The following is a 44,111-nucleotide window of genomic DNA, read 5'->3' as shown; positions in this document are numbered from 1 at the left end:
CGCGTCCCAGTCGCTGTCGGCGATGCCAGTGGGAGCGGAGTTCATCTCAAGCGATCTCTGCTTGAGATCCAACCGGATGGCGGCGACCTGTCAAGGCTCGCCGTTCAGATCAGGCTTGGTACGACCCCTGAACGCATACGTCTACGCTCACCATTTACTGTTCGCCTTGAGAGAGGCTTCCTAGACTCGAACTAGCCCGAGGATTCACTCAGAGAAGATGCATGTCAACCCAACGCTGGCAGCGCCAACATCCGCAAGCAGGACAATGCAAAATATGATTGTCAATGTATCATTTATGCATATGCTACCACGGTTGGAAAAATCAAGTTAACATAGCGAAAAGAATGAATTTATCAAACTAGTCTGAGGATTTAGAAGCCGACGCCGTAACCAAAGCCTCAAAACGGGAGTTTGACATCTTAAGTTCAGAATAAGTTCCAGCCCCAATAATTTGGCCATGTTCAAGATAGATGATGCGATCGCATCGCTGTACGGTACTAAGCCTGTGTGCAATCAGGATTACCGTGATGTCGCGGCTGAGATCTTCAATGGCACCCATTACCTCAGCCTCCGTGCGATTGTCCAACGCGCTTGTGGCCTCGTCAAGAACCAATACATCAGCCCGCTTGTAAAGAGCACGAGCGATACCAATACGTTGGCGCTGACCTCCGCTGAGACGAACACCCCGTTCACCTACAAGAGCATTGTACCCCTCGGGACTGGATTCGATCATCTCAGCGATTCGTGCTTGCTGAGCAGCAAGGCGAACACGACAGTGATCGATCTGGTCTTCAGGTATCCCGAAGGCGATGTTCGAGGCAAAGCTCGCGTCACTAAGATAGATATATTGCGGAACATGCGCAACTCGGTCCTGCCAGGCCCTAACGATGCCGTGTGATCCGTGCAGATTCTCACCTTGGACCAGTACATGACCACTGGTAGGTTGCAATAATCCAAGGATCAAATCACTGCAGGTGCTCTTACCGCTGCCGGTAGTACCCACGAAAGCCAGGCGCTCTCCAGGAGGCACAACCAGGTTCAGATCACGTAAAACCCAAGGGGTATCTGAGCTGTAACGAAAACTTACCCCAGCGAGTTCAACTAGAGACCCTGGATTAACTGAAGATAGGGGTTGATGGGGCTGGGAATCAATGTCTCCAAAGCGATTAACATTAGAGTTAAAGAAGGGACGCAGACGTACCAGAGAAGCCTGGTTAGCCTGCAGTGTACTTACAGAACTAAAACATTGCTGTAGCGGCTGAAGAAGTCGGTAGGCTCCCAATGCCAGTGTGCCCAAAAGGGGAAGTTGCTGTTCGATGCCCTGCCCCCTCAAGGCCAGGCTCAAGGACAAACCCACAATGAGCAACACAGCGAAGCCTTCAATCAAGTACCTCGGAACTTGAGCTTTGGTGGCATTAGCTGCCATGGCCAGACGATACGAAAGAACCCGGCTGAGATATTTTGTACGAAAATAATTCTGGCTCCGATCCAGCAACACATCACGGATACCACCAATAGCCTCCTGGGCCAGCTGCAAACTGCTCTGAAAATTAACCCTGGCACGCTGTCCATCGACCCTCATAGAACCCCTCGTGAAGTGGAACACCAGTGCGTAAAACACTGCCAGCAAAGGGGCAACTACGAGCATGACCCCTGGCGCTAGGGCTACCAACGACCCCCCCAGCAACACCACCACAGCAAGGTTTATAGCCAATAGCAATAGTGCCTTGACGCTAACCGCAACCTGCTCAACGTCATGGGTGAGGTGGCCCATCAGGGCACTGCTGTTCTGCTCAAGGTGCCATGAGAAAGGGCGCCGAAGCACCTCAGAAAAGACTTGATCCGATAGATCGGTTGCGATTAAGCCAGCCAGGCGCAGTTGGGAATGAGTGGTGAACACACGCAACGCCGTGCTGAGCACCACCACGGCCATGAAGGCTAAACCCATGATGAGCAAGAGGTGTTGACTGGGCAGGGCCTGAAGGGGACGTGCCAGCGGCCCCAAAGCATTCAACCCATCCCTTGGATCAGCCAACAATCGCAAAAATGGCAGCAAGGCACCTAGGTTGGCCACCTCTCCAGCCGCAGCAAGCAAGCTGAGCAATTGAAGAGCAACCAACTGCCGCCGCCGCCTAAGGCTAAGGGAGGTCCATATTGGACGCAGTTTGTACAGCAATCGGGTAAGCATTCAGCCCTCCCAAATGAGAATAATCTTCAGCCCAATCGGCACAGTCATAGGCAGATCAATAAGAAACGGCCAACTGACATCAGTTGAAGCATTCACGCCAACCTCATCGCAATCCTGTGCTGTATGCCAATTGGTCACCATCGGATTCACGACAAAAACAGTGCAGCCTTCTTAAGCCGATCCCAAGAGGGTCCTCCTCTGCCAGGAAAGTTGACGCCTCTCCATCTCGACCATTTTTTCTACAAAGAGGCTCGGTGGAGCGATTCGATACGTCGGCACAGCGAGGCCGTAAAAGCTGCAACAATTCCTCAGAGAGAGCTACAAGATTCGGATGTTAGCTTGGCACACCAATTAGAAAGCGAAGAAGCATATGCTGAACGGTAACTCCATAGACTCCAGGATGGTAGGGGCCCTAAGGGTGGGCTGATGACGGCTGTTCCAGAATAAATAGCGCTTGAGGAGACTGTCATGAATCAGTCCGTACTCCTTGCACTCACAGCGGCCGAAACGGAAACAATCAGGCCAGCACGCTTCCTCTAGGGCGGTCCTTCATTCCTCCTCCGTGCCGTAAATCTGGATGGACCCTGGCAACCACAGGCCTGCATGGGACTCAATCTAACTCATGACCATGAAAGGAGCCCCTGGTACACGGATATGCCCCCCGTCGCAACATCTTTCATCTGATTTAACTGCCTAATCAAATTAAGCCATGAAACCAATAGATGCTCCCTCCTAAGAAATTATTACTGGCAAAACTCAAGATTGCTGATCTCAAAAAACAAAACAAAATGTGCGTATAAAGTCTACCAAGATCGGAAAGGAGCGCAAGCTCAACTATCTCTGATCATTGAATAAGATCATATCACATCGATTTGCCGATTGTGTGTATTTGCTAACGGTACATCTTTTGATAGTGGTGCCTTGGATCAGCATTCAGTTCGTCCGGATCCAAAATTGCGGAGACCTTGATCCATTCGTCAAGAACCTCAAGCTGGGTGGGCAGTGGATTGGTACCCGAGTGTGCCTGCATCAAGTAATCGAGAGCCTGATGTCGGCTCAACTTCCGCTCACGGATCAACCAGGCCAAGCAGATAAGTGGAGAACGTTCCATCGCTGCAACACAGTGAACGAAAACTGGCCCAGTAAGACGCAATTTATGCAATAGTACGAGCGCCCGGCTAATCTCGTCAACCCTCACCAAGCGCTCACTGCGATGGTCTGGAAGTACAAGCCTGTCCCAGGCAAAGCGTGATTTGATTCCAGAAGGAAGGGGGGCCTCTTCTTCCGAAGCGAGGCATAACACAGCTGTCACTCCTTCTCGTTGAAGCCGATCCAGATGCCGCTCAGCCCTCGGAGCCGGCCCTACTGCCAAAGCATCAGTGAGTACCCAGCTGATTCTGAACATCAGTTATTATTAAGGAGCCGGAACAAGGTAAGAACGTTGACAAGGCCACTGAGTGGCTGGGTGACTGCGCCAATGGCATCGGACGCCACCGCAAAGCCGCTGCGATTGACCAACACCGTATCCCCATTACGAAGTGGGGGATTTTTGGCATTCGAAGCTCCTTGGCTTAGGTCCATGGTAAAAACGTCCCGGGTGGCGGTTCCGTTACGATTGATGCGAATCAACTCCACTTTGCTCTGACTGGCCCTCCAAGACTCCAAACCTCCTGCTGCGAGTACCGCCTGAACCAGTGGTATGTTAGCCGCAACTTGCAATCTGCCAGGTTTTTTCACTTCACCCACGACGTTCACAGTTATCTCCTGTGGCGAAAGGTTAACTGCGGCGAGTTCAATGGCTTCCCGAACCGGCTGATCTGCCTTTTCGATTAGCATTGTATCGCCATCGAATAAGAGCGGGTTCTGAAGTTGATCGCCTGTCTGCACCAAAGCCAGCAAATCAAGACGGGTGCGCTTGAATGTCGGTGACTCACCAGGCAAGCGACGCTGCAGTATCACATTCCGCAGGTCGGCATTCAGGGTAATCCCGCCAGCTTTCTGGATGACATCCACTACAGTAGGAAGGCCGCTGATCGTCGTAGCAGGAGCACCCTCTGTCTGGCTCACTTCACTGGTGGTGAGAGAATAAACGCCGGGACGTTGCACTTCTCCAACAATTGCAACTCGAATCGGCCGAGGGCGAATAACTCGAAGAAGTAAATCAGGACGCTTCATCTGCTGGCGGAATAGGCCTGTGAGCCAAAAGTTGGCCTGGGACAAAGTCAGTCCAGTGAGTCGGACGCTGCCGATCAGCGGCATGCTGGCGGTTCCGTCGCTGAGGACATCAATGGGGCCCGAAAGCTCAGAAGCATCATAAAGCCTCAAATCCAGACCATCGCCAGCGCCGATGATGTAAGAGTCGTCCTGCGGCACGGCGGGCGGGCGGGGTGATTCTGGAACATCGGTTCCCAAAGCAAGGTCTTGGAGCGCCGCCCCCTTGGCCAAGCACAGCCCAGACGAGAGGAAGTGCGAACCAAGCAGAACGCAGAAAAGCAGATACCTGGCATGGAAAAGCCTCAAAGTCATCGTTTCAGCAGCTTAAAGCCAGTTTGTGCAGAGGCAACAACGCCCATTCCCTACCGTGACCATTCACCGTATGGTAAGCCCATATTGAAGCGCAGGCATTGACCAACCTGATCCCTAGGCCAGGTTCCACACCGGCTCGCGGCAGGGTTCCAGCGGTCGACAAACCCACCGCGGCAGACCCCCCAGGCACCCAATGGTTGCAGATTGAAAACCAGGATTTGGCCCAAGATGCTGAGGAAATCAACCTCTCAGAGATCTGGGGAGCTATCCGCCGCAGAAAACGCCTCGTGGCGATCACTGCTGGGGTGATCGTGTTAGCCACCTTGGCGACCACGATCCACGAACGCACTTTCTCACCGGTTTTTGAGGGCTCGTTTGATTTGTTAATCAGCGATCCGATGTCCGACGATACAAAAGGCAATTTAACCACAGGAACGGTTTTTGATCAACTATCCCAGAACGCGTCAAATACGGATACCCCTACATTGATCGAAGTGCTTCGCAGTCCAGCAATACTCGATAGTGTTGCCAAGAAGTTCGATACAACAGCTGGAGCTCTCGCAGACCGACTCAGGATTGCCGTGGGTGGAGTCAGACAAAATCAGGCGGAAGGTGTTCTGAAGATCAGCATCACTGGAACCGATCCAAGCGAGGATCAGAAACTGCTCGTGGCAATCAGCCAAGCCTACCTACGCTATTCACTGAATCAACGCCAACAGCGTCTCAGCGAAGGGCTTCGCTTTCTGGATCGACAGGCACCAGCCCTTGAAGCTAAGACCAATCAACTTCAGAGCCAACTGGCGCGGTTCCGAGAAGCCAACAACCTGCTTCAGCCAACCGAAGAGGGTGTTGCCCTGAAAATCCAGCTTGCAGAGCTTGAGAATCAGCGGGCAACTCTTAAAGCTGACCGCTCCCGACTGCTCTCCGTGAGCGCCTCAATCGAGAATGGAACCCTCACTGCCCAAGGATTCAAAGAGGCAATCGGCACAGCCAATGTCAGCGGGACCACCAACAATGATGGCTTGTCTGTATCTGGTTCAAGTCAAGCGATTCTTGAGCAGCTCACCAAAGTGGAGCAGCAATTGGCAGAGGCCCAAGCCCGCTTCACTCCATCTTCCACCATGGTGCGGGGCCTCCAGGCACGTCGAGACGGGATGATTCCCCTGCTTCGTAGCAACCAACTCGAAGCCGTTGCATCCGCTGTCACCCTCAATGCAAACCGACTGGAATCGCTCGACAATCAGGTGGCTCGTCTCACGGCGACCTTTCAGAAACAGCCAGCCCTCATCAAGCAATTCGAAGATATCCAGCAGCGTCTCACGATCGCCCAGGAGAACCAGGCCGGCTTCATCAAATCACGGGAGAACTTTCAACTGGAGCTGGCTCAACGCAGCATTCCCTGGAGTGTGCTGTCACCTCCAAATGTCTCCCCAGAACCTGTCAAGCCTTCGCTCAAGCGGAACATGGCTTTAGGCCTTCTGCTTGGACTCGTAGGCGGTGTTGCCGCCGGCTTGATCCGTGACCGCTTCGATCACGTCTTTCACCACCCCGGCGAGGTTCGCGACGACCTCAAGCAGCCCCTGCTGGGCCATGTGCCCCATGTGTCCTTCTTCCGTGGTGTTCGCGAAGACCGCCGCTTCCTGCTGGCTGAACTGGATCAGAGCGTTTCGCCAGAGAACGAAGCGTTGACAGAGGAGAAACGCAGAGCAATCGGCTATCAGCGCTTCTTCTACCAGGAAGCCTTCCGGAACCTCTACACCAGCCTGCGGTTTCTAAACAGTGAACGCCCCCTCCGCTCGATCTCGATCACCAGCTCCCAGCCCAGCGAAGGCAAGAGCCTGGTGAACATTCTGCTGGCCAAAACCCTTTCAGAAATGGGGCAACGGGTGCTGATCGTGGATGCAGACCTGCGCAAACCCCAGCTGCATCAACGGCTTGGCCTCGACAACCTGATCGGCCTCTCCAACCTGCTCAGCGGCGATGCCGACCGCTGGCAAGATGCCATTCAACCTGTGCCCGGTTATGCCAACTGGTTTGCCCTCACCAGTGGCCGGCGCCCCCCCGACCCCGCCCGGCTGCTCGGCTCACCGCGGATGGCGGAATTCGTGAGGCAGGTGGCTGAATCCGGCCAGTTTGACCTGATTCTCTACGACACCCCCCCCGTGCTCGGCCTCGCCGATGCCCTGTTGGTGGCTGAACAACTCGATGGCATGGTGCTGCTGGTCAGCCTTGCCCGCGTCGATCGAGCCTTGCCCCGCGAATCGATCGAGCGCATCCGCTCGGCCGGCGCCCCGCTTCTCGGCATTCTCACCAATGCGATCAAGGAGGAGAAACAACGAGACAACGCCTATGGCTATGGCTACGGCCGTTATGGCAAGGGTTACGGCTATGGTTCACATGACTACCGAACCGCTTACGCCTACTACGGCACTGACGACACCAGCTCGGCAACTGGTCAGAACGACAGAACGCTCAAGGCAGGGGCTGCAAATCCCAGACGGAAAGAATGGGGCAGGAAGCTGATGGGCTGGCTCGATCGGTGATTTTCTTGCCATCACCTCGCCACCTCCTGCTGATCAGCGGGGCCACTTGCACTGTGATCTCCGCCCTGATTGCTTCAGCAGGCCAGGCCCAACCGTTCCAGAAAGAAGCAACCACCCCAAGCCGACCGCTCTGGGAGCTTGTCCCCCCCGTCGCGCCGATCGAACCTGCAACTTCTCCGGATCCAGGCAGCACGCCGATTCCCCAACCGGCCAGACAACTGGTCTGGACCTCGGCAGACGAAGTCCCTGCCTCCAGCTCAAGCGGGCGGCAACTGGAATGGGTGGCTGTGGATCCAGGCGACACAGATCCGCTCACCCCATTCAGCTACGCCCTCGCCACCATCGCCTCCGATTCCACCACCCGGCTGGCGGTTGAAACCATCGAGGCCGACAACACGCCGAAATCAGCGGATGAGGCCCTGGCCTTCGCTCGCAGCCTTCCACCCCCGGCAGCCAGTTATCTGCCCCTGCTGCGGCTTGGCCTGGCTGTGCCCACCGCCAATCAGCTGGAATCGGAGGGCCTGCAGATCGCCTATGGCCAGATCGCTTCTCCCCAGGGCGGGGAATCCAGCGGCACCGGCAACCAGAATTACTACGTTCGCGGCGACATCGGCCTGACCCAGCGCCTGCAGCTCTCCGGCTTCTACAGCGTCGCGGACGACCCCCTCTTTGCCAGGATTCCGAGCAAACCGATCCAACCGGCCAACCGCTGGGAGGTGTTCGGTGCTGCAGCCCAGTGGCAACTGAGCAAAAGCGAGCGTTGGGCCCTGGCGATCACCGCTTCCCTTGAGCAGTTCACGGTAGGCAGCGGCGGCTCCGACTTCGGCCGGGGCACCAATGCCTTCAGGCCCTCGGTTTCTTCCAACATCTTCAACGACAGCAACAAGCGTGTTGAAACCAACAACATCGTCGGCTCGATCGGCCTTCCAATCAGCTGGCAGGTCAGCCGCACCCTGCAACTGAGCTTCACCCCCGGAGCCAGTTTTCTTCCGGCCAGCCAGGGGGGCGGACAGGGTGGAGCCGGCACCTTCTTCGGCAGCTCAATCACCCTGGCCGCCGGGTTGAGCTGGCGGCCCTCACCCCAGTTGAACCTGTTTGCCTCCGGCCTTGTCCCCTTCGGGCCAGGCACCAACAGTTTCGATCGCAACCTCGATTTTTACCGGGTCCCGATCTACACAGCCGGGCTGAACTACGCCCTCAATCCACGCATCAGCCTGGAGGGTGCGATCACCAATGGCTTCGGCGGCAGCCCCGCCACCGCCTTGCTGGCCTTGCCCAGCCAGGAACAACTGCTCTACACAGGCCGCTTCGTCTACTCGATCCAGGCGGAAGATTCACCGCCGATCGCCCTGAGCCGCCGCCAGCGCAGTCTGGCCATTGGTGGCGTAACGGTGAACACCGCCGTTGTCCCCCCTGAAGGCTCTGTGCAGATCTCAGCGAATGCTGACAATCTGGGCAACCTGTTCGGCTTTGTCGGCTATTCGGCCTCCAACGATTTCCAGCTCCAGCTCTGGGGAGGTGGGGTGTTCAACGGCATTGATCCCTTCACCCCCCTGAGCGACCGATTCGCTTCCGATGATGGCCTTAACCAGCGCTTCGGCGGCAAGGCTGTGCTGTTCAGCCAGCTGCGCGGTGCCCCGTTCTCCGGTGGTGGACGCATCACCGTGGGACGCAACGAAGACCCGGCCAGCCTGCAGGGCTACCTGTTCTTCGAAACAATGGGCACCTGGGAGGTGACCCCCTGGCTGGCCCTGAACTCCAATCCCAAAGTGGCCTGGAACGGCACCAGCACCGCCTATGGCCTGGGCCTGAGTGCCAATGTGCAGCTGGGGCGCTGGTTTCAATTCATTCCAGAACTGAACCTGGTGGCAGACGAAGACTCCGACTCAGCCGGCACCAATGGCACCGCCGCCCTGCGCTGGATTCCCAGCGACTCCGCCATGGTCGACGTTTACGTGAGCAACGCCGCCGGTCTGCTCGACATCGGTCAGCTGCTCGGCAACAGCCAGGTGCGGGTGGGTGGACGGCTCACCCTGTTGTTCTGAAGCCGTTGCAGAGTGCTGCCGAAGCTGCTCTGGAGAGCGGGATGACCTGGCTCGTCAGGTGTGGGCTGAGGCCATCTGCTCAGCGAGTGCGCCACTGAGACTCTCGATCGTGGTGTACTGATAAAGCAACGTGGGGTTGATTTTGCAGCCAAGCCACTCCTCCAAGTCGCCCGTCAAACCGATTGCCAGAGAAGAATCCACCCCCAGTTCTTCAAATTGAAGCGCAGGATCGATCGTGTCCGCAGGAACCTGAAACAGATCAGCAAGGTAATCAATCACCCAGCCGCTGATATCCTCTGCTGTGATCTCAGTGTTCATAGCAAGTTGCGATAGGAGAATGTTTTGCATCCACATTCCAAAACTTAGCATCAGCGGGTGCCAGCATCCCTGGACTCCGCAGACCATTCATTCAGCGCTCATCCCTGGTTGGGGCCAACCACGCACCACCGCCAGACTTCCGGCCAGAAACTCCATGCGGCAATGATCTCGCCTCACCTTTCCACTCGTTGTTCGGGGGATCGTGGCGGGCTTGATCAGCACAACCGCATCAAGGCGAACCCCATGCACGGAGAGTACACTTGTGCGGATGGCCTCGATGCAATCGCTGGGGCTGATCGACCTGAGCGCCATTCGCTCCACTTCCTGAACCATGATCACCTGCTCACGCCCCTCTCTCTCCAGGGAAAAGGCAGCCCCACCACCAGCCTGCAGGCCGTCAGCACAGTGCTCAACGGTCAGCTCGATCTCGTGGGGGTAATGGGTTTTGCCATGGAGGATGATGATGTCCTTGATACGACCGGTGACGAACAGGTTGTTCTCCTGGATGAAACCCAGATCTCCTGTTCTCAGAAACGGTCCCACTCCTGAATCAGCCAATCGGGCTGCAAAGATCTGGGCTGTTTCCTGCGGGCGGTTTCTATAACCGTTGGCCACACTCATTCCCTGAACCCAGATCTCACCCACGCGATCAGCTGGGCATCGAACTCGAGTCACCGGATCAACGATCAGAACCTGGTGATCCAACCCCTCCCGGCCACAACCCACAATGCCGATGCTCTGATCCGAAGGCACATCGCAGCCCACTACCTGGTTCTCCATCAGCCCCTCTCGGCTGACCTGTTTCACAACGACCGGCTGGCGAACCTGGCTGCCCGTGACGAACAGCGTTGCTTCCGCCAGGCCATAGCAGGGATAAAACGCGTCCCGATTGAATCCGCAGCTTGAAAATGTGTCAGCAAAGCGTTGAATCGTCGCCGAACGAACAGTTTCTGCACCGATGAAGGCAAGCGTCCACGAGCTCAGATCCAGTTGATCACGCTGGGCCGCTCCAATCTTCTGAACACAAAGGTCGTAGGCGAAGGTGGGTCCACCACTGGTGGTTGCCTGGTAGTGACTGATGGCCTGGAGCCAGCGCAGCGGTCGTTGGATGAAGTGAAAGGGAGACATCAGAATGCAGGGTCTGCCGATGTACAGCCCTTGCAACAGATTGCCGATCAACCCCATGTCATGAAAATGGGGAAGCCAGCCAATACCAATCGTGGTTCGATCATGTCGAAAGGCCTTTCGGATCAGCTCTTCATTGCTGAGAACATTGGCGTGGGAAACCACAACCCCCCTGGGGGCATTGGTGGTGCCGGAGGTGTATTGGAAAAAAGCGGCGGAATTGACGGAAGGATCCGCCGGATGCCAGTCAGGGGAAGGCTCCACACTGATCTGATCGGTGGCCAGCAGGCGCAGTGACTGCGCCCAGTCGTGCTTGCTGGGGTCCTTATGGAGTGCTTCAAGAATATCGGAACTGGTCAGAACCAGGCGGGTGCCGGCATCGCTGAGGATGGCCGTGAGGCCACCCAGCCGCTTCAGGCCAGGGGGGGTCTGAACCGGGATCGCCACCAGGCCCGCAAACAGGCAGCCGAAAAAAGCTTCGATGAACCCCAGACCTGGGTGATACAGCAAGCCAACCGCTTCGGAATGAACCTCCAGGCCCTGCAACGAGGCGCCGATTCGTCTGGCTTGCCGCTCAAGCTGGAGGTAGGTGATCGCCTCCTCCTGGCGCTCGCCATCGCGCAGAAACACATAGGCCACCCCCTCCGGCTGGCTGCGCGCCCTGTAGCGCAGGAGATCCACCAGGGTGCTGCAGGCCTGCTCCGGCCGATCTCCGCCGGAGGCAGCAGACGACCAGGGCCAGCAGGCATCGGGCGCCACGATCACAGCCGCCGCAGCTTCACCTGCACGCCATTCACGGAGCGCAAGGTTAAACGCGCCACCAGATCGGGGCGGTGGCCGGGGTCCGGCAGGATCTCGTAGCGGCGCACCAGTTCAGCCAGCACCAGCAACGCCTCCTGCAGGGCAAAGGCCGCGCCGGGGCATTTCCGGGGCCCCAGACCGAACGGCAGGAAGGCCTCCCTGGCCAGGCGACGCTCCTCCACGCTGGCCTCCTCCGCCAGAAAACGCTCGGGGCGGAACTGATGCGGATCGCTCCAGTTCTGCTCGTGACGCTGAATCACCCAGGGCGAGATCGTCAGCAGGGAACCCACCGGACAGCGCTGATCCAGCAGGGTGGTGGACTGCTGGGCTTCGCGCATGAAAAAGGAAACAGGGGGGTAGAGCCGAAGCGTTTCATTGAACAGGGCAGTTCCGTAGGGTAAGTATCGCAAAGCCTCGAAACCAAGGGGGCCGTCCTGGCCCGCCAGGGCTGCGGTCACCTCCTGACGAAGACGCACTTGGGCGTCTGGGACCTGGGCCAGCAGATAGACAGCCATCGCCAGGGCACTGGCCGAGGTTTCATGGCCGGCCAGAAAGAGGAAGCAGACCTGATCGAGCAACTCCTCCAGGCCGAAGGATGAGCCGGTGAGCGGATCGCGGGCCTCGATCAGGGCCTGAAGCAGATCCTGGGCATTCGTTGCCTGGTCTGCGGTGGAAGCCGCGAGGCGTGCTTCGATCGCGGCCCGGATCCAGGCCCGGATCCGGCCGGCATGGGTGGCCAGGTAGCGGTTGAGCAGGCCCTGGGGTACCCGCAGCAGGCTCAGCATCACCGCCTGGCCGGCCCGTCGCTGGTAGCGGGCGAAGTCGCCGAAGATCATCGCCGCCTCAGGGCCGGCCAGGGGCCGCGACAGGATCGTTCGCACGATCACATCAGCCGCCACCAGGGTCATCTCGGCATCGATCGCCACGCTGCGGCCATCGGCGAGGCGGTCGAGGCGAGCGATCAGGTCGCTGGTGGCTCCCTCCATCTGGGGAAAAACCCGCTGCAACTGGGCCACCTGGAAAGCCTGATCCACCAGCCGCCGTTGCCGCTCCCACTCCGACCCATTCACCGAGAAAATGGCACGGCCGATCAGGGGCTGCAGCACCCAGAGCGTGATCGGATGCTTCGGGAACTGCTCAACTTGCTCCACCATCAGCCGCCGCACCGCCGCAGGCAGATTGACCAGGAACAGATGAAAGCCGAAGAAACGAACCCACCGATCGGAATCTGGAAATCCCAGCGGTTCAGCAGGCCCAACCAGGAATGGAGGCCCCGCAACAGACGAAACAGGTAATTCGGCGTGGAAGGCCCCGGGCGGGGATGAACCGGCTCGAAACCGAAGGGACAAGGCATCAGGGCAGTGGGTTGCTCGCCTGCGCCGTGCTCGCCACCGGCTGAAGCACGAGTTCCAGGTAATCAAAGCCACCACTGCGCTCTGGCTCCCGGGTAGCGAGGTATTCAAAATGGAGATCCAACTGACCCTTGATGACCTGCCAGAGGGAGGTGAGGCGCTGGCGATTGGCAAGGGAAATCAACTCGACATCTGGATAGGGGGGACTGGGCTTTGTCAGACCACAGGTGAGGTAAAGATCCACCCCACGCCCGGAAATGAAGTCATCGATGGAACTCACATCCCGCCAAGGTAGCCGCGCACCGTTGAGCAGCTCAACGAGATCCCTGCGAAAGGACAATGCCCGCGGTTGAATGGCCAACAAACTCAGATTCTGGCCAAGACTGAGCATGCTGAGCCGGGATGCAATCGGAGCAAACTCAGGTTGTCGGCGCAACTCTGCCGCCAACATTGCCATCAGAAACGTGCCATTGCTATGACCGACAAGGAGTATTTCCGCAGAGGGTTCCGAAGCTTCAAGCTGAAGAATAGCCATCACAAGTTTATTCAATCGTAGCTTCAGGTCACTCTGGTCATCCACTGCGAGTTGATGGATGAAAGCCATCGACCGAAAAAGCCAAAGAATGCCAAGCCGGTCTGCAAGCAGCCAGGCTTGCCAGAGAATTGTCAAGCTGACTGCAGAGGCTAATTCCAAAGAAATTGGCTTCAGCCATGCAAGATGAACTGTGGCACTAAACGCCAGTGACCCGAGCAGGCCCGCCAAAAGAAATGCACATGCAAAAAACAGGAAAGGATACAGGAAGCAGATGATTCCTGGCAAGGATCCTCGAGCGATCCGCCATAGCACTCCTTGCATCAGCTGATCGCCATACAAAACCAAGCCAGCTCCAAGGAGACGAAGTGGATTGCGCTCCCAACTCTGACGAACAATGTCGTCCCAATGCAAAAAACAGTAATCGAAATCACAACCAGCCTGGCTGCTGGGATCGACCTCATTGACTCGCCAGCGACTCAGAAGCGACAGGGCATCCCTTCGGCGAGAGCCCACGGAAAGTGCCCGCCCAGTCAAATCTGAAAATCGCTTCAGCTGCTGGGAAAACAAGCCGTAATAATAAGAAGCCCCACGTCGATCAAAGCCGCTGATATAATAAATTCTTCGTTCAAACATTGCCTTCTCGCCAGCGGCCCCCTTCACCTCTTCCACCCTATGTCCCTCCCATCCAACCGTTGCTTCGGGATAATCTTAGCGGCAACATCAGCGTGCTCTCCTCTTGCCGTTGCTGCTCCAGCTTCCCAACCCATTCTCAAAGGCAGCCAGGGTTCGTACACCGCCTCGATCGTGGTGGCCACCACCCCGAAGAACGCCTGGAAAGTGCTCACCAACTATGAGGCTACATTTGCCGCCATGCCGGATATCAAGCAGTCCAGGTTGGTCAGCCGCCAGGGCAGCAAACTCGAAGTAGACCAGATCTATCAGGCCCCCTACACCTTCGGGCTGCGCATCAAGGCCCGGCTGGCCATTACGGAAACTCCGCCTCGGCAGACGAGTTATCGGCTGATCAGTGGTGATCGCATCCGCAGCCTCCAGGGCAACTGGACCCTCACGCCTGTGAAGGGGGGCGTGCTGGTGAAGCACCAGATCAGGATCGATCCCGATCTGCCTGCTGTGTTGCGTCCCCTCTATTTTGAACTCAGCGAAACCAACCTCAGGCAATCGATGCAGATTCTGCGCAGCCTGATGGAGAAGGGGTGATCTTTCCTGGCAAGGGTTGCACCTATTCACCCCGCAATTGTCGCACCAGATCGTCAACGGGCAGCGCTGCCACCTCTTCGAGCTTCTGATCCCAGGCGAGGTTGGAAGCCACTGACTCCAAGGGCTCAGGCACAGCAGGCTGTGGCGATGACTCCGTCAGGAAAAGCACTTCCACCAGGAAATGATTCACCAGATCATCCACCGTGGGTTTCTCGAAGACCAGCGACTCAGACAGGGAAACACCAAGATTCTTCTCCAGCAGCACATTGAATTCAAGCGCCATCAGCGAATCGAGCCCCATGTTGAAGAGTGGCTCGGATGCATCGATCTGCTCCGCTTCCGCAAGACCCAGCACCTTGGCCAACTGCTCCTGGACAAACCTTCTCAGCACGGCCTGGCGCTCGATCGCAGGGGTGGCCTGAAGCACGGCCAGAAGGGCGGGTGGGCCCGCATCGCCAGGCGATGACGCCCCTGGCGCGCCACCGGCAAGCAGGTTGGCGAGCAGGGCCCGCTGTCCCCGGGGAGCCTGGCGGAGCAGACGCTCCCAGTTGATGTTCAGCACCGCCACGCTGCCACGGCTGCTCCTGTTCAACAGACGTTCCAAGGCCAGCAGGCAGGCCGCAGGAGGCAGCAGAGCAACACCCAGGGTCCTGAGCCTCTGGCGGTCCCGCCCGGCCATCGCCGCCGCCATGCCCTCCCCCTGCCACGGACCCCACTGGATCGACAGACGGTGGCCCCGCGCCGCCCGGCAGGCCGCATCGAGGGCACCGTTGGCGGCTGCGTAGCTGCTCTGGCCCGGGGAGCCCAGCAGCGAGGCCATCGAGGAAAAGGCCACACCGAAGTCGAGCGGCTGCGAAGCCAGGGCCGCCTCGATGGCGTTCCAGCCACCGTGCTTCACCGCCAGAGCCTCCGCCAGACGCGCCGGGGTCTGGCGATCGATCAGGCCGTCATCGAGCCGGCCGGCCGCATGGAAGAAGCCCCGCACCGGCCGCTCCAGCCCGTTGAGGCCCAGCCGCAATCGATCGGCGGCATCGGCCGCCATCAGATCCACCGCCAGGCAATGCAGGCGCACCCCCCGGCGCTCCAGGTTCTCCAGCAGGGCCCGGGCAGGCGGTGGGGGATCGGCCAGGGAACGGGACACCAGCACCAGCTCCTTCGCCCCCTGATCGGCAAGCCAGGGCAGCAACTGCCGACCAATCCCCCCCAGGGCGCCACTGACCAGGTAAGCCCCATCGCCATCAACCCTCAAGGCCGGCGGTCGGGGGGGCTGGCTGATCACCACCTTGCCGGTGTGGCGGGCCTGGGCCATCAACCGGAAGGCCTCGACGCTGCGCTCGTTCGGGAAGACGGTGACCGGCAGCGGGGTGAGCTGGCCGTTACCCAGCTGCTCGATCAACTGCAGCAGAAGCCCCCGGATCAGCCCAGGTGAGGCCGCCGCCACCTCCAGCAGATCGAAGGGCAGGTAGCGGGCATCGGGACGCCGATCCCGAGCCTGCTGGCGGCTCCAGGTCTCGATCTTGCCGAGTTCGATGAAGCGTCCCCCCCTCGCCAGGGCACGGAAGCCGGCCTCCACTCCGTCGCCCTTGAGGCTGTTGAGCACCACGTCGACGCCCCGGCCGCTGGTGTGCTCCAGCACCTGCTCGGCGAAGGCGAGGCTGCGGGAGTCGAACACCGCAGCCACTCCCTGGGCCAGAAGTTGCTCCTGCTTGGCGGCGCTGGCCGTGGCCAGGATTCGGGCCCCGCAACGGCGCGCCACCTGCAATGCCGCCTGGCCCACGCCACCGGCTGCCGCATGGATCAGCACCGTTTCACCGGGCTGCAGGCCAGCCAGATCCACCAGCCCATAGTGAGCGGTGAGGAAGGCAGTGGTCACACTGGCGCCCACTTCCGGGGTCATCGCCGCCGGTAACGGCACCACCAGTTCGGCACGGCAGCACACATGGCTGGCCAGGCTGCCCACGGCCAGGGCCGCCACCACCGTCTGGCCGATCAGTTCAGGGGCAACCCCCTCACCGCAGGCCACCACCTGGCCGACGCACTCACCCCCGAAAGGCACCCGGGCTTCCTCATCGAGCCCGAGCTGACGGCTGTAGGTCCGCAGCAGGCCAAGGGCATTGAGCACATCACGGAAGTTGAGGCCGGTGGCCGCCACGGCCACCAGCACCTCACCCGGTGCTGGCTCCTGGGCAGCCACGGGCTCCGCCCAGAGGGTTTCGAGGCTGCCGAACGAAGCAATCGCCCAGCGGAACCGATCAGCAGGGAGGGGCATCAGGCGCTCAACCCGGGCGGCGCCGTCCTGCCAGAGGATCGCCGCCTCCCGCTCCGCCAGCTCCCAGAGCAGCGGCCAGTCAGCGGGGCCCGGCGCCAGGGCCCGATCCTCCGGCAGCCGCAGCCGGCTCCAGCCCAGCTGCGGCTGCTCCAGGGCTGCGGTTTTGCTGAAGGCTTCCAGGGCGCCCTGGGCCGGACCCTCCCCCTCCAGCACCACCATCATCCGGCGGGGCTGGGGGGTGCGGCTGGAAGCGCTGCCGAGTTGCTGGGCGATCACCAGCAGACCCTCCAGCGCCTCCTGCACTGAGAGGGTGCGCAGATCCGGCCAGAACAGCACCGGGCCCGGACCTGGCACCGTCTCGCCCAGATCAAGCCGGCCGGCCTCACCACCCTGCTGGGCTGTCCAGGCCTGGAAGCCGGCGGCCTGCTCCCCAACGGCTCCCACCAGCCAGGGCGCCTGGGGCGAGCGGAGCGGCAGCGGCTGGGGTGTTGGTTGCTGTGGCTCCGGCGGCAAACTGGTCCAGACGCTCTGATAGAGCCAGTCGGCAGGACTCTCGCCCCCGCTGCCTGCCTCCTCCGGCAGGGGAAACAGCCAATCGAGCGCCTGCCGGGGCAGCCGGCGCAGACGGAAGCCAGCGATCCAGCCGATCACGGCCTCCGCTCCTGCCAGGCTCGGATCGAGCAGCAGCAGATCGGCTTCCACGAAGGCCGCCTCGTCGTTGGCGACCAGTTGCACCTGGACCTGCAAACGATCCGGCAGCGGCAACCGGGCCAGCCAGAGGCGATCAAAGCCGACCGGCAGGAAGACCTGGCCGGCCGCAGCGGCAGGATCCAGCGTGGCCGCCACCACCTGGAGGCAGGCATCAAGCAGGGCCCAGTCTCTGGCGCCAGGCGGGCGGACCAGCTCGGCCCAGGCCTGGCCCAGCTCCTGCCGGAGCCCGACCACCCCTCGGAAGCTGGGGCCGTACACCAATCCGATCCGCTCGAGAGCTGCGTAGAAGCCGGACAGATCCACCGCCGCGGCCGTGGCGGGGCAGGCGCAGGGCTCGAAGGGCGCCGGATCCGGATCGCCTGACCCAGGCAGCAGGCCTCCGCCATGGAAGCTCCAGCGGCGCTCCGCCTCGACGGGCCCGGGGCCGGAGTCGGCCTGCTCCAGGCTGTGAAACTCAAAGGTCCGGCTGGACGGACCCTCGCTGATCACCAGCTGCAACCGCAGCGGGGAATGACGCAGCTTGAGACTTCGCTCCAGCTCCATCCCCTTGATGGCCAGGGGGACGCCCTCCTCCTGGAGCTGCTGCAACACAACGATCAGGAAGCCGGTGGCCGGGAACACCACCTGGCGGCGCAGGGCGTGATCTGCCAGATCGGCCGGCTGATCCGCCCGGAGCACGGTCTCGAAGCGCTGCTCCCGGCCACCGGGGAGATCGAGCCGCCGCATCTGCCCATCGTCAGAAAAAGAAGGGGTGGAGCGGGCCGCCACCTCCCCCGGTGACGCCAGAAGCTGATCCAGCCAGAGGCTGGCCGCTTCCTTGGTCTGGCCGTAGACGGGCCACCAGAACCGCTGCCGCTGGAACGGGTAACCGGGCAGATCCACCCAATGGTGAGGGAAAGGCCGGTGAAAACCGATCCAGTCGACCCGGTGGCCCTGAAGGTGCAGCTGGGCAAGGCTGGACAACATGACCCGGACATCCTCAAGACCGGGCCGCAGGCTGGGCAACCAGGTCAGGGCCGGGTCCGGCAGACATTGCCGCCCCATGCCGGTGAGGGTGGGTCGGGCGCCGATCTCCAGGAAGGTCTGGGCACCCTGGGCCGCGAGGCAATCCATCCCCCGGGCGAACTTGACCGGACGGATCAGGTGATCGCACCAGTAGGAGGGATGGGCGATCTCCTCACCGGCCAGACGGCCGGTGAGATTACTGACCAGGGGCTGGCGGGGAGGGTGGAAGCGAAGCTGGGCAAGCTCCTGCGCGAACGCGTCGAGCATCGGGGCCATGGCCGGCGAATGGAAGGCATGGCTCACCGCCAGGCGGTGAACCGCCAGCCCCTGGGCCTGGGCCTGGAGTTCAAGCCGATCCAGGGCCTTCAGCGGCCCGGAGAGCACCGTGTTGGCGGGCCCGTTGCTGGCAGCCACGGTGAGCTCGGGGTGCTGCTGCAGCAACCGGTCCAGCTGGTCGGCCGTGGCCAGCAGGGCCAGCATGCCGCCACCGGCGGGAAGCTCCTGCATCAGGCGCCCCCGCGCCACCACCAGCCGGATGGCGTCTTCCAGGCTGAACACCCCAGCCAGATGGGCGGCCACCACTTCGCCGACGCTGTGGCCCATCAGCAGATCGGGGCGGACTCCCCAGCTCTGCCAGAGCTGGGCGAGGGCATAGCCCACCACGAACAGGGCCGGCTGGGTGTAACGGGTCTGGTTCAGGGCGGAGGCGGCCGCCTCTTCCAGGCCGGCCGCCGGGTAGAGCACCCTGGCCAGGGGCTGGGGCAACAGCGGGTCGAGCAGGTGGGTGCAGGCTTCGAACGCCGCCCGGAAGACGGGATGGTGACGGAGCAGCCCCTCGGCCATGCCCAGGGTCTGGGATCCCTGGCCGGTGAACAGGAAGGCGAGCTTGCCGGGACGCCGGGCGGCCTGGCCCCAGCTGATCCCCTGGGGCTCCTCGCCGGCAGCGAAGCCAGCGAGCTGCAGCAGCAGAGCGGCGTGATCCGGGGCCAGGCAGACGAGTCGACGCGACAGCTGGCTGCGCCGCTGGTTGGCCGTGGCGCAGAGATCAACCAGGGGAAGACCGGGCTGGTCCCGCAGCAGGCTGGCCAGGTCGCCTGCTTTCTGCCGTAGGGCCACATCGGAGTGGGCCGAGAGGCAGAGCAACTGGAGCGGCTGGGGCCTGGGGGGGCGGGGTTGCGAACTCGCCGCGGCAGGTTCCGGCGGCTCGCCGAGCACGACATGGGCATTGGTGCCGCCGAAACCGAAGGAGCTGACCCCCACCACGGCCGGCCGATCCGCCTGCGGGAATGGCTCCAGCGAGGTCTGGACCTGCAGCTTCAGCCCGCTGAAATCGATGTCGGGGTTGGGGTTGCGGCAATGGAGGCTGGCCGGAAGCTGGCGGTGACGGACGCAGAGAGCGGCCTTGATCAGCCCGGTGATGCCGGCAACGGTTTCGCCGTGGCCGAGGTTGCTCTTCACCGAGCCCACCCGGCAGGGCTGGTCGTGGGGCCTGCCTTCCCCGAGCACCGTGCCGAGGGCCTGCAACTCCACCGGATCGCCCTGGCGCGTTCCGGTTCCATGGGCCTCGACGTATTGGGCGGCGGCCGGATCAATCCCGGCCCGGGCAAAGGCCTGGCGCACGCAGATCACCTGGGACTGCAGGTTGGGCGCCACCATGCCGTTGCTGCGGCCATCGGAATTGACTGCCGTGCCTTGGATCAGCGCATAGATCGCATCCCCATTGGCCAGGGCCGCTGAGAGGGGCTTGAGCAGCACCACTCCAGCGCCCTCGGAGCGGACGTAGCCATCGGCACTGGCATCGAAACTCTTGCAGCGGCCATCGGCGGAGAGCAGCCCGGCCTTGCAGAAGCCCATCTGGCTGCCAGGGCTGATCAGGGCCTGAACACCTCCGGCCAGGGCTGCCACCGCCTCGCCCCTCCAGAGGCTCTCACAGGCGAGATGGACAGCCACCAGTGACGAGGAACAGGCCGTGTCCACCGAGAAACTCGGACCCTTGAAATCGAAGAAATAGGAAAGACGGTTGGCCGCGATCGAGCTGGTGTTCCCCGGCAGCACGAAGGGCTCGTTGTCGGGAACGGCGTAGTTCTCGGTGGAACTCCACAGAACGTTGATGTAATCCGCCGAGGAGATCCCGATGAACACTCCCACCGCCTGGCCACGCACGGCTTCCACCGGCTGCCCCCCATCTTCCAGGGCGCGCCAGGCCACCTCCAGCAGGAGCCGTTGCTGCGGATCCATGCAGATCGCCTCCCGGGGTGAGATCCCGAAGAAGGCGGCATCGAACTGGTCGATGGCCTCGATGAAGCCCCCGTGCCGCACGTGCTGGTGCAGCGGGCGCTGCGGATCGGGATCGAAATGGCGCGCCAGATCCCAGCGGTCCGGTGGCACTTCCCGGATCACATCACGGCCCTGGATCAGCAGTTGCCAGAAGTCGGCGGGTGAATCCACCTCCCCCGGCAGGCGACAACCGATCCCCACGATCGCGATCGGCTCCGGTGGGCGAGGGACGTGGGGCTCAGGATTGCTCAAGGATCTCTAACCGGGATGGCCGGAAAGGGCCCTCAGAAACAGGCCGGCATACCGCTCGATCAGCTCCTCGCGACTGGGGCAGACCACCCCGAGCGCCTGGAGCACGGCCTCGGTGCGCTCGCAACTGGGCCTGGAGCGCAGGCCCGGCATCAACAACTGGGAATAGGTGAGTTGTTCGCTCCCCCAGCGCTGCGAAAAGAAGGGAATCAGGGGGTAGAGCGGATTGGTGGGCTGCTTTGACAATTCCTCCAGCCAGTCCTGCAAGGGAACAGCCTTGGGGCTCTGATCACTGAAACCCTTCAGCAGGTCGCTCCACAGCACCGGCCGGGGGTGGTTGAGGTGGAACACCGCCCCGGCATGCTCAGGCTTCCAGGCCAGAACGCCGACGGCGTCACTCACATAGTCGACCGGCACCAGATCCAGCTCCGTCATCACGTCGAGGGTCTGGCCCAGCTCCAGGCAACCCCGCACCAGGCGGTGGATGTAGTCGTCGGCATTCCAGGCACCCGTGCGGGAGTGACCGCCGATCAGGGGAGGCCGGTACACCGTGACCGGCAGGCCCCTGGCGGCGGCGGCCAGCATCAGGCGCTCACTGACCCACTTGGTCTGGGAGTAGCCGAGCACAATCCCCCGCCATTCGCTGAGGTCATCGGATTCGAGGATCTCCTGATCGCGGTAGGCGGCCGCCTCGGCCACTGCGGTGCTGGAGATGAACTGCACCGGCAGGGGGCGGGGTCCCGCCACCGCCAGGCGCAGCACTTCCAGGGTTCCCCCCACATTGGCGGCCCGAAGCTGGCTGTAGGGGAGGGTGTAGCTGAGCTGGGCACCGTTGTGGAGGATGCCGTCCAGTTGGGCGGCCAGGGCGTTGAAGCCAGCGGCCTCCAGGCCGAAACGAGGCCTGGCGAGGTCACCGGCGACCCCGACGATTCGCTCAGCATCGGCCTCCCGCCACAGCCCATAGCTGCGCAGATTGGCCTGCACCCTCTCCCAGGCGCCATGGTCGGAATCGGCGCGGGCCAGGCAATGGATCCTGAGATCGGGCCAGCGCTTCAGTTGGTCGGCCAGCAGATGGGCCCCCAGAAAGCCAGTGGCCCCGGTCACCAGCACCGCCCGGCCGGGGCCGTCCTGCCCTGGGTCGTCCAGACCAGGGGCCGGGGGGTTGAACGGCCAGTGCCAGTCGGCCGGCAACACGGCTTCGGCGGCCAGGTCGGTGTCCGCAGCGACGCCGTTGACGGACGGACTGCCCCCTCCGATCAGCAGGAGCAGGTGGCCGGCCAGGCTCCCCAGAGTGGGATCCCCCGCCATCGCTCCGAGACCCAGGCTCACCCCCAGGCCGGCCTGGACCGCCGTGGCCAGCTCCACCGCCATCATCGAATCCATGCCGAGCAGCTGGAGGTCGGTGCCGGCCTGAAGATCGGCGTGGTCGTAGCCGCCCAGCTCGGCGAGCACATCGGCCAGGCAGCCGAGCATGGCGGCTTCGGCCGTCGCCCCTTCCAGATTCCCCTCCAGCTCCCGGATCACGGTGAGCTCCTGGGTGAGGGCCCGGAACCGGGGCACGAAACGATCATGGGCCTGCTCCTCTAGCTCCACGACCACTGCCCTGGCCTCGCTGCTGCCCATCCAGCGCTCCAGGCTGGCGAGGGCCTGGTCGGGCTTGATCTTGCGCAGGAAATCGGCCGTTCCCGCGGCCATTCCCTCTCCGGCCCAGGGACCCCAGTTGATGCTGAGGGCGGGCCAGCCCTCGGCGCGCCGCTCGGCCATCAGGCCATCGAGAGCTCCATTGGCGGCACCGTAGGCCGCCTGGCCCGGCGAGCCCAGCAGGCCGGCCACGGAGGAATAGCAGAGGAAGAAATCAAGCGGCAGGCCCCGGCTCAGCCGGTCAAGGTGCTGAGCACCCAACACCTTGACGGCGGCAACGGCGGCGCATCGCTCGGGGGTCTGATTGATCAGCAGGCCATCGTCCAGCACGCCGGCGGCATGGATGATTCCCTGCAGCGGCAGGCCACTGGCGGCGATGCGGGCAAAAACGGCCTCGAGGCCAGCGCCATCGGCCACGTCCACGTTTTCCACCGCCACGCGGGCTCCAAGAGCTTCGAGTTCGGCGATCACGGCCAGCTGGGCGGGATTGGCCGGCCGCCGGGCCAGCAGCACAAGCTGGCGGCTGCCTGCGGCGACCAGCCAGCGGGCCGTGGCCAGACCCAGGGCCCCCAGCCCACCGCTGATCAGCACGGTGGCCGCGGCCCGCAGGGCCGGGCCAGGGGCCACGAACAAATCGGCCGGCGCCGGATCCAGCGACACCCGTTCCACCGCGCCGGCCTGCAGCCGTCGTTCTTCAAGCGTGGCCAAGGCGGGCCCGGTCAGCAGCAGGTCCACCAGATCGGCTCCGGCGGGATCGCACCACAAAAGGGCGCCGCCCTGGGGTCCGGCTTCCCGGATCCAGCAGCGGGCGAGAGCTGCCAGGGCCTCACCACCGGCCTCGTCTGAGCCGCTCAGGGCCCAGTGAACGGTTTCAAGGCAGGCGCTTCGCTCCAGCAGGCCCCGGAGCAGCGGGAGCCATTCCTGCCAGAAGGGCTGCCCGGCCAGGGCTTCGGCCGCCGGCGGCCGGAGAGCTGTCAGCAGCACGAGCGAAGGGCGGCTGCGGGCGGCTGCCTCACTCGTCTGTGGTTCATCCAGCCAGGCATCGAGGCCGTCGAGATCGGGCAGCCAGCAGGCCCCGTTGCCGAGGCGCTCCGCCAGGCTCAGGCCGATCGCCGCCGTTCCCCCGAGCAACACCAGGGGGGCGGAACCTGTAACAGCTGGTTCGAGCGTCTCCAGCGCTGTCCAGCTCCGCCAACGGTCGAGCTGGAAAGCCGCTTTGGCGTGAATCCGATCATGCTCCTCGATCCAGAACGTTCCCCGCTCGAACGGAACGGTGGGAAGCACCTGACGGGGCCAGAGCCTGGCGGGGGAGAGCGGACGCCAATCGAGCTGGCAGCCGGCCAGCCAGAGTTCAACCGCGCGGCTGATCCCTGGAGCCTCGAGCGGAAATCGCAGGCCATAGCCATGGGCCGCGAGTTCCTCGCTGGCGGCGCCGGCTTCCACCAGGCGAGGCCGGGACGGCAACACCGCGAGCGTGGTGGCCAGATCAAGCGAATCAGCCCCATGAACCACCGCGCCGGGTTCGACGCCGAGCCGCAGCCAGTCCGCCACCCAGCCAGCGGCACCGGGCGAGGCAGATCCGACAAGATCCCAGGCCAGGCGGGGCGGGGAAGCAGGCGCCTCACCCCAGAGCAGCGCTGGCACCTCTTCCCCATCCAGCCAGCCCGCAAGGTCGGCCGCCGCCGCGATCGGTGTCGCCGCCTTGAGGGCCAGCCGCCAACGCAGGCTGCGGCGGCCCTCCCGACTGGTGGCACAGACGGCCTGCCAGTTGGCCTGAGCCACTCCGGGCAACCAGCGCACAAAACGCTCCACCAGCTTCTGAAGGCTGGACTCCGTCGAGGCGGAGAGCAGCAACCAGTCGTCAGCCGCGGGGGAATCGGCGGGGGCTGGGATCAACTCAGTCGGGGCCTGTTCGACGATCACATGGGCGTTGGTGCCGCTCCAGCCGAACGAACTGACCGCCGCCCGGCGCAGACCGCCCTGACGGGGCCAGGGTTCGAGGACCTCAGGCAGCCGAAGCGCCCACTGATCCCAGTCCATGAGTGGGGTGGGTCGGCGCAGGTGCAGGTGGGGCGGCACCAGCCCCTTCTGAACCATCAGGATCCCCTTGATCAACCCGGCGATTCCGGAGGCCCCCTCCAGGTGGCCGATGTTCGTTTTCACCGAGCCCAGCAGCAGCGGAGCATCGCGATCCGGACTGGCATAGATCGGGGCGAGGGCCTTGAGCTCGATCGGATCGCCCAGGGCGGTGCCGGTGCCATGGGCCTCCAGCACATCGATCTGATCCCCCTCCAGCTGAGCCAGGGCCAGGGTCTGACGCATCAGGGCAGCCTGGGCCTCACCACTGGGGACGGTGAGCCCGGCCGTGGCGCCGTCCTGGTTCACCCCACTGCCCCGCAGCACCGCCCAGATCGGATCGCCGGCCGCCATCGCATCGGCCAGCCGCTTCAGCACCACCACCCCACAGCCCTCGCTGCGCACGTAGCCATCGGCGGCCGCATCAAAGGATTTGCAGCGGCCATCGGCCGCCATCATTCCGCTCTTGGCCAGGCAGAGGCTGTTCACCGGCGAGAGGATCAGGCTGACGCCACCGGCGAGGGCCAGGTCGCAGCCGCGATCCCGCAGGGAACGGCAGGCCAGGTCCACCGTCACCAGGGAGGAGGAGCAGGCGGTGTCCACCGCCAGAGAGGGTCCGGTCAGGCCCAACAGATAGGAGAGCCGGCCCGGCGCCATGCTCAGGCTGGAGCCGGAGGCGAAATAGAGGTCGAAGCGCTCGTCACCGACTTCGCTGCGCAGCTGGCGCCAGGCGTAATCGTTGGTGCAGATGCCCATGAACACCCCCGCGGCCGTGCCCTTCAACCGATCGGTGGCGATGGCAGCCGTTTCCAGGGCTTCCTGGGCCACTTCGAGGATGAGCCGCTGCTGGGGGTCCATCGCCTGGGCCTCCCGGGGGGAGACGCCGAAACCGGCGGGCTCGAACTGGTCGACATCCGCCAGAAAGCCACCTCGGCGGAAATGCATCTTCCCGGGCCGACCCGGGCTGGAGTCAAAGAAATCCTCGATCGGCCAGCGGCTGGGGGGAACCTCACTCAGCCCGTCTCCCCCCTCACAGAGAAACGACCAGAAGGCTTCAGGACTGTCGAGATTGGGCTTGCCTTCGCCAGCGGGGAACCGGCAGCCCATCCCGACCACGGCGATCGGTTCGGCCTGGAGCAGCTGACGCTGGTCGTGGGCCTTCTGGGCCAGCAGGGCCAGCTGAAGTGCAGAAAGACCCTTAACCATGCAATAAGTATTTCATGACCCTCTCAGGATCGGCCTGGAGGGCGCACTGCCGGTAGCGGAGCCGCAACAGCTGATAGCGGGCGGGGTCGGCCAGCCAGCCCCCAACCACGGCAGCGAGATCACAGGCCCGCTGGATGGACGTGGCGAGCCCTCGCTCTCGGAAGTACCGCAGGGCCAGAAGCTCCTGGGGCATGCACCCGCCCAGGTGATGAAAGATCAGGGGACAGCCCAGCAAGAGGGCTTCGGTGGCGGTGCGGGCCCCTGGCCGACTCACCATCGCCCAGCAGCGCCGATAGAGGGCCGCCATCGCCTCAGGTCCCTGGAAATCAAGGGCGGTGACCGCCAGGCCGGGGTGGGACTCAGCCCAGTGCTGGACAGCATTCTGAAGGTCTTTTCGGTGTCCGCACAGGGCCACCACCTCCAGCTGACCTCCCCAGGGAAGCAGCTGCTCCAGCAGATCCAGATGGTTGCCGGAACCGTTGGCACCTGAGCCCAGCACCAGCAGCGGCAGGCCAGGAAGGGTGAGCGGTGCCGCCCCCCCGGCGTGGAAGGGCTGCTGGAGCAGGGGGCCCAGCACCGCAATGCGCTGCTCAGGAAACAGTCGTTTCCGCAGCTCAGCCGCCACAGGCTCGGTGATGGCCCAGAAGCCGTCGGCCGTTCGGGTCACCCAGTTGCGGGTGAAGCCGAAGCCCCCATCCACTTCTGTGCAGCAGACGATGCAGCGCAGCTGGGGACCGACGACCCGCTTGGCCAGATCGAAATGGCCCCTGTTCGTGTGGGGATGGGTGGAGATCAGCAGATCGGGCAGGCAGCGACGCAGCACCTCCACGAAATGGCCGCGGCCGATCAGAACGGTGCCGGGCTTGGTGAAGTCTTCCGTTTCGAGAATTCGCCAGTAGATCTTATGAAGCCAGGGCGCCTTCTTCTGAATCCAGTTATAGAGATTTGTGGCATCACTGTTATAAGCACAGGTGTCTTCATGGAAGAGCACCGTCACATCCACGTGGGGCACCTGAATGCCAAACCAGGAAACCAGGGCATTCGCCGCATTCTGATGAGCCGTGCCTGCCCGGGAGGTGAGGATCAGAACGCGCATCAGAAAAGCGTTACAGCAAGGCGTCCCTGCCGCTTGATATGTTCCGACTGCCAGACAAGAACCACCAGCAGCAACCAACCGACCCCCAACAGGCCGATCGCCATCGGTCTGCCGGCCGAGGACCCCACCGTCTCCCGGATCCAGCCGGGCCAGAAGGTCCAGGTCATCGCCGGCTGGAGAAAGCGATCGACCAGCAGGGCACTGCTGGTGAATGCCGCGAGTCGTGCGCTCCACTCCATCGCAAAGCGCGCCGCAAACAGGCGTGGCTGCTGTTCAACCGGGATCACCGCCTGCCAGAGGCACTGCAGGGCCGCACCATTGATCGGCAGGCACACATGAAAGACGGCAAGGCCGAAGAACCAGAGCACGGGCAGCCTTTCGAACACCACCAGGCCAGCCCCGATCAGGATCACACTCTGGAAGGCCAGGCCTGAAAGCAGCGCCGACGCCCAGTGCCGGCGCTCCACCCTTCGCCAGCCGAGCACCCCCAGCCCAAACCCTCCCGCCCCGACCAGCAGGGCGACCCCTAGGCGGGTGGCACCACTGGCGGTGAGCACCCAGGCGGGAAAGAGGATTTCGCAGGCCGCCATCGCGAACGACACCGTGGTGCCCAGCAGCAGCAGCGGGCGGGTCAGGGGGTTGGCCCAGAGCTCCGACACTCCGGCCCGCAGACCAGGCACCCAGGTCTGGCGCGGCTGCAGGGGGGCCAGTGCAGCCCTCGGCCACCGGACCAGACCCACACAGGCCAGCGCCACAAGACAGGTTCCACCGTCAAGGGCCAGGGCCCCCGCCAGACCGCCGACCCCCACCAGCACTGCTCCCAGCAAGGGGGCCGCTGCCATCACCAGTCCGTCACCGCTGGCGAACAGGCCGTTGGCCCTGCCCAGCTGCTCGATCGGAACCATCTGCGGGATCAGGCTCGCGAAGCAGAGCACCAGCGTCGCTTCCGCGACGGCAGCGACAGACAGCAGAGCCAGGATCAGGCTGAGGGGAGCCGCCTGGCGGTAGAGAGCAATCGCCAGCAACAGGGTGACGGTTCCACCCAGGCCGTTGGCGAGGAGCATGACGCGGCGACGGGGCCAGCCGGCCAGCCGGCGACCGAGCAGAGGCAACGCCAGCAGCTTGGCCAGCAGGATCACGATCGCCACCGTCGTGAAACTGGCGAGCTGGCCATCCCGCTGGAACAACCACAGACCAAGCGCATAGAGGCTCGTCTGGGTTCCGAAGTTGGAGACCAGCTGACCTGCCCACAGAACGGTGAAGGCTTTCGGCAATCGGCGGCCCTGCAGGGAGGGCCGGATCCTAGGTACCGGCAAAGGCCAGGCCCTACGGTGCCCGAACGGACACATCCGCCCCCCTTGACCCTGCGGTTCACCAACACGCTCACGCGCCGCACCGAGACCTTTGAGCCGCTGGTGCCCGGTCAGGTGTCGATCTACTGCTGCGGCGTCACCGTCTACGACCTGTGCCATCTCGGCCACGCCCGCAGCTACATCGTCTGGGATGTCCTGCGGCGTTATCTCAGCTGGCGGGGATTCGCGGTCACCTTCGTCCAGAACGTCACGGACATCGACGACAAGATCCTGCAGCGGGCCGCCGCCGAGGGCACTTCGATGCAGGAGGTGAGCGAACGCAACATCGCCGCCTTCCAGGCCGACATGGCCTCCCTGGGAATCCTGCCGCCGGACCGCCTGCCCAGGGCCACCTGCTGCCTGGACGGCATCCGCTCACTGATCGGGGAACTTGAAGCCAAAGGGGCCGCTTACTCCGCCGACGGTGACGTGTACTTCGCCGTGCTGAAGCGGGCCGACTACGGCAAACTCAGTGGCCGCAACCTCGATGAGCAGCAGGATGGAGCCAGTGGCCGGCTCGATGACGGCGAGGAAAGCCGCAAGCACCACCCCTTCGATTTCGCCCTCTGGAAAGGAGCCAAACCGGGGGAGCCCAGCTTCCCCTCCCCCTGGGGTCCGGGCCGGCCGGGGTGGCACATCGAATGCTCGGCGATGGTTCGCCAGGAACTCGGTGACTCGATCGACATCCACCTCGGTGGCGCCGACCTGATCTTTCCGCACCACGAGAACGAGATCGCCCAGTCGGAGGCGGCCACCGGCAAACCCCTGGCCCGCTTCTGGCTGCACAACGGCATGGTGAACGTGGAGGGCGAGAAGATGTCGAAATCGCTCGGCAACTTCACCACGATCCGCGCTCTGCTGGAGCGGGGCGTTTCACCGATGACCCTGCGGCTGTTCGTGCTGCAGGCGCATTACCGCAAACCGCTCGATTTCAGCGATGCCGCCCTGGAAGCCGCTGCCGCCGGCTGGAGCGGTCTTAACGCCGCCCTCGACCTCGGGGTGCGCTTCGGGGATCGGCTCGGTTTTTCGGTGGCTGCCGGGCCTCTGCCCCAGCGGGATCAGCAGCAGTCCATGGCCTGGGATCCCTCCGAGCTTCAGGAGGCGTTCATCAGCGCCATGGACGACGACCTCAACAGCTCGGCCGCCCTGGCGGTGCTGTTCCAGCTGGCCAGGCCGCTGCGCGCCCTCTCGAACCGGCTCGAACGGGGGGAGGATCCTCTTCAGGCCGATCCGCCGGGCCCCAGCGTCGCCGATCTCCAGAGCCGCTGGCAGCTGCTGATCAGCCTGGCCGGGGTGCTGGGCCTCCAGTCCGAGCCGCTCAGCCCTGCGGAATCTTCGGCTGTCGCCGCCCCCGGCCCGGCGGAGACGGAGATCTCGGCCCTGATCGCCCAGCGGCTTGCGGCCCGCAGCAGCAGGGACTATGCCGCAGCCGATGCGATCCGCGATCAGCTGCGTCGCGACGGCATTGAACTGATCGACCGGCCCGGCGGCAGCACCGACTGGATCCGCAAGTGAGCTGTGGAGGACGCCGGGTTCAGTCGCCAGGATTCAGGTACCAGATTCAGTCGGTCAGATCAGTCGGGAGGGGGCTCCGGGGCTTTGCTGCCGGCCATCAGCGCCTCGATCCGCCGGATGCGCACGACCGTGGTCTGCCACACCTCACGGCGGAACGGATCACTGGCCGGACAGGCCGCCAGGCATTCCTCGATGCTCTCGCCCCGCTCGAAGGCATCCCAGAGCTCCCGCTCCAGCCGGGCTCTCTCGATGAAATTCCAGCGCCTGAGCCAGAGCACGGCAGTCGGTCGGATCGATCCAGTGTGACGCCCCGACCCTCCGGGGGAGGTGCGCCCGGCCTGGATGGGAGACTGACGGCCATCGACGGAGCAGCGCGGTGAAGGCGATCAGCGTGCTGGGGTCCACCGGCTCGATCGGCACCCAGACCCTGGAACTGGCCAGCGAGTTCCCCGATCGCTTCAAAGTGGTGGCCCTCAGCGCCGGCCGCAACCTGGCCCTGCTCACCGACCAGATTCAGCGCCACTCCCCCGAAGTGGTGGCCCTGGCCGATGCCGCCCTTCTGCCGGAGTTGCGGGCCCGCCTCGCCGCCCTCGACCGGCCTGGCCAGCCCTTCCGCTTGCCTGAACTGCTCGGTGGCAGCGAGGCCCTCTGCGCCGCCGCCGCCTGGCCCACGGCCGAGCTGGTGGTAACGGGAATCGTCGGTTGTGCCGGCCTGCTGCCGACCCTCGCGGCGATCCGCGCCGGCAAAGACCTGGCGGTGGCCAACAAGGAAACCCTGATCGCCGCCGGGCCCGTGGTGCTGCCGGAGCTGAAGCGCAGCGGCAGCCGGCTGCTGCCGGCCGATTCGGAGCACTCCGCCATCTTCCAGTGCCTGCAGGGCACCCCCTGGGCCGACACCGCCCGCCTGTCCACCGGCATTCCCACCCCCGGGTTGCGTCGCATCCAGCTCACGGCCTCCGGCGGCGCCTTCCGCGACTGGCCCGCCGCTGATCTGGCCAAAGCCACCGTGGCCGACGCCACCAGCCATCCCAACTGGAGCATGGGGCGCAAGATCACCGTGGATTCAGCCACCCTGATGAACAAGGGCCTTGAGGTGATCGAGGCCCACTATCTGTTTGGCCTCGATTACGACCAGATCGAAATCGTCGTCCATCCCCAGAGCATCATCCACTCGATGGTGGAGCTGGTCGATTCCTCGGTGCTGGCCCAACTGGGCTGGCCCGACATGAAGTTGCCTCTGCTCTACTGCCTCAGCTGGCCGGAGCGTCTCGAAACCCCCTGGCGGCGGCTCGATCTCACCGAGGTGGGCAGCCTCAGCTTCCGCGCCCCGGACCGGGCCAAATACCCCTGCATGCAACTGGCCTATGCGGCCGGTCGCGCCGGCGGCACGATGCCGGCGGTGCTCAATGCCGCCAACGAGCAGGCGGTGGCACTCTTTCTGAACGAGCGGATCCCCTTCCTGGCGATTCCAGAGCTGATCGAGCGGGTCTGCGATCGCCACCGAGGCGACCTGCGGGCCGATCCAGGCCTCGACGACGTGCTGGCCGTCGATGGCTGGGCTCGGCAGGCGGTGGATGAGGCGGCCGCCACAGCCCAGATCCTGCCCCACTGAGCCGCATTATTCTGAGCAACACCATGGCGATTGCCCATCATCTCCTGCTCTGCGCAACGCCCAGCAAGCCACTCTGCGGCGATCCGGCCGTGGGAGCCGCCAGCTGGGAGCGGCTCAAGACGTTGGTGCGCCAGCTCGACCTGGAGAATCCGAGCCGGACCGGCGGCATCGTGCTGCGCAGCAAGGCCGATTGCCTGCGGATCTGCGGCGGCGGTCCGATTCTGCTGATCTGGCCGGAGGGCATCTGGTACGGGGGCGTGACGCCGGAGCGGATCGAGCGAATCGTGCGGGAGCATGTGATCGGCGGCGATCCGATCGAGGCCTGGATTCTCAGGCGCACGCCCTTCGGGGGGGCTGCCGATCCAGCTGCTGGCGCAGCCAGTGCAGGGTGAGCTGATCCGACCAGCTGCCGCCGGGGGCATGGAAGCCGTTATGTCCGCCCCCGGCCGAGAGGACGACCTCGAGCCCTGGCAGGGCCGGATCCCGTGAGGCCAGGGCGACGGCGGGGGCCGCCGGCACCCAGGGATCATCGAGCGCCTGGATCAGCAGGCTCGCCGGCAAGGGCGGATCCGGCTCCTGGAGCCTCAGCAGTGGACTGGCCTGGGCGTAGTAGTTGTCCACGGAGGCGAAGCCCCAGCGGGGTGCGGTGATCAGGGTGTCGAAATCGCGAATGCTGCGGACCTGGCTGAGGCCAAGTCGCTCCCCGGCGCTGAGTCCACTGGAATCAGCCAGGGTCTGGCGACGCAGGCTGCGCAGCAGCCAGCGCTCGTAGAGCCGGTTGCGGGGCAGACCGATCGCCGCCGAGCAGCCGGCCAGATCGAGCGGACTGCTGATCACCACCAGGCCATCAAGCCAGGGCTGCGGCGAGCCTGGCTCGAGCACCCCATTCAGCAGCACGGTTCCACCCAGGGAGAAGCCCACCCCGAACAGCGGCCGACCCCCCGCCAGCTGCCGCGCCCGGCGCAGGACTGGCAACAGGTCGCCGTTGCAGTGGGCCGCATAGGTGCCGGGGGCCAGGGAGCGGCCAGCGCCGGCTCCCCGCAGATTGAGACGCAACACCGCAAAACCCTGGGCCTGCAGGACCAGGGCGAGGCGGCGCACCCCGGTCGCCTGGCTGGAGCCGCCCAGGCCATGCAGCAGCAGCACCACGCCGAGGGGCGCCGCCTGGGCGGGCCGGTCGACCAGGGCCAGCAACTGCTCTCCCCGCCCGATCGGGATCGGCAGGGGCTCAGCCTGATCGACGGGAAAGCGCGGCCCCCGCAGAGTGTCACGCAGGGTCTGCAGGTCGGGCCCCCACCAGGGCGGCCGCGGCTGAAAAGGCACTGCCCCGAGTGGTTCAGGCATCGACGACGAGGGGTTGGCTCTGCAGCCATTCCTCCAGGCCGATCGGCGCCAGATCCGGGCCGCTGGTGATCTCGATGATCCGGCCGGTCGCCGCTGGAATGGCCAGGGCATCAAGGCAGACCCTGGCCACCAGGCGCCGTGGAATGCTGTTGCTCTCCTGCTGATCAGGCCCGCTGAAGCGGATGCCTTCGGCCTCCAGGTTCAGCTCCGACTCCTTCAGCCCGCCCGGTCGCACCACCGTCCAGGCCAGACCGCTCTCCTGGAGCCAGCGTTCCCCCAGCCGTTTCCAGAGCAGGATCAAGCCGAACAGGTTGAGGGGGTGGAAAAAGCGGCCACTGCAGAGCGAACTGACCAGCACCACCCGCTGCACCCCAGCGGCCTGGCAGGCGGCGATCTGGGACCGCATCGCCAGGGCATCAACCTGCAGCGGACCGCTCAGGTCGATCGAGGGGCGGGCGCCGGTGGCGATCACAAGGGCCTGTGCGCCCTGCAGGGCCCGCTCAAGGGCGGCCTTGTCGCTGAGTTCGAGGCGAATCAGCTCGGCCCCCTCCAGGCCGGCTGGAACCGTGGAGTTGGGCCGCAGGATCGCCCGCACTTCGTATCCCCGACCGAGGGCCTCCTGCACCACCCGCCAGCCGGTCTTGCCGGAGGCACCGGTGACGGCAAGCAGGCCGGGGGCGGAAAGAGCAGGCATCCAGGACAGGAACAGCTGATCCAGTTCTAGGCAAAGGGAGCCCCCCTGGCAGGCAAGGACTGCCCCTCAGCCGGTTCCGGCCGGTTTCAACCACAGAATGGCCACCTTGCCGCATGGCCATGGGCTCCCTTTCCTTCAACCTGGCGGCGCGGCACTCCCTGGCGGGCCCCAGGCCGCGGCACTGGCAGCGGCGCATGATCGAACTGCTGAGGCGGCGGCTTGAGCAAGGCGGGCCGGCTGGGCAGGACGTGCTGATCCATGCCGGTCCCGGGGCCGGCAAGACCCTCGGCGCCCTGCTCGCCTTTCAGCGACTGCACCGGGAGGGGACACTCACACACCTGCTGGTCTGCTGCCATCGCAGCTCGATTGCGGCCCAGTGGCGCTCCGCCGCCGCCCAGCTCGGCCTCACCCTCAGCGACTGGCCGGCGCAGTCAGCCGATCCCGCCGGCGGCGCCGGGCTGCTGCTCAGCTATCAGGGCGCGGCCCGTCAGATCGACAGGCTCGAGCGGGAGCTGGCCTGGACCCGCGAGGCCAGGGTGCTGGCGGTGGCCGATGAAGTGCATCACCTCGGCATCGATCCGGAGGAGCCGGAGGCCGCCGTGTGGGGACAGGCCTTCCAGCGGCTGAGCCAGGGCTGCGTGCTGCGGCTCGGGCTGAGTGGCACGCCCTTTCGTGCCGACAACCTGGCCTTCCGCGCCGCCCGGCGCCACCGGCAATGGGAAGGGGGCGAGCTGATCGAGCACATTGCCGCCGATCTCAGCGTCGAGCCGCGGGAGCTGATCGCGGCCGGCGATGTTCGCCCGCTCGAATTCCGCTTCCAGGATGGCTGGGTGGACCACGGCCGCCTCGGCGACACCGAGCGCTCCTCCCTTTCAACCGAGTGGCGGGAGGGCTGGCGAGCCCGAAACCTGCGACGAGCCATCCAGCCGGGAGACAGCAGCAGCATCGCCCTGAGGGTGCTGCTGCAGGCCCGCCGTCGCCTTGAGCGATTGCGCGCCGAGGCTCACCCGCTGGCGGGCGGGCTGGTGATCGCCCGGGACATCGCCCATGCCAGGCGGATCACCGGTCTGCTCGAAGAAGAGGGGGATCGGGTCGTGCTGGTGCATTCCCAGGATCCCGAGGCGGCCACAGGGCTGCAGCGCTTCCGGGACGGGGAGGCGGACTGGCTGGTCAGCATCGACATGTGCGCCGAGGGATTCGATGCCCCCCGCCTGCGGGTGGTGGCGTACCTGACCACGGTGGTGACCCGCAGTCGCTTTGTTCAGGCGATCACCCGTGCCGTTCGGATGGAGGCCGGACGATCTGAGCTGGAGGCGATTCCCCGCCAGCCCTCCTACGTGTTCGCCCCGGCCGATCCGCGCCTGCTGGCCTATGCCCGCACCTGGTCGGTGGCTGAGCCGTATCGGATCCGGCCAGGCGCGCCCCCCGCCGAGCAGGATTCGGCCGCGGGCGGCGGCGGCGGCCGCAGCCTGCCCCCGCAGGCCCTGGCCGAGGGGGTCGGAGCGGTGATCCGGCTGCGTGGACCGGAGCTGCCCCGTTTCCTGGGCGGACCGATCTGACCCCTCCCGCCCGGATCAGGACACGGGGCTGTTGTCAAAAAAATGCAACGTTCCCGGCAACAACCAGGCAGCTGATCAACACGCTCGCCAGCCTGAACGTCTCCGGAGCAGGACCATGGCCCATGCGTCTCTCCATCGCCTGCTGGCGGCCCAGGTGAGCTGGGCGGAAAGGCGAATCGCCAGCCTCGACGCAGCGGAGCGCTACGAAGACAGTTTCGCGCTCACCGAAGAGTTCCGCGAATGGATCCTCTGCATCGACGACCAACCCGAGCGGGTGGAAGCCCTGCTGCTGCCGAAGCAACACTGGCCCAAAGCCATCCGGGAACCCTGATTCCCACCTGCCACCCGCCGGGCGAACCCTTGCTGATCTAGGGTTAACTCATACCCTCTCCGTTTAAGCGCGATGACGGCCGAGCACCCTCTGCCGGAACCATCCGGTATCGAAAACCTGGTGATCGTCGGCTCCGGCCCGGCTGGATACACCGCCGCCATCTACGCCGCCCGCGCCAACCTCAGCCCGCTGCTGATCACGGGTTTTCAGGATGGCGGCATCCCCGGCGGCCAGCTGATGACCACCACCCACGTTGAGAATTACCCAGGCTTCCCAGACGGAATCCTCGGCCCCGATCTGATGGACCGGATGAAGGCCCAGGCGGAGCGCTGGGGCACCCGGCTGGTGGAAGCCGATGCCGAGGCGATCGACCTCTCGGCTCGCCCCTATCGGGTGCGGGTCGAAGGGGCCTGGGTGCAGACCCAGGCCCTGATCCTGGCCACCGGTGCCAGCGCCAACCGCCTGGGCCTGCCCCAGGAGGAGCGCTTCTGGAGTCACGGCATCAGCGCCTGCGCGATCTGCGACGGCGCCACGCCCCAGTTCCGCAATGCCGAGCTGGCGGTGGTCGGCGGGGGCGACTCTGCCTGCGAGGAAGCCGTCTACCTCACCAAGTACGGCAGCCATGTCCACCTGATCGTGCGTCGCGACTCCCTGCGGGCCAGCGCCGCCATGGCCGATCGGGTGCTGGCCAATCCCGCCATCACCGTGCACTGGAACCGGGCCCTGGTCGACGCCAGCGGTGATGACTGGCTCAGTGGCCTCACCCTGAGAAATCTCACCGACGGCTCCAGCGAAGAGCTGCCGGTGCGAGGCGTGTTCTACGCCATTGGCCACACCCCCAACACCCGTCTGGTGGGCGACCAGCTCGAGGTGGATGCCAAGGGTTACCTGGTGACCAGCCCCGGCCAGCCGGACACCAGCCTGGAGGGGGTGTTCGCCGCCGGCGATGTGGCCGACGCCCAGTGGCGTCAGGGCATCACGGCAGCCGGCAGCGGTTGCCAGGCCGCCCTGGCGGCGGAGCGCTGGCTCAGCCATCACGACCTGGCCATCACCGTGGCGCGCGAGGCGGTGGAGCCGGAACCGGCCGGGGAACCCACCGCCACGGCCGTGTCCGACGCCGACAATTTCGATCCCGCCGCCCTCTGGCAGAAAGGGGGGTTCGCGCTGCGCAAGCTTTATCACGAGAGCGACAAGCCTTTGCTGGTGGTCTACACCTCGCCCAGCTGTGGTCCCTGCCATGTGCTCAAGCCGCAGCTCAAGCGCGTGCTCAGCGAACTGGGCGGCAGCGCCCTCGGCATCGAAATCGACATCGACGCCGAGCAGGAGATCGCCGTGCAGGCCGGTGTCAACGGCACCCCCACCGTGCAGCTGTTTTTCAACAAGGAACTCAAGCAGCAATGGAAGGGTGTCAAGCAGCGGAGCGAATTCCGCGATGCCATCAACGCTCTGCTGCTGACTCCGGTGAGCTGAGCCAACCGAGCTGAGAGGCGTCCGCGCTGATCAGCGGCGTCGGGGGCCTCCGGGGCGGTTGCCGCCAGGCCTCGGTCCAGCGGTGCCGACGTTCCGTTCCCGGTAGGTGATCCTGCCGCGGGTGAGGTCATAGGGGCTGATCTCGACCAGCACCTTGTCTCCGGCCAGCAGCTTGATGCGGAACTTGGTGAGTTTGCCAGCGGCGCGGCAGAGGCACTGGTGACCGGAGGGCTGATCGAGGGTGACCAGGTAAAACCCGTTGCCCTGTTCTTTCTCGATCACACCCGAGGTTTCGATCATGCGCGGCTGGTGCTCGATTCAGACAATCGATTCAGCTTAAATTGGCGCCTCGCCCCCCCTGTGACGGTTAGGGTCACACCCCCAGCACCCACCAGCTTTTGATCGCTTCAACATTGCTGGCCTCCCCTTTGATCGCTCCGCCTCTGTCGCTGGATCTGGGCCTGCTGCTGATCTCGATCGGGGTTGTCAACCTCTGGAAAGCACGCCAGAACGGCAGCGCCAGCTGACTCCTTCCCCTGGTCACCCTTCTCTTCCACAAGCCCTACGGGGTCCTCAGCCAGTTCACGGTCGAAGCAACGGCCGATCGCTGGAGAACCCTCGCCGATTTCATCGACAGTCCTGGGGTGTACGCCGCCGGCCGCCTGGATGCGGACAGCGAGGGCCTGCTGCTGCTCACCAGTGACGGACGCCTGCAGCAGCGCCTCACCGACCCCCGCTGGGGCCACTGGCGCCGCTACTGGATCCAGGTGGAAGGGTTTCCCACTCCTGAGGCGATCGCAGCACTCCGTGCCGGCCTGCCCGTGCAGGGGAGACGAACCCTGCCGGCAAGGGCCGAACGGCTGGCCGATCCAGCTACGGCTCCCCGCCAGCCACCGATCCGCCATCGGCTGAGGGTGCCGACCAGCTGGCTGCAACTGGACTTACGCGAGGGCAGGAACCGCCAGGTGCGGCGCATGACGGCCGCCGTCGGCTACCCGACCCTGCGGCTGATCCGCACAGCCATCGACCTGATGGATGGCGGCCCTGCGCTCAACCTGGCCGGCCTGGAGCCGGGCCAGTGGCGCCAGGTGACCAACGAGGAAAGCGAACGCCTGAAGGCGTTGCTGCTCCGCAGGCCGGTTCATTCGCCGGGCCTGGGGGGGCGGGCCGGTGGCGGGAAAGGGGGCCAGGGAGTCGGCGGCGGGTAGGGCGGCCTGGCCTGGGAGTCAGCCGATGACCTGCTGCAGCTCCCGCGCCGTTTGCAGCTGACCGTAGTAATAGTTGGCACGGGAGCGTCGATCCGGATCCTCGAGCGAATCGAAGGCATCGAAACCAAGGGTGAGCCAGAGCTCATGGCCGCAGCAGCGGTTCAATTCCGCCACCGCTTCCTGCTCAAGGTTGGTGAGCCGGCGCTGCAGGTTCTTGATCTGGGCAATGGACATGGCTGGGGGAGCTCAGGGCAGCAGAAAAGACAGGCGAACAAGTGAACCAATCAAACCGGATAGTACATCTGAACTGATCAGAAGGGGAGTTTCTTCTTGGCGTCCTTGGCGAGATCCACATCCAACTCCCGCAGCCGCTTCAGGATCGTGCCGAAATACTCCTTCAGATAGTCCTCCAGGTGGGTGGTGCTGGCGGGGTCGAGGGCGAAGGCTTCATAGCTCTCCTCCATCGGCGCCTCCAGGCTCACCCCTCCGCCGGTGACCTCGGCGAAGGACAGCCGTTCGGCCACGTTGACCCCCGGCTCGAAGAAGGCCGCAAACGCCTGCATCAGCCTGATCAGGAACGGCCTCACCCGGAACACCCGGGCTGGCTTGCCGCTGTATTTCTCGCAGAGCTGGGTCACCTCCCCGGTGTTCCAGGCCTTCGGTCCCACCACCGCATAGGCATGGTCGATCGTGCCTGGACGCTCCAGGGCGGCGACCGCGAAGCGGGCCACGTCCTGGGTGTTCATGTAGGCGATCGGGGTTGGACTGCCACTCACCCAGACGGTCTGGCTCTCCAGCACCGGCATGGCGAACTGACCGATCACCCCCTGCATGAAGGCGACGGAGCGCAGGATCGTGTACTCGAGGCCGGATTCGATCAGGGCCTGCTCGGTGCAGTACTTGATGTCCATCAACGGAACGCTGCGGTGCTTCTCCGCATCGAGCAGGGAGATGAACACAAAACGTTTGACGCCGGCCTGAAGGCAGGCATTGATCAGGTTGAGTTTGCCGGTCCAGTCGATCGTGTAAATGCTGCCGTTGTCGGTGGCCCGAGCCGTGGCCGCGTCGATCACCGCATCCTGGCCTTCCAGTGCGTAAAGCAGGCTTTCCGGCTCAAGCAAATTGCCACGGGTGAGCTCGCAGCCCCATTCCTGCAGAAACGCGGCCTTGCGGGGCGTGCGCACCATGCAACGCACCTGATGACCCTGATCGAGGGCGCGTCGGGCGATCTGGCGACCAAGGGTTCCCGTTGCGCCGACGACCAGAACCTGCATGAATCACCGGCGCAACGGCTGGAGCCTAAAGCTGCGGCAGGGGCCTGCGCGGGCCTCTGCTTCGAGCGATGGGCCCAGGGGATTTCAGTCGTTCTGAAGTTTGAGCAGGATGGCGCCACCCACCAGGCCAACGGGGATGAGCACCCAGAAGATCGCGGCGATGCTGAAGATTTCTGAGGCCATGGCGGGTGGCGGCTAGGGCTCTCCATTGTGCGCCCCCGCCACCTCAAGCACCAGCGACCAGGGAGCATCGGTGCGCAGCTGGGCCGGCATCACGCCACTGGCATTGGCGGCCCATCCCCTGGCCCGGAGGGCTTCCACCAGATCCGCCAGCACCGGCGGGCCACCCCCCAGCCGTCGTCCGATCGCGGCGGTGGGCCAGCAACGGGCGGGGACGCCCACATCGCTGATCAGGCTGGCCAGCAGCTTTGTCGTGGCAGGAGCAAAACTGGATTCCGCCGCCAGGGCAGCCAGGGCAGCCAGGCTGGGTCGATGCTGCAACGGACCGATCCAGAGGGGACCGCTGATCGCCAGGGGTCGATCCGGACCGCAGCAGGAGGGCCAGTCCCTCAGGCGCAGCAGTGGTTGCACCATCTGGTCTCCGCAACGGTGGCAATGGGCCGTCATCCCCAGCAGCGCCTCATCGCCGGGCTCGATGCGACGCTGCAGACGCACGGCGGTGCGGAAGGTGCGTCCCTCGCTGAAGCTGAACAGCGGTTCCACCCCCCGGCCCATGGCCCAGGCGGTGCGGGCGATCACCCCCAACTGCAGCCGCAGGGCCAGCTCCCAGCTGGATGGCTGGGCCCGGGCCGCCGCCCCCAGCCGCCGGATCGCCGCAGGCCGGTCATGGCCGGTGGGGGAACGGCCGTCGGTGCTGGCCAGGTAGAGGACACCGCCGAAGCCGACGGCCTCGAGGGCCAGGGGGAGAAGGGCGGTGGGACAGCCGAACCCATCGAGATCAATCAGCTCGAAGCGCTCCTCACGGACCAGGCAATCGGCCAGGAGCTTCTGGGCGGTGAGGCTGGTGATCCGCAGCGATGGGATCTCCCCCTGCCGCAGGGGGGCCAGGTTCGCCTCCAGCAGGGGCAAGCGGTCGGGATCGGCGTCATTGGCCCAGACGGCCGTGGCCGCGCTTTCCTGGCCATAGCGAAGGGCACGGATTCCACAGCCGGCCATCAGATCCAGCACCCGCAGCCGGCCGTTGAGGGCCAGGTGACCGGCCAGCAGCACGCCGAGGTCCCTTGCCGGCCGCGAAGCGGCCTGAAAGAAGCCAGCTCCGAGCCGCAGTCGCGCTGAGGCTTCGCAATAGTGGTCTGAGTCCTGCGTCGGTTCCACTCCTTGCTGTCGACCCAGCTCCAGCCTGTCGCAACGACGGGCGCCGATTGGGGCCGGCAGGCGATCTGGCACTGGCGGGGGCTGGCCTGCCACTGGCGGGTTCTGGGTGATCCAGGCCATCCACCCCTGCTGTTGCTGCACGGCTTCGCCTGCGGCTCGGGTCACTGGCGCCACACGGCGGGGCCCCTGGCGGCGGCCGGCTGGTGCGTCTACGGCCTGGATCTGATCGGTTTCGGCGGGTCGGCCCAACCGGCCCTGCGCCTCGACAACCGGCTCTGGGCCCGCCAGACCCGGGCCTTCCTGGAAGAGGTGGTCCAGGCACCCGCTGTCCTGGTGGGCCATTCGCTCGGCAGCCTGGTGGCGCTCAGCTGCGCCGGCTTCTTCCCCGCCTGGGTGCGGGCCGTGGCGGCCGCCACCCTGCCCGATCCCAGCCTGCTGATCACCGTGAAACGGCGGCGTGCTCCCTGGCGACGGCGGCTCAGACGGCTGGTGATCACCCTGCTCTGCCGTCTGTTGCCTCTGGAGTTGCTGGTGCCCTTGATTGCGCACACGCCACTGCTCAACCTCGGCATCCAGTCGGCTTACAACAAGCCGGTGATCGGCGACAGGGAGCTGCATCAGCTGATCGCCTGGCCAGCCCGGAGGCCGACGGCGGCCTGGGCCCTGAGAGGCATGAGCATCGGCATGGCCCTGCGACCGCGGGGGGCCACTGCCGCCGCGCTGCTGGATCGCCTCAGCCAACCTCTGCTGGTGCTGTGGGGTGATGCCGATCGGCTCGTTCCGATCGAAGTGTCGCGCCAGCTGAAGCGATACAAACCCGATCTCGAACTTGTGGTGCTGCCGGGTGTTGGCCACTGCCTCCAGGACGAGGCCCCGTTGCGGTTCGGGGGCCTCTTGCTGGACTGGCTGGCACGCCTGCCCGACCCCACCCCCGCCGGTCCGGGCTGAGGTCAGGGGGCGGCCACGTAATTTGGGGGCAGGCAAGCGCTGCGGGCATGAAGCACACCCTTTCGGTGCTGGTCGAAGACGAATCCGGGGCCCTGAGCCGGATCTCCGGTCTGTTCGCCAGGCGGGGCTTCAACATCGAAAGCCTGGCGGTCGGACCCGCCGAGCGCCGGGGGGTATCCCGGTTGACGATGGTGGTGGAAGGCGACGGCTCCACGCTTCAGCAGATGACCAAGCAGCTCAACAAGCTTGTCAACGTGCTGAACGTGAGTGATCTCACCACCATTCCTGCCGTGGAGAGGGAATTGATGCTGTTGAAGGTGGCGGCACCGCCGGAGCGGCGCTCGGAGATCCTCGACCTGGTCCAGGTGTTCCGCGCCAATGTGGTCGATGTGGCCGACAACGCCCTGATCCTTGAAGTGGTGGGGGACCCCGGCAAGCTTGTGGCCATCGAGCAGATCCTCGAGGCCTACGGCATCCTCGAGATCGTGCGCACCGGCCGGGTCGCCCTGGAGCGGGCCTCAGGGGTCAACACCGCCTTCCTGAAGATCACCGCTTCTGACAAGCGGGTGCCGGCCTGACGGTTCAGACGGATCGCTGATCGTTCAGGGCTTCGCCTTCACCAGGGTGCCACCCTCCAGCAGGACGGCCTTGATCAGCCGATCGCCCTGCTTGATCCGATCGACCACCTCCATGCCTTTGACCACCCTGCCGAAGACGGCATAGCGCCCGTCCAGTTCCACGAGGGGCCGCAGAGCGATGTAGAACTGCGCGCTGGCGGAATTGGGGTCCGCCGAGCGGGCCATCGCGATCGCCCCCCGATCGTGGAGCAGCCGCAGACGGCCGAGCTGGGTCGGATCCAGGAGCTCCTCGCCGTAGCGGGGGTCCGCTTCTCCCTTGAGGCCGATTTCCAGCGGAATGGTTCGAGGGGCCCCCGTGCTGGTATCGATGAATCCACCACTGCCATAGAGGCTGGCAGGAACCTTGGGATCAGCGCTCTGGGGGTCGCCACCCTGAACCACGAAGGGGGAGGGCTCCGTCACCACCCGGTGGAAAACAGTGTTGTTGTAAGTGCCGCGGCGCACCAGATCGACGAAGTTACCGGCGGTGAGCGGGGCCGCGTCACCGATCAGAGAAACCTGGATCTCGCCACGGCTGGTCTGCAGAGCCACCAGGGCCTTGCCGCTCAGGCAGGGGGTCGTGGCGTTGCTGCAGCCCACGGCCGTCTTGGCTGAATCAGCGGCACAGGCCGTCAGGCCCATCGGCGCCAACAGCAGCAGCGCCCACAAAAGGGCGCGGGTGAAGGGAAATGCCATCGCGATCAGACGCCCTCCAGGGGAACCCTGAGGAACCGGGCCAGCTCGGCGCCGCTTTGCTCCAGCTCGGCCAGCGGCAGGGGTTCGCCCACCCGGGTGAGGGGAAGATCGCGGCGGCCCTGCAGGCGCAGAGCCAGACGCCGGCGGGGGTTGAGGCCGTCGCGAATATCCACTTTCACCGCCTGGATGTCCCGCAGTGGGAGATCGAAGCGGATCAGCTGGCGGAAACCACGGCGGCTGATCGTGGCCACACCGCTGCCCTGGTCGAAACGGTTGCTGCCGGCACCCAGATCGATGGCGATCACACCCCACAGATAGGTGGCCAGCAGCAGGGCCGCCACTCCATAAGCCCCCATCACCAATCCCTGGGGGACCCATTCGAGGGAGGCGGGGTGACCGATCGGCAGCAGGTTGACCCCCAGGCGGCTGGAGAGGCTGGTGAGCAGAAAACCGGCGCCACCAGCGCTCACGACAGCAGCCACCAGCAGATTGGAAGGCCGGCGTGAACCCTGCACCGGCTGATCAAGAACCAGTGAAGGGTCGCGGGGAGGCGAGGCAGCCGAGGAAGGGACCGAAGCCATGGCGGCGTGGCAGGTGCGGAGTTCTGCCATCTTCGCCCTCCCGCCGCAGCTCTGTGGTGCCTGCCTGGGCCTGGCGCCACAGCGGAGACAGGAGCGTGGGCCGCGCAATCAGCTGGCAGCAAATGAGAAGAAATACTTAAAAACCCAGCCGCGGGAAGCCATGTCAGGGCGTTTCGGCCAGTCTCGACTCCGGCTCGAACGTTGTTACCATCGCCGGGTATTTCACCGATCAGCGGGTTCTCCACCTGCCTATGCACCCATGACGATTGCCCTAGGGCGCGCGCCTGCCACACGGGGATGGTTCGATGTCCTCGACGACTGGCTCAAGCGTGACCGCTTCGTTTTTGTCGGCTGGTCCGGTCTGCTGCTGTTCCCCACCGCCTACCTGGCACTG

General features: G+C 64.6%; 33 protein-coding genes and 1 pseudogene. 13 read left to right on the top strand and 21 right to left on the bottom strand.

Translation table 11 applies throughout. The annotated features are described in order from the left end of the window. Positions 1-358 precede the first annotated feature (358 nt). The 3 genes from KQ307_RS06805 to KQ307_RS06795 form a co-directional block, all read right to left on the bottom strand. Positions 359-2,188 carry an ABC transporter ATP-binding protein gene (locus KQ307_RS06805; protein WP_259727409.1) on the bottom strand — a complete coding sequence of 610 codons (1,830 nt, stop codon included), beginning with the start codon at positions 2,186-2,188 and terminating at the stop codon, positions 359-361. An 892-nt stretch (positions 2,189-3,080) separates the two neighbouring features. After that, positions 3,081-3,593 (bottom strand): dual specificity protein phosphatase family protein, encoded by a 513-nt coding sequence (locus KQ307_RS06800; protein ID WP_259727408.1) that lies wholly within the window; start codon positions 3,591-3,593, stop codon positions 3,081-3,083. Then, a complete protein-coding gene (locus KQ307_RS06795) occupies positions 3,593-4,714 on the bottom strand; it encodes a polysaccharide biosynthesis/export family protein (protein WP_259727407.1) in 1,122 nt (373 codons plus the stop codon). Before KQ307_RS06795 ends, KQ307_RS06800 begins: the two co-directional genes overlap by 1 nt. Positions 4,715-4,812: 98 nt before the next feature. Between KQ307_RS06795 and KQ307_RS06790 the strand changes: the two genes are divergently transcribed. Both KQ307_RS06790 and KQ307_RS06785 read left to right on the top strand, forming a co-directional pair. Next, positions 4,813-7,257 carry a polysaccharide biosynthesis tyrosine autokinase gene (locus KQ307_RS06790; RefSeq protein ID WP_259727406.1) on the top strand — a complete coding sequence of 815 codons (2,445 nt, stop codon included), beginning with the start codon at positions 4,813-4,815 and terminating at the stop codon, positions 7,255-7,257. Between the two features lie 281 nt (positions 7,258-7,538). Continuing rightward, positions 7,539-9,302 carry a hypothetical protein gene (locus KQ307_RS06785; RefSeq protein WP_259727405.1) on the top strand — a complete coding sequence of 588 codons (1,764 nt, stop codon included), beginning with the start codon at positions 7,539-7,541 and terminating at the stop codon, positions 9,300-9,302. 54 nt (positions 9,303-9,356) lie between these two features. Here KQ307_RS06785 and KQ307_RS06780 read toward each other — a convergent pair whose 3' ends face one another. The 4 genes from KQ307_RS06780 to KQ307_RS06765 are packed head-to-tail and all read right to left on the bottom strand — an operon-like array spanning position 9,357 to position 14,102. Continuing rightward, positions 9,357-9,650, bottom strand: a complete 294-nt coding sequence (locus KQ307_RS06780; RefSeq protein WP_259727404.1) for an acyl carrier protein — start codon at positions 9,648-9,650, stop codon at positions 9,357-9,359. Positions 9,651-9,707: 57 nt separating this feature from the next. Next, positions 9,708-11,510 (bottom strand): fatty acyl-AMP ligase, encoded by a 1,803-nt coding sequence (locus tag KQ307_RS06775; RefSeq protein ID WP_259727403.1) that lies wholly within the window; start codon positions 11,508-11,510, stop codon positions 9,708-9,710. Further along, positions 11,507-12,973, bottom strand: a complete 1,467-nt coding sequence (locus KQ307_RS06770; RefSeq protein WP_259727402.1) for a cytochrome P450 — start codon at positions 12,971-12,973, stop codon at positions 11,507-11,509. Before KQ307_RS06770 ends, KQ307_RS06775 begins: the two co-directional genes overlap by 4 nt. After that, positions 12,900-14,102 carry a hypothetical protein gene (locus tag KQ307_RS06765; RefSeq protein WP_259727401.1) on the bottom strand — a complete coding sequence of 401 codons (1,203 nt, stop codon included), beginning with the start codon at positions 14,100-14,102 and terminating at the stop codon, positions 12,900-12,902. The genes KQ307_RS06770 and KQ307_RS06765 overlap by 74 nt, the downstream gene beginning before the upstream one ends. Positions 14,103-14,105: 3 nt before the next feature. Between KQ307_RS06765 and KQ307_RS06760 the strand changes: the two genes are divergently transcribed. After that, positions 14,106-14,651, top strand: coding sequence for an SRPBCC family protein (locus KQ307_RS06760; protein WP_259727400.1), 546 nt, complete (start codon positions 14,106-14,108; stop codon positions 14,649-14,651). A gap of 22 nt (positions 14,652-14,673) precedes the next feature. Here KQ307_RS06760 and KQ307_RS06755 read toward each other — a convergent pair whose 3' ends face one another. Genes KQ307_RS06755 through KQ307_RS06740 form a run of 4 tightly spaced genes read right to left on the bottom strand, consistent with a single transcriptional unit; the run spans position 14,674 to position 28,455 of the window. Then, on the bottom strand, positions 14,674-21,165 hold the full coding sequence (locus tag KQ307_RS06755) for a type I polyketide synthase (protein ID WP_259727399.1): 6,492 nt from the start codon (positions 21,163-21,165) through the stop codon (positions 14,674-14,676). A gap of 6 nt (positions 21,166-21,171) precedes the next feature. Further along, the gene (locus tag KQ307_RS06750) at positions 21,172-26,085 is read right to left on the bottom strand and encodes a thioester reductase domain-containing protein (RefSeq protein ID WP_259727398.1); all 4,914 of its coding nucleotides are present in this window, start codon (positions 26,083-26,085) and stop codon (positions 21,172-21,174) included. Beyond that, positions 26,078-27,181: a glycosyltransferase gene (locus KQ307_RS06745; protein ID WP_259727397.1), complete on the bottom strand. Its 1,104-nt coding sequence runs from the start codon at positions 27,179-27,181 to the stop codon at positions 26,078-26,080. The genes KQ307_RS06750 and KQ307_RS06745 overlap by 8 nt, the downstream gene beginning before the upstream one ends. Beyond that, positions 27,181-28,455: an MFS transporter gene (locus KQ307_RS06740; RefSeq protein WP_259727396.1), complete on the bottom strand. Its 1,275-nt coding sequence runs from the start codon at positions 28,453-28,455 to the stop codon at positions 27,181-27,183. Before KQ307_RS06740 ends, KQ307_RS06745 begins: the two co-directional genes overlap by 1 nt. 84 nt (positions 28,456-28,539) lie before the next feature. Between KQ307_RS06740 and cysS the strand changes: the two genes are divergently transcribed. Further along, positions 28,540-30,048 carry a cysteine--tRNA ligase gene (gene cysS / locus KQ307_RS06735; RefSeq protein ID WP_259727395.1) on the top strand — a complete coding sequence of 503 codons (1,509 nt, stop codon included), beginning with the start codon at positions 28,540-28,542 and terminating at the stop codon, positions 30,046-30,048. Positions 30,049-30,107: 59 nt separating this feature from the next. Here the strand turns inward: cysS and KQ307_RS06730 are convergent, their stop codons facing one another. After that, entirely contained in the window at positions 30,108-30,326 is a 219-nt protein-coding gene (locus KQ307_RS06730; RefSeq protein ID WP_259701142.1) for a hypothetical protein, read from the bottom strand. A 98-nt stretch (positions 30,327-30,424) separates the two neighbouring features. On the opposite strand from KQ307_RS06730, the gene KQ307_RS06725 reads away from it, so the two are divergent. Beyond that, positions 30,425-31,660, top strand: coding sequence for a 1-deoxy-D-xylulose-5-phosphate reductoisomerase (locus tag KQ307_RS06725; protein WP_259701141.1), 1,236 nt, complete (start codon positions 30,425-30,427; stop codon positions 31,658-31,660). Positions 31,661-31,683: 23 nt separating this feature from the next. Further along, the gene (locus KQ307_RS06720) at positions 31,684-32,052 is read left to right on the top strand and encodes a ferredoxin (protein ID WP_259701140.1); all 369 of its coding nucleotides are present in this window, start codon (positions 31,684-31,686) and stop codon (positions 32,050-32,052) included. Here KQ307_RS06720 and KQ307_RS06715 read toward each other — a convergent pair. Both KQ307_RS06715 and KQ307_RS06710 read right to left on the bottom strand, forming a co-directional pair. Next, positions 31,991-33,004, bottom strand: coding sequence for a YheT family hydrolase (locus KQ307_RS06715; protein WP_259727394.1), 1,014 nt, complete (start codon positions 33,002-33,004; stop codon positions 31,991-31,993). The genes KQ307_RS06720 and KQ307_RS06715 overlap by 62 nt on opposite strands. Further along, entirely contained in the window at positions 32,997-33,698 is a 702-nt protein-coding gene (locus KQ307_RS06710) for an SDR family oxidoreductase (protein WP_259727393.1), read from the bottom strand. The genes KQ307_RS06715 and KQ307_RS06710 overlap by 8 nt, the downstream gene beginning before the upstream one ends. 119 nt (positions 33,699-33,817) lie before the next feature. Here KQ307_RS06710 and KQ307_RS06705 point away from each other — a divergent pair, with 119 nt between their 5' ends. The 3 genes from KQ307_RS06705 to trxB all read left to right on the top strand — a co-directional run bounded on the left by KQ307_RS06705 (position 33,818) and on the right by trxB (position 37,058). After that, entirely contained in the window at positions 33,818-35,257 is a 1,440-nt protein-coding gene (locus tag KQ307_RS06705; RefSeq protein ID WP_259701137.1) for a DEAD/DEAH box helicase, read from the top strand. Positions 35,258-35,372: 115 nt separating this feature from the next. After that, a complete protein-coding gene (locus KQ307_RS06700; RefSeq protein ID WP_259727392.1) occupies positions 35,373-35,588 on the top strand; it encodes a hypothetical protein in 216 nt (71 codons plus the stop codon). A 72-nt stretch (positions 35,589-35,660) separates the two neighbouring features. Continuing rightward, positions 35,661-37,058 carry a thioredoxin-disulfide reductase gene (gene trxB, locus KQ307_RS06695; protein ID WP_259701135.1) on the top strand — a complete coding sequence of 466 codons (1,398 nt, stop codon included), beginning with the start codon at positions 35,661-35,663 and terminating at the stop codon, positions 37,056-37,058. Positions 37,059-37,088: 30 nt separating this feature from the next. Here trxB and infA read toward each other — a convergent pair whose 3' ends face one another. Then, on the bottom strand, positions 37,089-37,358 hold the full coding sequence (gene infA / locus KQ307_RS06690; protein ID WP_259701134.1) for a translation initiation factor IF-1: 270 nt from the start codon (positions 37,356-37,358) through the stop codon (positions 37,089-37,091). A 236-nt stretch (positions 37,359-37,594) separates the two neighbouring features. Between infA and KQ307_RS06685 the strand changes: the two genes are divergently transcribed. Further along, positions 37,595-38,266, top strand: a complete 672-nt coding sequence (locus KQ307_RS06685; protein ID WP_259727410.1) for a pseudouridine synthase — start codon at positions 37,595-37,597, stop codon at positions 38,264-38,266. A gap of 18 nt (positions 38,267-38,284) precedes the next feature. Here KQ307_RS06685 and KQ307_RS06680 read toward each other — a convergent pair whose 3' ends face one another. The 4 genes from KQ307_RS06680 to KQ307_RS06665 form a co-directional block, all read right to left on the bottom strand. Next, positions 38,285-38,500: a hypothetical protein gene (locus tag KQ307_RS06680; RefSeq protein ID WP_259701133.1), complete on the bottom strand. Its 216-nt coding sequence runs from the start codon at positions 38,498-38,500 to the stop codon at positions 38,285-38,287. A gap of 77 nt (positions 38,501-38,577) precedes the next feature. After that, the gene (locus KQ307_RS06675) at positions 38,578-39,540 is read right to left on the bottom strand and encodes an NAD(P)H-binding protein (RefSeq protein WP_259701132.1); all 963 of its coding nucleotides are present in this window, start codon (positions 39,538-39,540) and stop codon (positions 38,578-38,580) included. Between the two features lie 84 nt (positions 39,541-39,624). After that, complete coding sequence (petM, locus tag KQ307_RS06670) at positions 39,625-39,723, bottom strand: cytochrome b6-f complex subunit PetM (protein WP_259701131.1); 99 nt, start codon at positions 39,721-39,723, stop codon at positions 39,625-39,627. A gap of 12 nt (positions 39,724-39,735) precedes the next feature. Then, complete coding sequence (locus tag KQ307_RS06665) at positions 39,736-40,875, bottom strand: N2,N2-dimethylguanosine tRNA methyltransferase (RefSeq protein WP_259727391.1); 1,140 nt, start codon at positions 40,873-40,875, stop codon at positions 39,736-39,738. 3 nt (positions 40,876-40,878) lie between these two features. On the opposite strand from KQ307_RS06665, the gene KQ307_RS06660 reads away from it, so the two are divergent. Together KQ307_RS06660 and ilvN are read left to right on the top strand one after the other, a co-directional pair. Beyond that, the gene (locus KQ307_RS06660) at positions 40,879-41,823 is read left to right on the top strand and encodes an alpha/beta fold hydrolase (RefSeq protein WP_259701129.1); all 945 of its coding nucleotides are present in this window, start codon (positions 40,879-40,881) and stop codon (positions 41,821-41,823) included. 47 nt (positions 41,824-41,870) lie between these two features. After that, on the top strand, positions 41,871-42,401 hold the full coding sequence (gene ilvN, locus KQ307_RS06655) for an acetolactate synthase small subunit (RefSeq protein WP_259701128.1): 531 nt from the start codon (positions 41,871-41,873) through the stop codon (positions 42,399-42,401). A gap of 24 nt (positions 42,402-42,425) precedes the next feature. On the opposite strand, the gene KQ307_RS06650 is transcribed toward ilvN, so the two are convergent. Both KQ307_RS06650 and KQ307_RS06645 read right to left on the bottom strand, forming a co-directional pair. Then, positions 42,426-43,136, bottom strand: coding sequence for a peptidylprolyl isomerase (locus KQ307_RS06650; RefSeq protein ID WP_259727390.1), 711 nt, complete (start codon positions 43,134-43,136; stop codon positions 42,426-42,428). Positions 43,137-43,141: 5 nt separating this feature from the next. Continuing rightward, a complete protein-coding gene (locus KQ307_RS06645; protein WP_259727389.1) occupies positions 43,142-43,717 on the bottom strand; it encodes a photosystem I assembly protein Ycf4 in 576 nt (191 codons plus the stop codon). Between the two features lie 259 nt (positions 43,718-43,976). On the opposite strand from KQ307_RS06645, the pseudogene KQ307_RS06640 reads away from it, so the two are divergent. Beyond that, positions 43,977-44,111, top strand: a pseudogene (locus KQ307_RS06640) (photosystem II D2 protein (photosystem q(a) protein)); the annotation flags it as partial.

Origin of the sequence: Synechococcus sp. CS-1326, from assembly GCF_025128115.1 — a bacterium.
Lineage (GTDB): Bacteria > Cyanobacteriota > Cyanobacteriia > PCC-6307 > Cyanobiaceae > Regnicoccus.
Note: the sequence above shows the minus strand (reverse complement) of the source record. Positions and strands in the feature narration are given on the sequence as shown.

Excerpts from the sequence above, each read along its gene's own strand:
- KQ307_RS06805 (WP_259727409.1), bottom strand. The coding sequence starts at position 2,188 with ATGCTTACCCGATTGCTGTACAAACTGCGTCCAATATGGACCTCCCTT.
- KQ307_RS06800 (WP_259727408.1), bottom strand. The coding sequence starts at position 3,593 with ATGTTCAGAATCAGCTGGGTACTCACTGATGCTTTGGCAGTAGGGCCG.
- KQ307_RS06795 (WP_259727407.1), bottom strand. The coding sequence starts at position 4,714 with ATGACTTTGAGGCTTTTCCATGCCAGGTATCTGCTTTTCTGCGTTCTG.
- KQ307_RS06780 (WP_259727404.1), bottom strand. The coding sequence starts at position 9,650 with ATGCAAAACATTCTCCTATCGCAACTTGCTATGAACACTGAGATCACA.
- KQ307_RS06760 (WP_259727400.1), top strand. The coding sequence starts at position 14,106 with ATGTCCCTCCCATCCAACCGTTGCTTCGGGATAATCTTAGCGGCAACA.
- KQ307_RS06750 (WP_259727398.1), bottom strand. The coding sequence starts at position 26,085 with ATGGTTAAGGGTCTTTCTGCACTTCAGCTGGCCCTGCTGGCCCAGAAG.
- KQ307_RS06745 (WP_259727397.1), bottom strand. The coding sequence starts at position 27,181 with ATGCGCGTTCTGATCCTCACCTCCCGGGCAGGCACGGCTCATCAGAAT.
- KQ307_RS06720 (WP_259701140.1), top strand. The coding sequence starts at position 31,684 with ATGGCGATTGCCCATCATCTCCTGCTCTGCGCAACGCCCAGCAAGCCA.
- KQ307_RS06715 (WP_259727394.1), bottom strand. The coding sequence starts at position 33,004 with ATGCCTGAACCACTCGGGGCAGTGCCTTTTCAGCCGCGGCCGCCCTGG.
- KQ307_RS06710 (WP_259727393.1), bottom strand. The coding sequence starts at position 33,698 with ATGCCTGCTCTTTCCGCCCCCGGCCTGCTTGCCGTCACCGGTGCCTCC.
- KQ307_RS06705 (WP_259701137.1), top strand. The coding sequence starts at position 33,818 with ATGGGCTCCCTTTCCTTCAACCTGGCGGCGCGGCACTCCCTGGCGGGC.
- KQ307_RS06700 (WP_259727392.1), top strand. The coding sequence starts at position 35,373 with ATGGCCCATGCGTCTCTCCATCGCCTGCTGGCGGCCCAGGTGAGCTGG.
- trxB (WP_259701135.1), top strand. The coding sequence starts at position 35,661 with ATGACGGCCGAGCACCCTCTGCCGGAACCATCCGGTATCGAAAACCTG.
- infA (WP_259701134.1), bottom strand. The coding sequence starts at position 37,358 with ATGATCGAAACCTCGGGTGTGATCGAGAAAGAACAGGGCAACGGGTTT.
- KQ307_RS06680 (WP_259701133.1), bottom strand. The coding sequence starts at position 38,500 with ATGTCCATTGCCCAGATCAAGAACCTGCAGCGCCGGCTCACCAACCTT.
- KQ307_RS06675 (WP_259701132.1), bottom strand. The coding sequence starts at position 39,540 with ATGCAGGTTCTGGTCGTCGGCGCAACGGGAACCCTTGGTCGCCAGATC.
- petM (WP_259701131.1), bottom strand. The coding sequence starts at position 39,723 with ATGGCCTCAGAAATCTTCAGCATCGCCGCGATCTTCTGGGTGCTCATC.
- ilvN (WP_259701128.1), top strand. The coding sequence starts at position 41,871 with ATGAAGCACACCCTTTCGGTGCTGGTCGAAGACGAATCCGGGGCCCTG.
- KQ307_RS06650 (WP_259727390.1), bottom strand. The coding sequence starts at position 43,136 with ATGGCATTTCCCTTCACCCGCGCCCTTTTGTGGGCGCTGCTGCTGTTG.
- KQ307_RS06645 (WP_259727389.1), bottom strand. The coding sequence starts at position 43,717 with ATGGCTTCGGTCCCTTCCTCGGCTGCCTCGCCTCCCCGCGACCCTTCA.